Here is a 57,671-nt window from a genome sequence, read left to right on the forward strand (position 1 = left end):
GCTAGCAGCTTGCCGTCCACCCCTCTCACCTAACACCTTACCTCCTTCGAAGACACAAGCGAGCGCAGCTCGCGATGCGCCGCGCGGGCGGCGCTCGATTTACGCCTCACATCCAATTCAAGGCAGGCACTTGGCCTCTTGCCGGCGCAACGCCCTTCAACATTCGACGAACGCCACCGCCAGGCCTCCGCGCGAGGTTTCCTTGTAGTTGGCATGCATGTCGGCACCGGTATCGCGCATGGTGCGGATCACCCGGTCGAGCGAAATGAAATGCTCACCGTCCCCGCGCAGGGCCATCTGCACGGCGTTGATCGCCTTCACCGCAGCAATCGCGTTGCGCTCGATGCACGGCACCTGGACCAGCCCGCCGACCGGGTCGCAGGTCAGCCCGAGGTTATGCTCCAGGGCAATCTCGGCGGCGTTTTCCAGTTGCGGCGGCGTGGCGCCCAGCACTTCGGCCAAGCCCGCAGCCGCCATCGAGCAGGCTGAACCGACCTCCCCCTGGCAGCCAACTTCGGCACCGGAAATCGACGCATTCTTCTTGCACAGGATGCCGACCGCAGCAGCGGCCAGCAGAAACGCCACCACATCGTCGTCGCAGGCGTTCGGGTTGAACTTCATGTAGTAGTGCAACACGGCCGGGATGATGCCGGCGGCGCCGTTGGTTGGCGCGGTGACCATACGCCCGCCAGCGGCATTCTCTTCGTTGACCGCCAGGGCAAACAGGTTGACCCACTCCATGGCGCTCAAGGTCGAACCGATCACGTTGGGCTGCCCGGCTTCCTGCAGGCTGCGGTGCAGCCGTGCGGCGCGGCGCTTGACGTTGAGCCCGCCGGGCAGGATGCCTTCGTTGCGCAGGCCGTTGTCGACGCAGTCGCGCATCGCCGCCCAGATCCGCAGCAGGCCTTCACGCACCTCGGCTTCCGGGCGCCAGGCGCACTCGTTGGCCATCATCAGCTGGGCCACGCTCAGCTGGTTGGCCTTGCACAGGGCCAATAGCTCGGCGCCGCTGGAAAACTCGTACGGCAGGTGAACGGCATTGGCCTCAGCCTGCGGTGCGTCGATCTCGCCCTGCTCGACGATGAAGCCACCCCCGATGGAGTAATAGGTCTGTTGCAGCAGGCTGCCCTGCCCGCCCACGGCCTCCAGGGTCATGGCATTGGGGTGATAAGGCAGGCTTTCGTCCAGCAGCAGCATGTCGCGGGCATACTGGAACGCCAGCGGATGGCTGCCGTCGAGCATCAGGCACTGCTCCTGCAGCAACTGATGGATGCGCGGTTCGATGGTGGCCGGGTCGATGCGATCCGGCCACTGCCCCATCAGGCCGAGCAGGCAGGCGCGATCGGTGGCATGGCCTACCCCGGTAGCCGAAAGCGACCCGTACAGGCGCACTTCGATGCGCTGTACCTGGGCCAACAGGCCTTGCTCACGCAACGCCTGGACAAAGCTCGCCGCTGCCCGCATCGGGCCTACGGTGTGGGAACTGGACGGGCCGATGCCAATCTTGAAAAGGTCGAAAACACTGATAGCCATGCTAATGCCTGGCCGTGTCGGCGCTGAATGCTGCCGCACGGCTGTCTGAGAAAATTGAACGGTATTGCCAATTTGCGCGATACTGCCGCGCTCATCGGCAGATGACCAACGAAACTTCCTAAGCAAGGCTTTAGCGGTACTAAACGATGCGACGGCAACTCAATGGCCAGATGTTTGTCTGGCTGCATGTCTTTTCCTGTGCGGCGCGGCACCTGTCGTTCACCCGCTGCGCCGAAGAGCTGCACATCACCCCCGGTGCGGTCAGCCAGCAGATGCGTCAGCTCGAAGAACGCCTGGGCTACAAACTGTTCCTGCGCCGGGCGCGGGGCGTGGAGCTGAGCGCCGAGGGCCAGCGCCTGGCGCAGACGGTGACCGAGGCCTATGGCAGCATCGAGGCCGAACTGCTGCGCCTGGACGCCGGGGAAATCCGCGGCACCTTGCGCCTGCGCTCGATCCCGTCGTTCCTGGCCAAGTGGCTCACCCCACGGCTGCCGCGCTTCCAGCAGCGTTACCCGGACATCGAGCTGCGCCTGGTCGCCGAAGACAGCGCCCAGGCCTTGCACCCTGGCGACTTCGACCTGGCCATCGACCTCAACGACGGCAGCTACCCCGGCATGCTGTCGACCCCGTTGCTGGACGAACAGATCTTCCCAGTCTGTTCACCCGCGCTGCTGCGTGGTCGCCCGCCGTTGCATGGCCCGGGCGACCTGGCACATTACCCGCTGCTGCATGACATCACCGCCTGGCGCGGCAGTTCGGAATACGCGGAGTGGGAATTCTACCTGGAGGGTATCGGCGCCACCGGGCTGGACGTGCGCCGCGGGCATACCTTCAACCGCAACCACCTGACCATCGAAGCGGCGATCGCCGGTATCGGCGTGGCCATTGCGCGGCGCACGCTGCTCAATGACGAGCTTGAGCGCGGCGCCTTGATCGTGCCGTTCGGCCACCCCATCGCCAACCACAAGCGCTACATGGTGCACTACCCGCCGGGCGGGTTGAACCAGCCTGGCGCACGCGCGGTGCACGACTGGCTGGTGGAGGAGGCACAAGGCTTTCGCGCCTTGCACCCGATGGCGCTACCGGCCTGATCACTCGGCGGCAATGTGCTTGATGTCGAAATTGAATGACGGCACATAGCCGGTTGCGAGCAGGTGCGGGCACTCCGAGGGCTTGAAGTCATCGCTGAGCAAGTCCTGCGTGCTGTCATAGCCCGGCATCGATATCCCGGCCATGTTCAGCAACGTATGGGGCAGCGAAGCGATGCTGACCTGCTGGTCCTCCCGGGCCTTCAACTTCTGCAATTTGCCCGATTGCTCCGCCGAGAGGTTGCCGCTGGACCAGACGAACGCCGAGGTCGACAGGTCGTATTCATTGCCCATGCCGTGGCCCAGCAGTGCCCGGCTGTCATCCAGCAAGTTCTCGCCATGGTCCGACGAGTAGACCAGCAGCGCTTTTTTCTGGCTGGCCGCCAGTTGTTGCATGATCGTCGACAGTAGCCAATCGGTGTACAGGATTGAATTGTCGTAATCGGCCGTGACCCGGTCTTTCTGGCTGCCACTGGCAGGCTTGAACTGGGCAAAGTCACTGGGGAAGCGCCGCGCGTATTCGAAGTGGCTGCCCTTGATATGAATGAAAATCGCCTGCCGATGCCCATTGGCCTTGCCCAGCACGTTCTGCAACACCGGCATCAACGCACCGTCGTAGCTGCGCTCCAGATACTGGCGATACTGCGCTTCTGCGGCGATCTGCGGAATGATCCCGCCAAAGCTGTCCACCTCCTGTGAAGACAGCCAGTACGTGTCGTATCCGGCCGCACGGAAAATCCCTACCAACGATTTGTTCGAGGCGATCAGGTCCCAGTCGCGGATGGGCTCCAGGCTCAGCAGCGAAGGCACGGCAACCGAGGTATAGGGCGCGGTGGTGCACATGCGGTTGAACTTGAACAGCCCCGGCTGCTGGTCGAGATGGGGCGTGGTCCTGTTGGGGTAGCCGTACAACGACCAGTTGTGCGGGCGCGACGATTCGCCGATGACGAATACCAGGGTCTCGAGGTCGGCCTGGTCGGAGATGCGGGTGATCTGCACCTGCGACTCCAGGCGCTGCTTGATATAGCCCTTGGACTCCACATACAAGGTGGCCGTCAGGCCGATCTGCGACAGGTAGCCGACCGGCGTGCTCTGGTCTTTCGCCACCAGGTCGAGCACGGCCCCCTTGCCCAGCGAGTTGACCTTGACGGTCTTGTAGAAGTAAGCCCCGTAGCCCAGCAGCAAGCCGCCGACCGCCAGCGCAAGCATGGCCCTGTTGCGGTACAGGCGACGCCCCCGCAGCCCGGCCAGCCCCACTCCGTAGCACAGCACGAACAAGGCCAGTATGCCGGCGATCGAGCGCCAGTAAGTCGCCAGAAAGTCGGTCGCTTCCTTGTAGTTGGTCAAGGCAATGAACAGGTAGGCCGCCGTCAGGCGCGAACCGAAGTTCAACACCACGAACAGGTCGATGCTCGCCAGCAGGTAGAAGGGCAACAGCAGCAGATGCACCTTGTACTGATTGGCCGATACGAAGCGGATTGCCAGCAGCCACAAGCATGAAATGGCAAAGGTGTACAACACCAGCAAGTCGATCTTCGCGCATTGGCAATCCGCCAACAGCCTGGCGAACAGCGGCGAAAACAGAAACGCCCATAGCACCAGTGAAGGCCACTCGGTTTTCAACAGCCTGGCGGCACCTGCCCCTCCCGCTGACAAGAAGCTCATGCCTGCTCCCCCTGTACGCCGCGCTGGATTGCAGCGTCAATAAGCCTGCTTGCCGGTGAAGGCATTGACCGTTCGCACCAGGATCACGAAGTCGAGCCACAACGACCAGTTGTTGATGTACTCGATGTCCGAATTGACCCGCTGGATCATCTGCTCGATATCCTTGGTTTCGCCCCGGTACCCGCGCACTTGCGCCAGGCCGGTCATGCCGGGCTTGATGTTGTGGCGGGCGAAGTAATCGACGATGTCCTGTGAATACAGGGTGTCGTGCTGCAGGGCATGGGGCCGCGGCCCGACCAGCGACATGTCGCCGGTCAGCACGTTGAACAGTTGCGGCAGCTCATCCAGGCTGGTGCGCCGAATGAAGGCCCCCACCCGGGTCAGCCGCGGGTCATTGCGCTGCGCTTGCTCGACCACGCCGTTTTCCGGCTGGTGCACATGCATGCTGCGGAATTTCCAGATGCGGAACGACTCCCCGGTCCAACCCGTGCGGTCCTGGCGGAAGAACACCGGCCCCGGGCTGTCCAGCTTGATGATCAGCGCGACCGCCAGCAATACCGGCGAGGCGCACAGCAGGATGAGCGCGGCCAGCACACGGTCCTCGAGGTTCTTCAGGAACAGGCTGGTCCCGGTCAGGGGTGTTTCCGAAAGGGTCAGCACCGGGATCCCGGCAATTTCACGCACGCTGTGGTTGATCAGGCGCAGCGAGAAAATGTCCGGCACCCAGTTGACCGCAATGCACTTGTCGAGCAATTTGAGGTACACATCCTGAATGACCGCGGACCCTCCCAGGGGGGTTACCAGGTACACCGTGCGGATGCCATGCTGGGCAATGATTTCGTCCAGCTCGGCAATGCTGCCCAGCACCGGCAGGCGTTGCTTTGCATCTTGTTGCGCCTCGCGCCCCGAGTCCTCTTCCTGGTCGACCCAGATGCAGCCCATCACTCGCTCGCCGAACCACGGGTTGTTGCTGATTTTCTGGTACAGGAAGTTGGCCAGGTCGCCATTGCCGATGATCAACGCGTTATCCAGCCGGGCATGGGCCGTGAAGCGCTTCTGCAACTCGCGCATGGCCACGTGCAGGAACAGCTGGACGATATAACCGATGACGAACAGTTGAACCACCAGCAGGCGTGAATAGGTTTCGCTCTGCTTGGTAAGAAAGGCGATGACCACCAGGAAACAGAAAGTCGCCGACCAGGCCTTGAACAGCCTGAAGGCCTTGACCGAAAGCCCCACATTGCTGCGGTAGATGGCGTAGTGGTCATAGATGACCGCCAGCGCGCCGATCAGCAGCAGGAGCATGATCACATAGTCGGAAGTGATGTAGCCGAACTGGTCGTAGATCAGGTACCACGCAACGCTGGTGACGGCAATGCCGTCCAGGCCCGCTTGAACGGCGTTGCTGACGCTACTTCTACGCTGGAGCAACGACCGACTGCTTCTGGGTTCGAAAACCATCGTAAGGCCTCACTGAACTGTGTGTGGCAATTGCCTGACCATCACAACGAAGCGATGGAAATTCACCTCAGGTACCTGAAAAACCTTTGAAATTTTGCAGCTCGGCGCTCAGCGTCAATTGATATCACTGTAGCAGCACCCTGGGTTTGCTGCGGGGCAGATCGAGCGCCCCGACAGGCAGCATTCAGCTGCGCCGCTGCACACGCTGCGCGGGCGCCCTGGCATAGACCAACGCGCGCAACAGGAACAGCGGATTGCCGAGAACATAGCGTGCGAACAAGCGCCTGGGCTCCTTGAGCAACCTGTACAGCCACTCCCCGTTCAGGCGCCGCACCCAGTGCGGTGCTCGCGTCACCTTGCCGCCCAGAAAATCCACGATGGCCCCGCCGCACACGATCAGGCAGGGGCTGTCGAGCGCCGCCAGCCGAGCCGCCAGCTGCTCCTGTTTGGGCATCCCCATGCCCAGCACGATCAGCGCGGGCTGGTGTGCCCGGGCGAGCCCGAGGTAAGTGTCGAACTCGGCAAACCCATCGTGCCGTGACACCACCTGCACGCCATATCGCGCTTCGCAGCGCTGAGCGGCCTCGGACAGGTACGGCTCCCGCGTGCCCCAGAGCGCCACGCGCTGGCCGCTGAAGGCCGCCAGCAGCTTGGGGATGAAATCCGTGCCATTCATGTTCAGTCCTGGGGCCAGCCCCAGGCGCCGCAGCAATATCGCCATGCCGGCACCGTCGCGCAGCAATACGTCAGCCGATGCCAGTGCCTGGCAGTAATCGGCCTTGCCGGCGACCAGGTTCATGGCATGGGCATTGACGAACCCCAGCACGGTTACCCGCTGCGCTGAACACAGCGACGCCAGCAGCCGTTGCTCGTGCGCAGCATCCTCGACCCGGTGCAACTTGCCCATGATCGTCTTCCAGCGTTGCAGCCAGGCCCAATCGCCCATCAGTTGTCATCCCGCTTCGAACGCACCCAGTCGACCTGGCGCTTGAGTAGGAACCCCAGGTACAGGGGAATCTTCCTCGCCGCATAGAACGGCGCGTACATCAGTACCGAAAACGGGATCAACTCCCGCGCAAAACGCGCCCACGCCAGCAGGACGGCAACGCCCAGCAGGCCCAACGCCAGCGTGGCAAGCCCTGCAGGCAACAGCGCGCCAAATACCCCGAACGCCAGCCAGCTGACCACGAAAAGCGCCATCAACAGCAACGACAACAAGGCCAGCGGTGGCACCAGCAGGTCCATGGCCATGCCCAACAGCGGCCAGTTACGCCGCACCAGCGCGCGCCCCAGCAGCTTGGGGCCCTCCGCCAGCACCACCCCCAGGTGCCCATGTTCCCAGCGCTTGCGCTGGATGCTCAGGCCTTCCTGGCTGGTGGGGAAGTGACTGTTGACGACAGCGTCCGGGCAAAACAGCGGCGGCTTGCCGAGCGCGGCACACTCCAGGCCCAGCTTCAGGTCCTCGACCAGGTGCCCGGTGGCCAGGTTGACGGCCGACACGTGTTCCCAGGCAAATGCCATGCCCGCGCCCATCAACTGGCAAGGCAGACCCGCCCGTGCCCAGCCGCGTGGGCGAACCAGGTTCTTCACCCGCCAGGCAAAGGCCGCGACCTGTACCTTCAACCCAGCACCGGCAGGTGCATGCATCAGGTACAGCGCTTGCGCGGGCCGGGCGTTGTCGACACAACAGCGCGCCAGCTGCTCAAGCGCACCTGCGCCTACCTGGCAGTCTGCATCAATGATGATCAGGACCTCGGGGGGTGATTGGCGCAGATGCTGCACCCCGAAGTCCAAGGCGTAACCCTTGCCCCGCCGCTGCTGATCCTGGCGCTCGACCACGTGCGCGCCCGCCGCGCGGGCCAGGCTCGCGGTCTGGTCCGTGCAGTTGTCGGCCACCACCAGCAGCTGGTCGCCTTCGCGCAATTGCGGCCGGATGCTGGCGAGCGTGGAGGCGATCAGCGATGCCTCGTTGTGCGCGGGCACCAGCACGGCCACCCGCGCACGCGCACCTTGCCGGGCGACCCGCGTTGGCGCTGGCAGGCAGGCCAGCACCACCTGGGTGAACAGCACCAGTGTCGGCAACAGCACCAGCAGTGCCGCCAGCCCCAGCAACCCACTCAACAGGCTCAGCATGTCGATGCCTTGAAATGGCCGACCAACCTGGCCGCCTGCGTATCGATGTCGTGGCGCTCGAGCACGCGCTGGTAAGCCGCCTCGCCCATGCCCTGCAGAGCCGCCACCGGTTGCTGCAGGCAGTCGAGCATGGCCTCGGTCAACGCCTCGACGGAACCGGCCGGGAACAACCAGCCGTTCTCACCCTGGCGTACCAGTTCGGGAATGCCGGCCACGTAGGTGGTCAGCACCGGACGACGCAACGCCATGGCCTCCATGATGACCACCGGCAAGCCCTCGGCAAAGCTGGGCAAGACCAGCGCGCGCGCGGCGAGGATTTCGTCGCGCACCTGCGCGCTGCTGATCCAGCCGGTGATGCGCACCTGCCCCTGCAAGCCGTGCCGGGCGATCAGCGCCTCGATCGGCCCCCGCAACTCGCCATCGCCGGCCAACACCAGTTCGAAGGCCACGCCTCGGCTCGCCAGCACCCGCGCGGCCTCGATCAGCAGCAACTGGCCCTTCTGCTCACACAAACGCCCCACGCAAACCAGCCTTGGCGCCGTCGGTAGTGCAGGCGCTGCGCCCTCGTGGAAACCGCGCTCCAGGCCACAATGCACCACCTTGACCTTGCCCCAGTGCTCATGCGCCACCCAGCGAAACAACTGGCTGCGGCCGAAGGAACTGACGGCGGCAACGAACGCAGCCCGGCGCACCTTTTCGCCCAGGTGCAGGGGCTGCGCCTTGTCGAACTCCTCAGGCCCATGCACGGTGAAACTGTAGGCGGGCCCACCCAGGGCGTTGGCCAGCATGACCACCTCTGTCGAGTTGGTGCCAAAATGTGCGTGCACATGTTGCGCAGCGGATGCCTGCAACCACTGCACCACCTGGCACGCCTCAGCCAGGTAGACCAGGTGGTAGGGCCATGGGCGGTCAGCGCGCCAGCCCTGGCGCAGCGCCAGGCGCAAGGCGGCAAGAAACGCCTTGGGTTGCGCCCGTGCCACCTCCAACAGCGGTTTCAGCAGGCTCCGCACCCCCTCTTGCAGCACATAGCGGGTCTTGCCCCGTTCTGCCAGGTCTTCGGCGTCGTGCAGTTCGGCATCCCAGCCACGCAAGGCGATACGTTGAACCTCGATGCCCTGGCGCTCCAGCGCCAGTATTTCGCGGCGGATGAAACTGTGGCTGACCTTGGGATACTGATTGATGAAATAAGCAATGCGCATAGTGCCCCGAATCTGTGTCCGTTTACTGAATGGCCAGGTCTGCCGTGCCCTGTTGCACAGGGCTGCCAGCCAGGGCGGCCTGTATCTGGGCAAACACGTCATCGAGCAACGCATGGCGCCTGCGATACATCGCCCGTTTCTTGGCCGCGACTTCCTCTGCCGCGCGCTGCGCGGGTGCCAGCGGGATGGTGAAAAAGTCCTCGCGCTCCGATGGCCCGGCGCCGTTCTCCTGCCAGATCACGTCGTAGTTGGCCGCCAGGTCCTGGTGTTTGTCGGTGCCAAAGTAGGGATGGCGATGGTGGCGATACTCATCCCCCACCGCATAGATGCGCACGGCCCCCAGCGTTCTGGCCACGCACTTGATCGCCTCGATCAGCAGGCTTCTGGGGCGCAAGCCTTCGAAGTCCTTGGTCAGGTCGCGGTAGATCGTCAGCGAGGTCTCGCTGTCCACGCCCTTGTGAATGCCCTGCACGGCGCCGATGTACAGGCACAGGCCGGCCGCCTCGCGGCACAGGGTGAAGGCGAGCGAGGCCACGCGCAGTTCGCCCTGGAACAGGTTGATCACCAGTTCCCCTTCGCGCTTGAACCAGATGGGCCGGTCGAGCACCAGGCTGCAACCGCCGGCGTATGCCGACAGGTCGCACAGCAGCCGGTGTTCGTCACGCTGCACCAGCAGCAACGGGGCACAGTGCGCCGCAACCACTTCATAGTGCGACGCCACCGCTTCAAGCCGCTGTGGGGCGCTCCAGCACTTGCTGATGTAGGGCCACTGCACGACGCCAATGCAATCGACGCCCAGCCGCTCGAAGCGGTCTTTGCCCAGTGCCCGGGACATGCGCTGGGCGAAGGCCTGCAGGCCGGACCACTCGCGCGCCATCGCCAGCGTCAACTTGTACTTGTTGTTGAGCGCGCGCAGCGAATAGCCGGGCTGCAAGGTGAGCACACTCTTGGCTAACGATCTGAACGTCATCGACATGTCATTTGTACTCGATCAGCAGCGCCTTGCCGGCCGCATACCTGTTAAACAGGAACTTTGCCTGGCCGAGCATTTCGGGAAACTTGCCCAGCACCAGAAACACCGCCTGCCACCAGTTTTCCCGGGTCGAACGCCCGCCGCGGCGGGCCAGGCGCACGATCTGCAACGGATAGACCAGCCACAACCACAACCCCCAGCCGCCCGACAACAGGCTCACGACCAGGATCGCCAGCGGCAACTGCAGGCCCCACAGCCAGGCGCGCTTCGATTCACGCAACCAATGGCGCTCCGGTGTCTGCCCATGCAGGTAGGCGCCTTCGGCATAGGCGTAACCCGCCCGCAGGCTGCGCCGCCACCATTGCCCGAAACGGGTCATGGCGGCATCGTGCAGGGTCATCTCATCGGCCAGGCGCCAGACCTTCCAGCCCTCTGCGCGCAAGCGCACGCACAGCTCCGGCTCTTCGCCGGCAATCAGCTCCGGGCGAAACCCGGACACCGCCATGAAGGCGTCGACACGCATCAGTGCATCGCCCCCGCAGGCCTTGGCTTCCCCCAACGGCGTGTCCCACTCCAGGTCGCACAGCAGGTTGTACACCGAGCGCTGCGGGAAGCGCTCGCGGCGCCGCCCGCACACCACCGCCACGTCCGGGTGCTGGTCGAGAAACGCCTGGGCCTTGCCCAGCCAGGCGGCATCCACTTCACAGTCGCCGTCGACGAACTGCACATGGCGGATGCCGGGCACGATGCCCTGCAGGCAGGCGAAGCCTTCGTTGCGCGCCCGTGCAGCGGTGAAGGGTTGCGTCATGTCCAGCGCCACCACTTCCACGCCAAGCCGGTTCGCCAGCTGCACCGAGCCGTCGGAGGAACCGGAGTCCACGTACACCAGCTGGTCCGCACGGCCCAGCAGGGACAACAGGCAGCGCTCCAGGCGCTGGCCTTCGTTGCGGCCGATCACCACCACTCCAATGCCTGTATCCATGGGCCTCACTCGTCAGCTTCGGCTGGGTCACGTGTACTGCATCGCATCGCTGTGCTTGCGCGCCTTGATGGTCGCGGGCACGCCCACTGCCAGGGAATTGTCCGGCACATCGGTCAGCACCACCGCGTTCGAGCCTATCGCCACGTTGTTACCGATGCGTATATTGCCCAGCACCTTGGCCCCGGCGCCGATGTCCACGTTGTTGCCGAACACCGGGGCGATGGGTTCTTCGACATTCTTCAGGCCCACCACCACACCGTTGCGGATCCGGCAGTCATCGCCAAAACGCGCATAGCCACTGATGACGATGCCGCCGAAGTGGTCGATGACGAAGTTGCGGCCAATCACCACCTCGCAGGGCAGCTCCACCCCGGTGATGATCTGCACGAACTTGAACAACACCTTGTAGATGAAGGAGCACACCTTGCGCAGCAAGGCCGGGCGTACGCCATAACGCCAGCGACCGAAGCGGTAGACCAGCAGCACCCAGAACCCCTGGGCGCCCCAATCACCACCATGAGCACGCAAGTCCGCGCGGATGTTATCGAACATGGTTTCACCTACCGTGTGGGTTGGCTGGCAAACTGGGTCTTGAACAACAGCGACCAGGTGGCGCGGGTGTGCCGCCAGCACGCCTGGATCGCAGCCAGGCCACGGCCTTTGAGCAGTGCCTTGAGCGCCAGCACCAGGTCGCCCAGGCTCACCAGCAGCATGTGCAAGGCCAGCCCCGCCGCACCGTGATGCTTGCGAAAATACAGCAGTTCACTCTCGATCTGATAACCGGATATCTGCCGGCTCGCCGCTTCCAGTTCGGCCACCGACTTGGAGCTTTCACCGCCGATGTGCACCACGGTGGTGTCGGGGAAGAACACCACTTTCCAGCCGGCCGCCTTGACCCGCTTGCAATGGTCCACCTCTTCGTAATAGAGGAAGTAACGCGGGTCGAACAGGCCCACCTGGTCGAGCACTTCGCGGCGCACCAGGTAGAAACAACCGGGCAGCCAGTCACATTCCCGCACCGAGGCGTGGTCCCAGTCCATTTCATCGACCATTTTCAGGCCCGGGAAGAAACGCCCGAGCCCGGTGCGCCCGACGAATACGTTCAAGGGCGTCGGGAAATAGCGGCAACTGGGTTGCAGGTCACCGTCACGGCCCACCAGGCGCACACCGAGAATGCCGCACTCCGGGTGCTCTTCCATGTAGTCGACGGTTTTCTGCAGGCTGTCGGCAGCCACGAAGGCATCGGTGTTGAGCAGCAGCGCGTACTTGCCCTGCAGATGCGCCAGCAGCTGGTTGTTGGCGCGGCCGAAACCGACATTGGCCTTGTTGCTCAGCAACAGCGCTTCAGGGCAGACCTTGCCCAGGCGCTCAACCGAGTCGTCAACCGAGGCATTGTCCACCACCAGGTAGCTGGCCAGTGCTTCCCCGCCGGCGGCGCGCAGCGCATCGAACATCGGCTGCAGCAACGACGCAGTGTTGAAGTTGACCACCATCACATCGACCGGCTTCTTATCCATGGCTGCCGTCCCCGAAGAAATAGCGACGCCGGTGCATCGCCAAGGTGGGCTCCAGCGACGGGTCGAAGGAGCCTGTGCGTTGCTTGATCAGGTCGATCCAGGGGTAGGCGTTGCAGCGATCCTCGACCCGCTTGATCAGGTCGGCCGTGGTGCAGATGACCTTGGCCGGGTTGCCGCCGACCACCGTCCCGGGTGGTACGTCCTTGGTCACCACCGCACCGGCCGCCACCACCGAATCAGGCCCGATGGTCACCCGTGGCATGACGATCGCGCCGTGGCCGATGAAACAGTTGTCCTTGATGTCGATGACACCGACCGAGTCCAGTTTCATGCCATAGCAGAGCTCGATCAGCGCCACCACACCGTCGTGGCCCAGCAGCGTGCAATCGGACAAGCCAACGTTATTGCCGATGCGCACCAGCGCCCGGTCGGTGACGTTGCAACCGACATTCATGTGGAAGTTGCTGCCCACGGAATAGAACCCGCCCCATCGGCACTGGTATTCGCCCCACTGCCTCGGTGTGGGATTGCAAAGTTTCAGGTAGGCGGTAACACCTCGCCCGGTGGTGTTGGCATAACGCGCCACTGCACTGCGTATCCATCCAAACATACGGCAAGCCTCGCAAGTCAAGCGATCCTGGACTGTCCCTGAGGCGAACACGGTCTCGTTCTTGTAGGTGCTGACCCTGTTGCACTCAACCCTTGCACACCGCTACTTCAGTTAAACGGGTTCAGGCCGCCGCACCGGTTGCCGAGCGCATCTTCTCGTTGAGGTGGTCGGCCAGCCTCAAGGCGAACTGCAGCAGTGGCATTGTCGGGTTGGAGGCCCCGCCGGTGGCGAACACGCTGCTGCCGGCGACATAGAGGTTTTCGGTGCCGAACACCTTGCAGTTGATATCGACCACCCCGTCCTTGGCGTTGGCTGCCATGCGCGTGGTGCCCATGTGATGCGCATGCGGCGACAACATCAGCGGCAGGCTGGTGTCGTAGACGTAATCGCTGAGCTTGATGAAACCCAGGCCCATTTCGGCGAACTGCTTGGCCAGTTCGTTGCCGATGCACTTGATGGTGTGCCGGTCATCGGCGCTCAACACCCAGTTGACATTGACCTTGGCCACACCCAGTTCGTCCTTCTCATCCAGCAGCGAGATACGACTCTGAACGTTGGGGAACTGCTCGATCAGCGTGGTGATCACGCCATCGCCCGGGCAACTGAACTTGGCGACGAATTCGATCTTGCTGGCCACGCCCATTTCACAGGCCAGGTTTTCCAGAAAGTGCTTCACTTCGGCCGTGCGGCCGTAGGTCCGCACATCGTCGAGCACAGACGCCAGTACATTGCCCTTGCCGGCGTGGTATTCGGCGACGAAGGCATCGGTGGTGAAGTATTGACGCGGCTCGGTGTCCTCCCCGCTGCGCAGGATGAACTTGCCCATGTCGATATTCAGGTGCTCCATGAAGCAGCGACCGACCAGGCCGTCCTTGCGCACGATGCCCGCGTCCGCCAACGACTGGCTGTTGAGCAGCTGCCTGGCGTTTTCGATGGCGCCCATCGCCAGGATGTAGTTGCGCGCAGCGACCGGCTGGCGCTTGCCGTCGTAATCGGACACCTGAACAGCTTTCAACTGGCCGTTGGCCTGATCGAACAGCAGGTCGACGCAGTTGCAGTTGATGAACACTTCCAACCCAGGCGTTTCGTCGAGCGCCGTGGCGTATTTCTGCGCAAAACGTGTTGGCGGGCTGAGCAGGAAACGGTCGGCTTCGAAATCACCACCCTTGAGGCCCGGATTCACCGCGCGAAACTCTGCGCCCTGGGGCAGGTCGACGATCTCCATGGCGCCCGGCAGATAGCGCTCGATTTCAGCGTAAGGGATCGGCCAACCGGGCATGTCGACTGGCGGGGGAACGGCAAAATCAGAGGCGGTGAAGGGCCGGCAACGGCCCATCCAGTGATTGGAGGTACCGCCCAGGTAACGCAGGCGAGCTTCCCCGGGGTACAGCTCGAGGCCGGTGGAGGTGCACTTGTACAGCGCTTGGGAGCGCGGTGTGTACTCGCGCCCGCCCCCTTCGAGCAACGCCACGCTCCATCCCGCACCCGCCAGGCGCAAGGCCAGCGTGATCCCCGCAGGGCCTGCACCGATGATGCAGAAGTCGTAAGCGTCACGCAGCTTCTTGTCGGTGTCGTAGTCCTTGATCATGAGCGCCCATCCTGGCCGTCCTGGAAGTAGCCAACCGGCAACACCCAGCCATTGATGATGACGAAGCCACCCTTTGCCGCAGGTTTGGGCGCTGCATTGGCATTGGTATTCACACCGAACAGGGCCGCCCCGGCACCCAACAGGACACAATTGCGAATAAAGCCTCTGCGCCCCAGCAACGGGGTACAAAACTGCAGCTTCCCCATGATCACAGCCCCATACCGTAGATTTTATTATGCCCCGCGCTCTGCTGCGGGCCTTGTCGGGCGACCATCAGGGTCAATCGAAAAAGCGCGTCAACCGAGCGGCACAGAGTGCCCCTGTCGCAATCATAGGCATAACCCGCACCACGCGCCTGTGCGGGAAGCTTCGCATCGCCACAATTTCAATCGACTGCATGACTTCAATCTCTGACCGAATGGCTAGAAGTCACTATAGTTTCATTTAGCCACGATGCTAGCCTCCATCCAGCCCACCGAGGGATAGGTGCCTACAACCCATGCCTGAACATTTAAGAGCCCTGGTCGTCATTGTGCTTGTGGCCAGTGTGGTTTTTTTCATGGCCCGGCGTCCGGCAACGGACCTGATCCCCCTGACGGACTTCAAGCGGCGCCGCAACCTGTGGTTTGCCTTGACCCTGGTGGCATTCGTTGCCCACAGTTTCTGGCTGTATGCCGCCGCCGCCACGGTCATCCTGCTGGTCGCCCAACGGCGCGAGCACAACCCGCTGGCGCTATTTTTCCTGCTGTTGTTCCTGATCCCGCCGGCGATGACCGAAATACCCGGCTTTGGCGTGATCAACTACCTGTTCGACATCAACCACCAACGCATCCTGACCCTGTGCGTGCTGCTGCCGGCGGCGCTGGTGCTGCGCAAGCAGAGCGCGAGCATTCGCTTCGGTCGACTGCTGGCCGACAAGCTGCTGCTGGGCAGTCTGGTGCTGACCAGTGCGCTGGCGCTGCGCGAAACCACCGTCACCGACACGCTGCGCCAGGTGCTGAGCCTGTACATCGATGTATTCCTGCCCTACTACGTGGCCAGCCGTGGCTTGCGCGAACTCAGTGACTTCAAGGACGCCATGCTCGCATTCGTCCTTGTTGGTTTTCTTCTGGCGCTGCTTGGGGTTGCCGAATATGTACGTAACTGGCTGCTGTACAACGCCCTGCTCGATGCCTTGGGCCTGCAATGGGACATGAAAGCCTACCTGAGCCGTGGTGGCTCGTTGCGCGCCAGTGTCACCACCGGGCAGGCCATCGTGCTCGGCTACGTGATGGCCGTTGCCATGGGGCTGTTCCTGTTCGTGCAACACTTCGTGCACAAACCTGTGCACCGCTACCTGGGTGCCCTGCTGCTGGCCGCCGGGCTGTTTGCGCCACTCTCGCGCGGCCCGTGGATCGGCGCCGGCGTGATCGTCGTGGTGTTCATCGCGCTGGGCAGGCACGCCGTGTCGCGCCTGGCATTGCTGGCCCTGGCCGGCGTGCTGAGCATACCGCTGCTGAGCGTCATGCCCGGTGGCGACAAGATACTCGATCTGCTGCCATTCATCGGCAAGGTGGACACCGAGAACATCACCTACCGCCAACGCCTGCTCGACAATTCGTGGATCGTCATCCAGCGCAACCCGCTGTTCGGCTCCTTCGATTACCGCAGCACCCCGGAAATGCAATCGATGATCCAGGGCGAAGGCATCATCGACATCGTCAACACCTACGTCGGCCTGGCTTTGCGTGTCGGCCTGGTGGGGTTGGGGCTGTTCCTCGGCTTTTTCGCCTGCATCCTGCTAGGTATCCGCAACGCGATGCGCACGCTCACCGACAACACCGACCCGTACCGCCTGTTGGGGCGGGTATTGCTGGCGACCTTGCTGGGGGTCCTGGTGACCATTTTCACCGTCAGCAGCATCACGGTCATCCCGATCGTGTACTGGTCGCTTGCCGGGCTCAGCGTCGCCTACATACAAATGATGCGCCGACAGCCCGCGACAGAGCTCAGCCAGGTGACCGCCGTCAGTCTTCAATCGAGGTAGTTCGATGCCCAGTCTTGCCCTGTGTACATGGACCCGCACATCGCTTCTGGTCGGCCTGCTGGCATTGCCCGTGAGCAGTTGGGCAGCGGAGTGGGTCGTTCGTGTCGACGAACAGAACGGCTTGCCCACGCTGACCCGAGGGGGCGGCCCGGCCTTCGTACCCAGCTTCGACTTCTGGGGCGCCAACTGGGGCTGGACCGGGTTCTATCCAACCCTCAAGGTCGAAGGGCCCTACCGCTACACACTGACCGGCAGCAACAAGGACCTGGACTTCGACCTCAAGGCCGACATCCAGAAACCCCAGGCGCAAACCCTCACCTGGGACTTCGACCTGCAGGCACACAGCCGGCAGAGTGGCGTGATGGGCGGCGGCATCGTCTGGCGCTTCGACCCCACGCTGATTGCCGGGGAAATGGGCGACCCGGTGCTGTTACCCGACAATCGCGGCTGGGCGTGGGGCAAGAACCCCCAAGGGCCGCATGTCGAAATGCGCTTCGAGCCGCCACTGGCCAAGGTCTATTTCGAGCGGGGCAACACCGACCAGATACGCACCTTCTTCTACACCGACCCGATCAAGCCTGGGCAACAGCAGATCAAGGCGCAGCTGAGCGTGACCGGGGATATCAGCATCGACCAGACCAGCACCGAACGCTTTGGCATGAGCGACCCGACGACATGGCCGGATGACCAGCTAGACTGGCGCACCGCTCCGGTCGACCTGTCGTTCCTAAACGCCGCGGAAAAGCCGGCCGGCAAGCGCGGTTTCGTCAAGGCCGATGGCGAGCAGCTGGTATTCGCCGACGGCACACCGGTGCGTTTCTGGGGGACCAACCTGTCGGCCTATTCGCTGTTCCGTACGCCCGACGAGGAAATCACAGCACAGGCCAAGCGCCTGTCGGCCCTGGGCTTCAACCTCGTGCGTCTGCACCACCACGACTCCCCTTGGGTAACGCCCAACATTTTCGGTGACCTGCAGAAGATCAAGGACACCCAAACGCTCAGCGCCGAGTCGCTGAAGAAGATCGACCTGTGGATCAAGAGCCTCAAGGACGAAGGCATCTACGTGTGGCTCGACCTGCATGTGTCGCGGCCCGTCACGGCCGCCGACAACATCTACGGTTTCGACGAGCTGCCCAAAGACCATGGTGTCGCCGGCCTCAAGGGCTACCTGTTCGTCAACGTCACCCTGCAGCAGGCGCTGAAGCGCTTTGCCGAGCAATACCTGACCCACGTGAACAGTTACACCGGGCTCGCCTACAAGGACGACCCGGCGATTGCCGCCGTGCTGATCACCAACGAAAACGACGTCACCCACCACTTCGGCAATGCACTGCTGCCCGACAAGGATGTGCCCAAACACAGCCGGCTCTACATGGACCAGGCCAAGGCCTTCGCCCAGCGCCACGACTTGCCGGCGGACAAGACCTGGCGCGCCTGGGAACACGGCCCTTCGAAGCTGTTCCTCAACGACCTGGAGCAGCGTTTCTACACCGACATGATCAGCTACCTGCGCAAGCTCGGGGTCAAGGTGCCGATCGCCACCACCAGCACCTGGGGCCTCAATGGCCTGTCCTCGCTACCGGCCCTGACCACCGGCGACGTGGTCGACGCCCACAGCTACGGCGGGCTCGGCCAGCTGGAGAAGAACCCGCTGAGCAGCGATGGCATGATCAACTGGCTGGGTGCGGCCCAGGTGCTGGGCAAGCCGATGACCGTCACCGAGTGGAACGCCGAGCCCTTTCCCCTGCCCGACCGCCACTCGCTGCCGCTGTACGTGGCCGGCACTGGCAGCCACCAGGGTTGGGACGCGATCATGCAATACGCCTACAGCCAGCAGGCATTCTTCGAACCGTGGCGCCGGGCCGACAACTGGAATGCCTACAATGACCCGGGGCTGATCGCTACCCTCCCCGCGGCCGCCCTGCTCTACCGGCGCCAGGACGTGCACCAGGCCACGACCCGCTACGTGTTCGCCCCTACCGCAGCGACCCTGTTCAACCAGGAGATCTCACCGGCCAATTCGGTGATGCTGCGCACCGCCATGGAGAAAGGCCGGTTGCAGATCGCCATGCCACAAACCCCAGAGCTGCCGTGGCTGCAGGCCGGCGTGATACCCGCCGACGCACAGGTGCTGAACGACCCTGGGCAGTCGCTGATCGATGCCAACGCCAGCGAAGCGGTAACCGACACGGGCGAGCTGCGGCACAACTGGCAGCAGGGCCTCTACACCATCAACACGGCCATGACGCAGGCGGCGACCGGATGGCTGGGCGGCCAGTCGCTCAGCGTGGGTGACATTCAGGTTCAGCTGAAAACCGGCTATGCCAGCGTCGTGGTGCAGAGCCTGGACGCCAAGCCGCTCAACCAGTCGCGCAGCCTGCTGATTTCGCTGGGCAGCCGCGCAGTACCCAGGCCCGACGACGTAACGCCGTTCCATGTCGAACCCCTGCAAGGCAGCCTGAGCATCAAGGCGCCGGCAGGCCTGAAGCTCTACAGCCGCAGCGCCGATGGCAAAGAAAACACCCTGCCTGCGAGCTACAAAAATGGGCGTTACCTGATCACCTTCGACGGCCAGCACATGGCCAATTGGCTGTTCTTGAAATAGGGCATATCGCCATCTACAGTCATTGAAGCCCTGTATTCCAGGCATTCGACGCTGCGTCTGTTCCAGGAGGATTGGATGAAGTACTTGGTTGTCGGTGGTGCAGGTTATATCGGCTCACACATGGTCAAGCACCTGCTGCGTGCCGGCCATGAGGTGGTGGTGGCGGACCTTGAGGCGCCGGCACCCGGCATCGAATGGGTATGCCTGGACATCGCCGACGGCCACGCGCTGGATGCCCTGTTCAGCGACTATCACTTCGATGCGGTGTTCCATTTCGCCTCGTTCATCCAGGTCGGCGAGTCGGTGGCCGACCCCGACAAGTATTACCTGAACAACGTCTGCGCGACCCTGAGCCTGCTCGAGGCGATGGTACGGGCAGGCATCAAGCGGCTGATCTTCTCCTCCAGTGCCGCCGTATACGGCGACCCTCAGTATGTTCCCATCGACGAGCAGCATCCCAAGGTGCCGATCAACCCTTACGGGCGCACCAAGTGGATGGTGGAACAGATGCTCGAAGACTTCGACCGGGCGTATGGATTGCGTTCGGTGAGCTTGCGTTACTTCAACGCGGCCGGTGCTGACCCGGAGGGCGAGCTGGGTGAATGCCATGAGCCCGAAACCCACCTGATCCCGCTGATCCTGCAGGCGGCCTCTGAGAGGCGCGAGACCGTGACGGTGTTCGGCCATGACTACGACACTCCGGATGGCACCTGCATGCGTGACTATATCCACGTCGCCGACCTGGCTTCGGCGCACGCGCTGGCCGTGGATTACCTGCTGGCCGGGGGGGCGACCACTGCATTCAACCTGGGCAACGGATTAGGGTTTTCGGTGCAGGAAGTGATCGAGACTGCACGGGCGGTTACCGGGCGGCAGATCACTGTCATTAAAGCGCCACGTCGGGCTGGCGACCCACCCCGGCTGGTGGCGGATGCTGAAAAAGCCAGGTCAGTGCTGGGCTGGCAGCCGGCGCTCACCGCACTGGATCAGATCGTGCGCCATGCGTGGGAGTGGGAGTTGAAGTATCCCTGGAAGTAATTTTACTGTTAAGGAAAGAAACTTTCGCCCACCCCCGGAAACCTGCATGAACCTCGATGCACTAAAACTTGCGGCCATCAAGCTACGCAGCCTGCTGGAGCAGCATGAGTACGATGAACCGGCTGCAGCCTTATTGCTCCAGGCCTTGAGCGGGCTGATCGAGCAAGCAGCCAATCATCAGATCACGTCACCCATGGAACCTCGAGACATCCCTGGCCATCGGTACTTTACCGAAACGCCTTTGGGCGGCTATCACGAGCTGGAGCATGCATTCGCCACTTTTTACATAGAGCTCATCGATGGCCGAAGCTCGAAAGCCTTCCAGAAATTAGAGGCGAAAATGAACGCGTCGAAGTAGCGGCAACTTCGACGCGGGCTGCAGGCGCGCATAACGCTGACAAGCCTTTCGGCTCAGGCGAGGTCGTCAGTAATACGTCCGCGGTTGCTCATCCGCCTTGTTCAACACCGCCCCTACCAAATTCGAAGACGCCAGGTGATACAGGCAATCCTCGATATCCTTCTTGCTGTTCATGCCATTGGCCACCACCAGCAGCACGCAGTCGAACTTCGGCAGCACGGTGATCGCGTCATCCGAACTGAGCAGTGGCGGCAGGTCGAATATGCAGATCCGCGAGTCATAGCGGTCGCGCAGCTCACCAATCAGGGTGTTCACCTTGGGCGATGACAGTACCTCGGTGGACATCGGTACCGGCTCGCGCGTCGGCAGCACGACAAAGCGTGGCAGTGTCGGGTTGACCAGCGCCTCTTCGAGCCAGGCCTTGCCGTTGAGCACATCGTTCAGTGCCTTCTCCATCGGCAAGCCGAGGGTGCGGCCGACCCGCGGGCGGCGCAGGTCGAAGTCCACCAGCAAGGCGGTCTTGTTGGTGTGGTGGGCGATGCTCATGGCCAGGTTGACGGCCAGCACCGTCTTGCCCGCTTCGGGCGTTGGCGAGGTGATCGCCAGCGTGCGCCAGCCATTGTCCTCCATGGCCTGCAGCACCTGGGTGCGCAACAGGTCGATCGCCCCGCTCATGTTCGAGTTCTTGTTGAAGGAAACGATCCGGTTACGCTCCAGGTGTTCCGCACTCAGCGGCACCACCTTGGTCTGTACGTAATCGAATTGCCCAAGTTCCCCGGGCTTTTCCATCACCGAAGGAACCTGCGCCGTTTCGGACGTGGCAGGCGAAACCTGGTGAATGTTCTTACCAATAGCCGGCGTAACTCTGTCCATCGCTGCGCTCCCTATTCAAACCGAGCCATAGCTTTGAAAAGCAGGAGGTCCAAAGGCATGTAGAACATGTGGACGACCACCAACAGGATAGCTACCAGCAGCAAACCGGCACCGATCATCATCGAAAGCAGCTTTTTGCGCCTGGCCTTTTCCGCGTTGGTCGAGATGTACGGCACGGCTACCAGCACACGCCGACCCAACACGCTTTCCAGGGCACCGACACCGCGCACGCGCTGATTGAGCATCTCCAGCAACATCACCAGGCCACCGCCAGCGGCCGGGGCCAGGACCAGGCCGAGGGCGACGATTTTCTTGCGGTTGGGCTTGACCGGTTTTTCCGGCATCAGCGGCGGCTCCAGCAATACGAAGCGCTCGGCCTTGTTTTCCTGCTCGAGGCTTTCGGTGATCTTCGCGCCCATTTCCTTGTTGCGGATTTCTTCGTACTTCTTGCGCGCGTTGTCATGATCGCGCATCAGCGTCACCAGGCCGCGTTCGACTTGCGGCGCTTCGAGGATATCGGCCTCATAACCTTCCATCTTGGTGGTCAGCTGGCGCTTCTGCTCGGCCAGCGATGCGATGCGCGACTGCGCGGCAGCCATCTTGGTGCGCACCCTGGCGGCATCCAGGTTCATGCCCCCGGCGGCGGCGATGCCCTGGTCGCCGGAAGCCTTGAGCACGTCGATCTTGCGCTTGATCGCCACCACATCCGGGTGCGCTTCGGTGTACTTGGTCAACAGCCGCGCATACTCCGCCTTAAGGCCCGGCAGGTCTTGCGGATCAGGGGCCACGGCCTTGCCGTTGGCGGCCTGGGTCGTAGCGCCGGAGTTGGCGGCTGCCAGCTCCAGTTCCAGATAGCGCAGTTCTTCCTGGGCCGACTTGTAGTCGCGGTCCACCTCGCGGAACTCCAGCTCCGAGCGCGACAACATGCTCATGCGCAGCTGCTGGTTCTCGGGCAAGGCATTGGAATGGGTCTGCTTGAAGTCGGCCAGCTGGTTTTCCAGGTCGGCCAGCTCGGCGCCGAGCTTGTTGGCTTCCTGGGTGAGGAATTCGGTGGTTTCGGTGGCGCGCTCGGTGCGCTGCTTCATGTTCTCGTTGAGGAACAGCGACACCAGCTCGTCAGCCACTTCCTTGGCCACGTCCGCGCGTTTGTCTTCGTAGGAAACGGTGAAGGCCACGGTGGCCTCACCGCGCCCCTTGACGTAAGTGCTGAGTGTGGCCACCACGATCGCACTGCGCATCTGCTCGATCTTGTCGGTTTCGCTGAAGCGGCTGCCGCGGTCGGCGAACAGGCCGTACTTGTCAATGATCCGCAGCAGGTTCTCGCGGGTCATCACCCGCTGGCGGATAACCTCGATGCGCTCGTCGGCAAAGCTGTTGTTGCCGGCCGAGACCAGGTCCGGGGAGATCTGCTGCGACTCCACCAGAATGGTCCCGGTCGACTGATAGATCGGCGGCACGCTGATTGCCACGCCGACGGTCGCCGCCAGCACGACCACTATGACGATCCCCAGCAGCAAGGCACGGTCCTTGATGATGGCGATGTAATCTTTGATGGAAAGCTCGTACTCAGATTTCATAGTGGCCACCAATCCGATAATCAGATGTCGGGGTATCTATACGTCAGCGTCAAGCCAGCGATGGTAGCGTCGGCATCGGGCAGGCCATCCTGTTGGCGCTGCTTGTACAGCAACGAAAGACGCAAGTCCCAGGCCGGCGAAAACGCCCGGCTGGCCCACACGCTGTAAGTCTGCAGGGTGTTGGGGTTCTGCCCTTTGCTGTCCTGCCACCAGGCATCTGCACCCACCCGGGTGGTTTCAGTGAGCAGGTAGCTCCAGCTGCCACGCACCATGTCCATCTCGGCGGCGCCGCCCTGGGCGTTGGACATCGTGGTGCGGTCGGCACTGAAGCTGGCCTCGGTGCGCGAACCGCGGTAGGTCAGCGATGCGCCGCCTTCACCACGGCGCTGGGTACCGGAACCGTCGGTCTGGTTGACACCGACATGCATGGCGCCGACCAGGCTGTCGGAGAACTGATACTTGACGCCAATGCTCGGGACATAGCTGTTGGTGGCGACTGCCGCAGTGGTGTCATCGGGCTCGTAACGCCGGGCTTCGAAACCGGTGATGATGTCGGTGCGCTCGCTCCAGGCGTAGGTCCAGGTGAAATCGTTGGCGTACTCGTCGTAACCGGTCAGCGTGCTGATGTCGTAACTGGCATGGGAATAGCGAAGTTCGTTGGCCAGGGTGCTGCGCTCGGTCACCGCACTGCTCCAGTTGCCCGTGAGCCGGGACATCTTCTGGGTGCCGTCGGTGGTGGTCACCACACCGGTGTCCTGCACCGCGCCGGAAAGCGTCGAGCTCTCATCGTATTGCGCCAGCAGGCCAAAGCCCCCGCTTTCGGTTTCGCGCTGCCAGCCCAGGCTGAGGTTGGGGTCTTCACGGTCATCCATCACCGAGCGGTCGGATGAGCGCAGCACATGCATGCCCACGCCCATGCGCAACTGGTCGCGATCGAACTGACCTACCAGGGTGTAATCAGGTGCAATGATGGTACGCGTCACACCTTTCTCCTTGGACTTCAGGAGCAATGGGTTGCTGTCGTACTCGACAGTCGTTGGAACTTCGACTGAAGACTGCCAGCTGGCGGCATCAACCATCCCGGAGAACGGCATCATCATGATTGCCGTTACAACACTCGTCGTTTTATTGATAGGCACAAGTCGTTCTTAATTATTAGGAGAGTCAGGGTACGACCAGCGTATCGCCAGCCTGAAGTTGGAAGTTGGTGGACATGTCACGCCCAGAAACCAGATCCTTGTAACGCACCGGCATGACCTTTTGGCCGCGAATGACCTTGATGGCACTTTCGTCGGCGAATTTGTCCATTCCACCCGACATGCTCAGGGCCTGAAGCACCGCCGTAGGGCCTGCCATCGGTACCGGGCCGGGCTTGATCACTTTGCCTTGAACATACACCAGATTGCCAGCGGTGCTGGTGACCACCACGCTGACATTCGGCTGGGCCAGGTAAGGTTTCAGCGCGGTCTCGATCTTTTTCGCCACGGCGGTGGCTTCGAGGCCTGCGACATCCACCCGACCCGCCAGCGGGAAGGTGATGCTGCCATCGGGAAGGACCACGGTTTCCTGACGCAGGGTATCTTCCTGCCAGACCGAGATCATGACTTTGTCACCGGGGCTTAACAGGTAGGCAGAAGAGGAAGTGTCGGCGGCGGCGGTACCAGACCAGGCCACCAGGGCGCAGAGCACGGACATCAGCAAACGTACCATGAGGGATCCCTCCGGCCAGTCGGCCCAGGTTAAGAGCACTGAATGAGTACAACGACGAACCTCTCGCTCCGCTTCGCAGCCTGCTGGCTGCGACGGCCTCACCCATCCTGGAGGCCCTCTACCGCGATGCCGCCCTGCCTGCCTTTGGTACCGCTGTTGCCACCGTGGGCACTGGCTACTGGAATATAGCAACAGCTGTAAAATTGACAAGCATCGGCCAACCCGAAAAACGCGAACGTCCACTCTTTTAGCGTCAACGCATTGGCATCGCGATAAAACCGCAACAACTTAGATCTTCTTTCTGTTGGCCACCGCGATAAAACCGATCACCGCAGACGCAAACAACCACCCCGCCGTGGACAGTGGAACAATGGTGTTTTCAGTCAAGTAAGAGTCAGCCGCTCGCGCTGCACCAGTCAACAATACCAACAAGAAGAAAGACTTGATGAGCAGAGTCGAGCGCATAGACGCCTCCTGCAAAGAGGAAAGTTGTTATTGATTTGGCGGAAGACTGGATCGCTGTTGATTTGAGCTTATGGGCACAATGACATTACGTCAATGATCCGACACCATAATAAATCTCAATGGACCACGGCCGCTCTCGTCAAAATGCCGTCAGCAGAATTTGCTGGGTTCGGCGCGCTGCCAGGGCTGCAGGGCGGCGTGCAGCCTGGCAGTCGACTGCCGACACAATCGGCCATCAATAAGGGAACAGATCCAGGGTTCGCTCCACTTCATCGGTATCGATGGTGAAGCCTTCGCCTTGCGGCTTTCCGACCACAAACCCGAAGTGTTGGTGATCGCGATCCGTCAGGTATTTGTAATAGCTCACGAACCGGTTCGGCGGCTGCAGCGCCAGTATCGAACCGCCGGGCTGCAATACATTGACGCCATGCACCAGCTGGCTGCCTTCCACGCCAATCACTGTCCTGGCCCCCGCGCAGGCGGCGACGATGGTTGGCACATCGGATTTCATCGGGTCGATGATGCGAAAGCCGCGGGTTTTCTGCAGGTGCGCGGCAACTTCCAGTTCATTGCGCATCAGGCGCAAGTCACCCTCGCTGCCACGCAGGATGAACACCCCCGGGTGCGGCGCCGGGTCGACATGCGACAGCAACTTGTCACCCATGGCGCGGTAGCGTGCGTACCGGCTGCGGTTGTTGCTGAGGTCATCGAACAGCACCAGCTCATGGAAGAACGCACCTCGCGTGCGCAATGGCTGCATGCCCAGCCAACGTTCATACGCCGGCCCTTGACTGAACAGCGGGTAGCGGGCCGACGGCGCCGTGGTCACCGGCACGCCCTCTTCGCAGGCCAGGGCGTAGGTCGGGCAGTCTTCCATCAGCCAGGTACCGAACCAGGTATTGCCATTCTGGGTGCAATAGATGGCGCCACGGTCGATTTCATGGTCCACCGCAACGCCTGGGAAGCGGCTCGGCTTCAATGACAACCAATGGCTTGCACTGCCTTTGTACAAGGCGCCGTCGACCAGCCACACATCCTTGAGCAGGTAGCCGCGGGTAGGGCCTTGCTCGACGCTGATCCCGCCTTCCATGGTACGGGCCGGATGCACATAGGGATAAAAGCGCTTGGCTTCCCAGCCCGTCACCCGCTCCAACTGGTTGGGCAGGTAGAACGCTGGCGGCGACACCGTGGTCTCGCCGGGGGCGATATCCCAGGTCTTCTCTGCGATGCGCTTGATGTCGATGTCTGCCTTGCGCGCCAGCCGCTTTCTCGCGATGTGCCGGTAGGCCGCCAAGGTCCAGGTGTTCTGGGTGGCAGCCGAAGAGCCACTGAAGTTCGAAATGCCGCTACCCATGAAGCGCCCCTCCCGATGTGACAGGTCTGGCCTGATGCAAGGCACGCACTCCAGGCTTGCCTTGAAGACGGTTCAGCTGGAAACGACGACCCGTTCCATCATGGGCGGGGACTGCACCGTGGCATAACGGCTGCGCAGGGTCTGCAGGAAGGACTCGCCGCTGCTGCTGGCGCCATAGAGGTAGATCTTGTGCAGGCCGCCGAACACCATCTCGTGATAACGGCTGGCGACTTCATCGTCACTCGGCCCTTCCGGCAGCCCCAGGTGAAGCGTCAACTTGTTGCCCTCGATGGCAAACAACGGCGTGTCCCAGAGGAACTGCGCTGTACCCGTGCGCGGCAAGCGGATGAACAGGTAGGCATGGTTGCCCAAGGCATCGATGTCACCGCCGCGCCGGCGTTTCCACTTCAGCAGGCCATCGTCCGGGCGGGCCAGGCAAAGGCCGATATCGTAATAGTCATAACCATTGGCCAAGGCCCACTCCAGGGCCATGAACGTGGTGATCGAATTGACCTCGCGCAGCCTTTTCGGGTCCGAGAACACCGCTTCGCAGTAGCCGAAACGCAGGGTGCTCCAATAACGTTTGCCATCGCGTGTGATCTCGCAGCCCAGGTGGCAGCCGATCACCTCATCGCCACAGGTGATCAGATCGAGGCGCCCCACCCCCTTGGCCAGGCGAAACACCTCGTCGGTGGGAAACTGCGCCGCATGGATACCTTGCCGGGCAGTAGCATACGGCCGCAGCAGCTGTTGATCGGCCATGGCGATCTCGTCATCAGCCAGTGTCTGGCGCATCTGGTAGAGCGGGCGGTTCTTGCGAATGCTGCGGCGCAGTTCGCTGTCATAGCGGGCGGTGATGTCGTCGAGCGAACGGCCCAGGGGCACCACGGCGCTCAGGTAGTGGGGCACCGTCAACGCGCCCGAGGTGGGCATCTCGCTCACCACCACCACATGCCGGGTCGATGCCGGCGCAGCCTCTTCGGCCGCTTCAGCCGCTGGCTGTTGGCCCTTGCCGCCAATCAGCAGCTTGGCCATTTCACGCTGCTGCTTCCTGCCGATGTAGAGGATTTCATAGGGGCTGGCCTGTTGCAGCCGGAAACGCGAGATTTCCCAGCGCCAGAAGCAGTTACGGGCCAGCAGCTCGCGTAACTTGCTTGAAACAGTCCGAATCTCGTAGCGCAGGGAAGGCGAGACCACTTTTCGCGCCACAGCCGCCAAGTTCTCTTTCATGTCTTCTTCGACGTCCTTTGATGTTGTCAACGGGGCTGATCGGAAAACAATAAAGCGGAGCTTGAAAGCCTGCATAACGCGTTGATTTATAAACTATCAACTTCGGATGCCGCCTTCACATTCAGTAACAATTTAAGATGCAGGTACGCTGCTTGGCAAGCGGCATTTTGACAGTATCGCAATGTAATTAATGGCGCCAATTTTCTCGCACGGGGGCGCCTCAAGTATTGCTTTTGCTATATATCAGCCGTGTGCCAATGCATTGAAACTTGCGCTACTCCATTACCACCGCAAACGACTGCACATACTGCCTGATGGCCCCTTTCCCCGAAGGAGCCTCGCCATGGCCAACCCAACTGCCGCTTTGCCCCATGAAGAACTGATCACAACGCAACTGCCCGTCTGGTCCCACCACAACACACCCGCACATTGGCAAGCGCTGCGCCAGAGCCAGCGCCTTGAGGCCTTTGACCAAGACTGGTACAACAATGCCGCGCCTGACCTGCGAGAAGCCGTGCAGGCCAGCCACACTCGCCTGCTGCGCTCACAAGCCAGGCTGGCTCGTCTGCTCGAATGCCTGAAGCAGATCACCGAGTTTGCCGAGCCGAAGCTGCAATCACGCCTGACCGAACTCGGCTTCACGGCCCCCCTGCGCGACAGCGAACTGCTACGCGTCGAACGCAGCTGGAACTGGAGCGCATTGGGTTACCTCTACAGCCACCGCCGTGACAATTTACTGCAGGCTGCATTGCAGAATTTTGCCGATGACGAGACGTTCACCCGCGAAAGCGCCATCGCCCTCAGCGGCGCCATCCATGTGACGCCCATCACGGTGCATGGCAGGGTCGTGACGGGCCCGCAAACGCCAACCGCGCAGGTTGCGCTGGCATCGGAGCAGTATCAGGTCGAGCGCCTGGCGCTCACGCCCGAGGCGTTTGCCCAAGCCTGCCGCGAACTCGACCTCGGTGGCGCTTACCAGGCCCACCTGCAGCAGTGTTTCACTGCGCCCCAGGTGCGCGCCCAGGGCATTAAGGTGCAACAGGACCGTCTGCGCCTGGCAGCGGACCTGGGCTACCTGCGCCAGGAACTGAACGGCAAGGCCCGCGATCAGGTCGAGCTGCTGCTGCAAGGCGGCGCAGTAGCGTGTTGGCAACTGACCCTGTTCGGCATCCTGTTGCACGAGGTGATGCTGATCGATGCTGGCCACGCCGGTTGGCTGCTGTATTTGCCCGGCAACGCCCCTGCCCTGCACGACTGCGCCGATCTGGATGCCCTCAACCAGGTGCTGGCAACCCGGCTGCGGGAGCCAGAAAACCGTCAATGCTTCCAGGCCTACCTGAGCCAGGCTGACCAGCCGCGCTTGCTCGACCTGCTGCAACAGAACCTGGACAACAGCAACCCGGCCGACCTGCACATCACGCTACAGGCCATCAGCGGCGAACCCTTCGGCTTTTATCAGGACCTGCACCTGGCCCGCCTGAAAAGCGAAGCCGGACACCTCGCAGTGCCCACTGCCCTGGCCGATGCCGAGGCCCGTGCCAAACGCCTCGAGCAATGGGAAAACCTCGGCCTGGACATGCTCAACGTGGCGGGCTTCTTCATCCCGGCCATCGGCACCCTGATGCTGGCCGTCACCGCCTGCCAATTGCTCGGTGAAGTCTACGAAGGCTATGAAGCCTGGCACGAAGGAGACCGCCACCTGGCCATGCAGCACCTCGAAGCCGTCGGCCTGAACCTGGCGCTGATCGGTGGCCTGGCAACGGCAGGGCGCATCGTGCCGAAGCTGTTCAAAAGCCCCTTGCTGGAGAACCTGCAGGAAGTGCGCAGCAGCGACGGCCGCTACCGCCTCTGGCAGCCCGACCTGAAGCCCTATCGCAGCCCCCGGCAACTCCCGGAAGGGCTGCAGCCTGATGCGCAGGGCCAGTACCTGCATGACGGCAGCCATTACATACGCATGGAAGGTGAACTCTACGAACAACGTTTCGACCCCGACATCCAGCAATGGCGAATTGTCCATCCCGAAGCACCGGATGCTTACCAGCCGCCGCTGGAGCATAACGGTCAGGGCGCCTGGCGCGCGGCCCATGAACAACCGCAGCAGTGGCCATTCACCGTGCTGGCAAAACGTCTGGGCGAAGCTTACGCGGCCTATACGCCGGAGCAACTGGAGCTGGCCGGGCGCATCTGCGGTGTCGACGCAGCCCGCTTGCGCCAGGTGCACCTTGAGGGCCAACCGGCGCCGTCGCTATTGCTTGGCACCTTGAAGCGCATCGCAACGCGCACCAAGGTCGCCCCCCTCGAGGACGAGGCCGGGCAACTTCTGCTGCAGCGTCACCCTGAATGGCCGCTGGTACGTGCGCTGGAAGAATTGATGGTGCCCCTGCAAGGCACAACCGACAGTGAGCGGCTGTTGTTCAGCTGTCTCGACGACCTGCCTGAATGGCCTGCGGACCTGCGCCTCGAGCTGCGCGCCGGTAGCCCGCAAGGCCCGTTGCTCGACAGCGTGGGGAGTAACCTGGCCGGCAGGGTCTGCAGGGTCATCAAGGCCGCCGAGGGTTATGAGGCCGATCTGGGTGAACGACCTGCCCCGGCGCCCCAGGATCAGAACCTGTGCCGGGCAGTCGAACAGGCATTGCCAAGCGCCTGTCGCGAGGCGCTGAGTGTCACGGCCACGGATGGCGACACCCTGCGTCAGCGTGTACTGGCCTGGACCGAACCCCGGCGCAGTGACCTGCTTCAGCGCCTGTGGGGCGCAGGTGCGCGGCGTCGAAGTGCCCGCGCGGGGCTGCAAGGCGGCCGCCAGGCGGTGCCCAGTGGCGACTTTCTAAAAGCCCCACCGGCAACCCGCTACCGCCGCCTGTACCCCACCGCGACTGATCAGGATTACCTCCGTGCCAGGGATGACTGGCAACTGCAAGGGCGCTCACCCGCAATGGAGATGCGCAACCTCGAACGGCGCCTGGAGACCCTGCGCCGCGACCTCGGCGAGTGGGCACGCCCCGACCCGCACTACCCTCATCGGCGCCAGGAGGCCGTTGCTCGCATCATCAATGCCTGGCGACGCCTGTCCAGGCTGCCGCTGGGCCACGATGCGATGATCTTCAGCCTTGACCTTTCGCGCCTCGATCTGGAGGACCGCGACCTGGCCAGCCTGGCATTGCCGGACGAATTCACTCACATTGAACATGTGTCGCTCGAGGGCAACCGCCACTTGAGCCAGTTACCCGCCGAGTTCTACGAACGCTTCCCCAGGCTCAAGCGTCTGCTTCTGAGTCATTGCCGCTTCAATCGCCTGCCTCGCCTGGCCAATCCCCAGGCGCTGGCCTGGCTGGACCTCGACCACAACCGCATCACCTGGGATGACAACGCCCAGCAGATGCTCGACCAACTCACCCACCTGGGCGTGCTGGACATGGGCAGCAACCCGTTGCTGCACGCGCCCGACCTGAGCCGGCTAACAGGCCTGTACACGCTGTTCCTCGACAACTGTTCACTGACCGAATTGCCGCGCGGACTGGCTAGTATCACCCGCACACCCGTGACCATCGACCTGGCCGATAACCAGCTGCAACAGTTGCCTGCCAATTTTCACGTGCCGCAGCAGGTCGCCCAGGCCATGCACCTTGAAAGCCCATGGCTCAGCCCGCGCATGCTCGTTGAAGTCGAAGCCTACAACGCAGCGCATCAGGTGGACCTGCTGGTGGACAACAGCGACTATGAAGAGTTTTTCGAGGGCACCGGCCCCGGCGAACAGGCACTCTGGCAGCGCCTGCCGCTGCAGTATCGACGAGACCTGAGGCAACTGCTCGATCTCGAACCGTTCGCTTCCCGCCCGCGGCGGGCCCTTGTGGAATTCTGGCGCCGCCTGACCGTGATCGACGTTAACCCGTTACTGCGTCAACAGGCCTTCGAGCGCCCGGCACGTGAGCTGTTCAACCTGGTACTCGAGCGCCCGACCTAACGGGGCAGGCGCGCCCTGAGCGGGTTGCCCACCACCCATTTCTGCAATTCGGCGGCCGGCATCGGCCGCCCCAGCAGGTAGCCCTGGCCCTGGTCACAGCCGGCATTGCGCAGGAAGTCATATTGCTGCTGGGTCTCGATCCCTTCGGCAGTGATGCGATAGCCCAGCGCATGCCCCAGGTCGATGATCGCCCGGGCGATGGCCACCGCATCGTCGTCATCCGGCAGGTCCTTGATGAACGCCCGGTCGATCTTCAGGTGGTCGATGGGCAAGGCGCGCAGGTAGGCCAGGGATGAATAACCGGTGCCGAAGTCGTCCACCGCCGTGGCCACGCCCATGGCCTGCAGCTGGGCCAGCGCCGCGCACGCCTGTTGCTGGCTTTCCATCAGCAGGCTCTCGGTGATTTCCACTTCCAGCAGATTAGGGGCCAGCCCATGGCGCTCCAGGGCCATGGCCAGGCTCGAGACATAGTCGCTGCGCTCGATCTGCAACGCCGCCACGTTGACCGCCAGGGGCCCCGGCAGGCAATCGGAGGCGCGCCAGGCGGCCAATTGCGCACAGGCCAGGTCGAGCACGCGCTCCCCCAGGGGGATGATCAGGCCGGTGCGCTCGGCAAGCGGGATGAACTCACCAGGCGGGATCAGCCCATGCTCCGGATCACGCCAGCGCAGCAAGGCCTCGACCCCTTCCAGCTGACCGCTGAACAGGTCGACCTTCGGCTGGTACCACAACTCGAACTCGTTGTCCTGCAACGCCCGGCGCAAGTTGCGCTCCAGTTCCAGGCGCTGGTGCAGGCGTGCCGTCATGTCCGGGTGATAGGGGCGCCAGGCGTTGCGCCCGCCCTCCTTGGCCGCGTACATGGCAGTGTCGGCATGGCGCAGCAGGCTGCCAGCGTCTGCGCCATGTTGCGGGCACCAGGCCAGGCCGATGCTGCCCGTCACCAGCGCGGCATTGCCATTGAGGTCGAACGGCCGCTGCAAGCAGCGCAGCAGCTGGCGAAGCTGGTGGCTGACCTGGCCCTGGGTGCCCTGGAGCATGAACACGAATTCATCGCCGCCCAGCCGGCACACCCGGTCGCCGGTGTCGAGTTCCTGCAGAAAACGCGCGGTCGCCTGCTGCAGCAGCAGATCGCCCATGGCGTGGCCCAGGCTGTCGTTGACCTGCTTGAAACCGTCGATATCCAGCAGCAGCACGGCCAGGCCATGGCCTTCGGCAGTGGCCTCGGCCAACTGCTGCTGGAACAGCACCCGGTTGGGCAGGCCGGTGATGGTGTCGTAATGCGCCAGGCGTTCCAGCTGCGCCTGCGAGCGCTGCAGTTCGCGGTTGCGCTGGTGCAGCTGGCGCTGCTTGCGGTTGATCTGCGCGATGAACAGGCTGAGCAGGCCGCTGCAGGTCAGGGCGAACCAGAACAGCGGCGAGTGGAACAGGCTCGCATCCTGCTGGCTTTGCTGGCGCTGGATGTCCACGTGGCCAAGGGCCATGGACACGCCGATACCGGCCAGGGAAACGCCGACCGGCAACAGGCGGCGAAGGGCGCGACGCACCGTGCCAGCAGTCGATATCGGTTCGTGGGTCATCGGGGAATTGGACGGGGTCATAAGCCTGCAGGTGTGGGCGCTTGTCGTTGTATCGGCGCGGCACGCGCAATATTGAGCCAGACTGGTGTTTTTCTTGCCCAGGGTGCATGCTCGAAGCTGAAGCGTTTCACCCGCCCAGACACGTGAGGTGCAGTACCCATGGACCATCTGCTCGATTCGCTGTTTCCTGCCGCCGGCGACATTCCCGAAAACTGGCGTCTCGGGAACCCGCTGGAACAACGCGACTACCTCGTGAACGGTGAACTCAGGCGCTGGGACGGGCCACTGGCCACGGTGCGCAGCCCGGTGTGGCTGAAGGAAGCGGACGGCGAGCGGCAGGTGGTGCTCGGCAGCGCGCCACTGCTCGACGCCGACACGGCCCTCACCGCCCTGGACGCCGCAGTGAACGCCTACGACAAAGGCCGCGGCGCGTGGCCGAACATGCGCGTGGCCGAACGCATCCAGCATGTGGAGCGCTTCCTGGCGCGCATGCGTGAGCAGCGTACCGCCGTGGTCAAGTTGCTGATGTGGGAGATCGGCAAGAACCTCAAGGATTCGGAAAAGGAATTCGACCGCACCTGCGACTACATCGTCGACACCATCAACGCCCTCAAGGACCTCGACCGCCGCTCCAGCCGCTTCGAGCTCGAACAAGGCACCCTCGGCCAGATCCGCCGTGCGCCGCTGGGCGTGGCGCTGTGCATGGGCCCCTACAACTACCCGCTCAACGAAACCTTCACCACGCTGATCCCGGCCTTGATCATGGGCAACACCGTGGTGTTCAAGCCGGCCAAGTTCGGCGTGCTGCTGATCCGCCCGCTGCTCGAAGCGTTCCGCGACAGCTTCCCGCCGGGGGTGATCAACGTCATCTACGGCCGTGGCCGGGAAACGGTCAGCGCGCTGATGGCCAGCGGCAAGGTCGATGTGTTCGCCTTCATCGGCACCCACAAGGCCGCCAGCGACCTGAAAAAACTGCACCCCCGCCCGCACCGGCTGCGTGCAGCCCTGGGCCTGGACGCGAAGAACCCCGGCATCGTCCTGCCCCAGGTGGACCTGGACAACGCCGTGGAAGAGGCCGTGACCGGCGCGCTGTCGTTCAATGGCCAACGCTGCACGGCGCTGAAGATCCTGTTCGTCCACGAGGACGTGATCGAGCCCTTCCTCGACAAGTTCCAGCGCAAGCTCGCCGCGCTCAAGCCCGGCATGCCCTGGGAGCCGGGCGTTGCGCTGACGCCGCTGCCGGAACAGGGCAAGGTCGATTACCTCGACCAGCTGGTGGCCGATGCCACGGCCAAGGGCGCACGGGTGCTCAACGAAGGTGGCGGGCAGAGCCGCGGCTCGTTCTTCTACCCCGCCCTGCTCTACCCGGTGAGGCGCGACATGCGCGTGTACCACGAGGAACAGTTCGGTCCGGTGGTACCGGTGGTGCCTTATCGCGACCTGCAGACCGTGATCGACTACGTGCTCGACTCCGACTACGGCCAGCAACTGAGCCTGTTCGGCAACGACCCGGCGACCATCGGCAGCCTGGTCGACATCTTTGCCAACCAGGTCGGCCGCATCAACCTCAACGCCCAGTGCCAGCGCGGCCCCGACACCTACCCGTTCAACGGCCGCAAGAACAGCGCCGAAGGCACCCTGTCGGTGCACGATGCCTTGCGCGTATTCTCCATCCGCACCCTGGTCGCAACCCGCTTCCAGGAGGCCAACAAGGCACTGATCAGCGAGATCATCCGCAACCGCCAATCGACCTTCCTGACCACCGACTACATCTTCTGACGGCTGCGCTTATAGGAAATAGATCTAGCAACCCTGTCGATTTTCCATCGGTGCAAACGACTCTAAGGCAACAGGGCGCCAACCGGCGCCCCAAGCAAAGGAGCGTCGAACATGGCAGTCAAACCCATTCCCGATGGCCAGCACAGCATCACCCCGTACCTGGCCATCAACAACGCCGCCAAGGCCATCGAGTTCTACAAGCAGGCCTTTGGCGCCACCGAGATGTTCCGCCTCGAAGGCCCGGGCGGCACCGTCGGCCACGCCGAACTGCGCATCGGTGATTCTTCGCTGATGCTCGGCGACCCCTGCGACCGCGAAGGCGGCCTCACCGCCAGCCAGAAACTCGCCGGTGCCGGCGTCGGCCTGCACCTGTATGTCGAAGACTGCGACAAGGTCTACGCCCAGGCCCTGGCGGCAGGCGGCACCCAATTGCACCCGGTGACGGACCAGTTCTACGGCGACCGCAGCGGCACCCTGAAAGACCCGTTCGGCAACATCTGGTTCGTCTCCACCCACAAGGAAGACCTGACCCCCGACGAAATCCGCGCCCGGGCCGCCAAGATGTTCAGTAATAGTTGAGCGACAAGTTGAAAGCGCGGCGCGTTTGCCTGAAGCTTCAGGCTCGTAGCTTGGAGCTGCTTCATGCGAATCATCGACAAAACCGCCGCGCAGGTGCGCAGCCTGACCCCGGCCGAGGAAGAACTGCTGGTCGGTTTCGCCACCGGCAGCCTCGCCGGCCCTCGCCTGCTGCAGGCCAACCAGTTGCTGATGAAGGTGCGCAGCGCCAACCAGTGGCTGGCCTGCGATTGCCGAAAAGATGCCTTGCCGGTGCTCAACGTCACCCTCAATGGCAGCACCGGCACGCTGTTTCTGAAAAACAACCCGGGCACTGCCGAACATGCGCCCGGCTGCCCGTTCACCAAGGACGAGCGCGAAGCCAACGAGCGTGAGGACGAACCCGTCGCGCCTGCTGCCTGGCTGGCACCCGATACACCGCTGCGCCTGATCGGTGATTACCGCAGCGCCAGCGACGCCAGTACCGGTGCGGCAGACAGTAACGAGCGCCGCGAACAGCAGCGCCTGTTGTCGCTGCTGCTGACCTGGATCGAAACCAGCGGCCTGAACCTGTACGCCACGCACCTTAAGAAAGACCTCACCGGCCAGTTCGCCGAGCTACGCAGCGTCGCCAGCCGTTACCCGCTGCTCGAACGGGTACCAGCCGGCAACTACCTGGAAACCCGCCTGGACATGAAGCACATGATGATGCTCAAGTCCCGCCTGCGCGAAGCCAAGGTGTTCGGCAACCATCGCCGCCATGGCCTGCTGCTGGACTGCGTCGACCAGATCAAGGGGCGCAAGCTGTTCAACAACCGCAGCGAAGACGGCTTCGATTTCCAGGGGCATCATCTGTACTGGGGCGGCAGCCGAACGTCTGGCCCGCTGCTGGCGCTGGCCCTGTACTCACCGACCACGGCGGGCAGCCACTTCTATGAACTGATCCACGTGGCGAGCGTGCCGGTGCTGTCGCGCGCGCAGATGTTCCCGGTGTACCGCGATGAAGAGCGCGAGCCACTCAAGGCGCTGGTGTCGCTGATCGACTGGATGGCCAGCAAAGGCGTGAAAGTGCAGATGCGCAGGCCGGTGATCGGTGGCCAGGTGATGGACGAGCTGGTGCTGACCTCGGACCAGGACCGGGTGCTGTCGGTGTCGCTGCTGGAGAAGCCGATCGGGCCGGAGCCCGATGCCGAGAACTTCAAGCGCTATGCCGACTTCAAGAGCCTGGAGACCTTCCGCAAGTATGTGGCCGGGTTCTTCATGCGTGAGCGCTGAAGACCGCGTCGCCCTCTTCGCGGGCACGCCCGCACCCACAAGCATTGCGCATTTCCTGTGGGAGATCACCCAGCCCTTTGGGCTGCGCTGTCGCGCAGAGAACAAAGCCTCAGCAAGCGCCGCTTTACCCTGTGGGAGCGGGCGTGCCCGCGAAGCATGCGACGCGGTGCATGGCACCGGCTTCGCCGGTGTTCGCGGGCACGCCCGCTCCCACAAGACCTCAGCTAAATCAAAGAGTTATGTGTTGTTCTATGAGAGCGGGCGTGTCCGTGAATGGGCCCTGTCGATCAGAATGCCGCCCGGAAAATCCCCTCGATCTCATCCTGGCTGGCCGGCCGCGGGTTGGTGAGGCCACAGGCATCCTTCAAGGCGTTCTGCGCCAGGATGCCGACATCCTCGAGCTTGGCCCCCAGCTCCGCCAACCCCGCCGGAATGCCCACCGCCAAAGCCAGGTGCTCGATGGCCGAAATCGCCGCCCCCGCGCCCTGCTCCGCATCCAGCCCACAGACCTTGATGCCCATGGCCTTGGCCACATCGCGCAGGCGTGCGGCACTGACCTTGGCATTGAAACGCTGCACATGGGGCAACAGCACGGCATTGCACACGCCATGGGGCAAGTCGTAGTAACCACCCAACTGGTGCGCCATGGCGTGCACATAGCCCAGCGAAGCATTGTTGAACGCCATGCCGGCCAGGAACTGCGCGTAGGCCATGTTCTCCCGCGCCTGTAGGTCGTTGCCGTCGTTGACGGCCTGGCGCAGGTTCTCGCTGATCAGGCTGATGGCCTTGAGCGCGCAGGCATCGGTGATCGGCGTGGCCGCCGTCGACACATAGGCCTCGATGGCGTGGGTCAAGGCATCCATACCAGTGGCCGCCGTCAGCCCCTTGGGCATGGCGACCATCAGCGCCGGGTCGTTGACCGACAGAATCGGCGTGACGTTGCGGTCGACGATGGCCATTTTCACGTGGCGGCGCTCGTCGGTGATGATGCAGAAACGGGTCATCTCACTGGCCGTGCCCGCCGTGGTATTGATGGCGATCAGCGGCAACTGTGGCTTGCGCGAGCGGTCGACACCCTCGTAGTCGCTGATATGCCCACCGTTGGTGGCGCACAAGGCAATGCCCTTGGCGCAGTCATGGGGCGAGCCACCGCCCAGCGACACCACGCAGTCGCAGCGCTCGCGCTGCAACAGGGCAAGGCCGGCCTCGACGTTGGCGATGCTGGGGTTGGGCTTGGCGCCGTCGAACACCACCGAGTCGATATCCTGCAAGGCCAGCATGCGCCCGATACGGGCGGCGACGCCGGCCTTGGCCAGGCCCTGGTCGGTGACGATCAGCGCCTTGCGAAGGCCATAACCGGCAATCGCCGTCATGGCCTCGTCGAGGCAGTCGATGCCCATGATATTGACGGGCGGGATGAAGAAGGTGCTGCTCATGACCGGATCCTCCTGGCAGGTCTGTCTGCCAGTGAGGATCCGCCCGTTCAAACAACAGGATGTTGACCCAGAGCAACGTTAGCCCAGGAACAGCTGGTAAGCCGGATTAGCGGTTTCGTCCCAGTAGCGGTAACCCATCTCGTCCAGTGCCTGGGGCAAGCTGGCCTGCTCGTCGGCCGGCACTTCCAGCGCGGCGAACACGCGTGCTTCGGCCGCGCCATGGTTGCGGTAATGGAACAGGCTGATGTTCCAGCGCTTGCCCAGCCGCTCCAGGAAGCCCAGCAGCGCCCCCGGCCGTTCGGGGAACTCGAAGCGCAGCACCCGCTCATCGGCCCCCGGCGCGGCATGCCCACCCACGGTATGGCGCACATGCAGCTTGGCCAGTTCGTTGTCGGTCAGGTCAAGCACGCTGTAGCCCTGCCCGCGCAGGCTGGCCAGCAGCTGCTCGCGCGGGTCGTGCACGGGGTGGGTCTGCACGCCAACGAACAGGCGCGCTTCCTTGCCTGGGTAATAGCGATAGTTGAATTCGGTGATCTGGCGCTTGCCCAGGGCCTGGCAGAAGGCCCGGAAGCTGCCGGGCTGTTCAGGGATGGTCACGGCGATGATCGCCTCGCGCTGCTCGCCCAGCTCGGCACGCTCGGCCACGTGGCGCAGGCGGTCGAAGTTGACGTTGGCGCCAGAATCGATGGCCACCAGGGTCTGCCCCTGCACGCCCTCGCGGGCCACGTACTTCTTGATCCCGGCCACGGCCAGGGCGCCAGAGGGCTCGGTGATCGAGCGGGTATCGTCGTAGATGTCCTTGATCGCGGCGCACAGCTCATCGCTGCTGACGGTCACCACTTCATCGACAAAATGCCGGCACAGCTCGAAGCAATGGGCACCGACCTGCGCCACCGCCACGCCATCGGCAAAGGTACCGACCTGCGGCAGGATCACCCGCTCGCCCGCCGCCATGGCAGCCTGCAGGCAGTTGGAGTCTTCCGGCTCGACACCGATCACCTTGACCTCGGGGCGCAGGTACTTGACGTAGGCGGCAATGCCCGCGACCAGCCCGCCACCGCCAACCGGTACAAAGATCGCGTCCAGCGCACCCGGCTGCTGGCGCAGGATTTCCATGCCTACAGTGCCTTGGCCAGCGATCACGTCCGGGTCGTCGAATGGCGGCACGAAAGTCGCCCCGTCGCTGTCGGCCAGTTTCAGCGCGTGGGCCAGGGCATGGGGGAAGCCCTCGCCGTGCAGCACCACGTGGCCACCCCGGGAGCGCACCCCTTCTACCTTGAGTGACGGCGTGGTGGTGGGCATGACGATGGTCGCCTTCATGCCCAGGTGCGCTGCCGCCAGGGCCACGCCCTGGGCATGGTTGCCCGCGGAGGCGGTGATCACACCGCGTTCGCGCTGGGCAGCGCTCAGGCGCGACAGCCGGGTATAGGCACCGCGGATCTTGAACGAGAAGGTCGGCTGCAGGTCTTCGCGCTTGAGCAGCACCTGGTTGCCGAGGCTGGCAGACAGCGCCGGTGCGGCTTGCAAGGGGGTCTCGATGGCCAGGTCGTACACCGGCGCGGACAGAATGCGGCGCACCTGTTCCGACAGCAGTTGCTGCGGGGTGGACGGTGTACGAGGGCTGACGTTGAGGCTGGTCATCGATTGCAACTCCTTGGCTGTTTTTCACGTTGCCCAGGAGTCAGAGAGTAGAAACCCGCCTCCAGGGCGGGTTCGGTGCACGTACGCGCTAGCCCGCCAAGCTGATAATGGCGGTAATAATAATGGCGTTCACGTGCGGGAAGGTGTTCATGGGTAGGGAAGTTATCCCGCCTGGCTTGGCCAAGTCAACACTTGGCTTGCTGCGCCGACAGCGGCACGTCGAAGACCTTGTCGAAGCCCCACTGGAACACGAAGGCATAGGCGAAGAAGAACACGAACAGTGCCAGGTTGGTGAGCAACGCTGCCCACAGGCTGACATCCAGCCAGTACGCCACCAGCGGCAGCAGGATCAGCACCAACCCGCCCTCGAAACCCAGGGCATGCAGCAGACGCCGCAGGAACGTGCGTTCGCGCGCGTGCTGGCGCGCCTCCCAACGCTCGAAGGCCCAGTTGTAGGCCATGTTCCAGCTCATGGCGATGCCCGACATCAGGATCGACAACACGGTCGACTGGGCCATGCCGGCGCCAAACGCCAGTTCCAGTGCCGGCGCCACGCAGGCCACGGCGATGGCTTCGTAGAGGATGGCCTGGACGATCTTGCGTGCCTTGCCTTGCATGTTCAGCTCCCTGGGAAAACGACCTTCAAACTTACAGCACGCAGCCTACAGGAAAAAGCCTGAAATACATATTTGACTGACCGTTCAATCAAGAAACATTAGGCTAAACGTTTCCGCAACACCCATCCCCCTGGCACCCTCGCCTGCGCCCGCCCCCCGCTGTGCATTGGACAACCCCGCATCCGGCTGCTTGTATCTAATGACTTGCAAGCGGCGACATGTCGACCCACTTCGTCCAGGGAATCGAACGAGGAACAAGACTATGGCGAACTCCGTCATGATGGTTTTCGGTACCCGCCCCGAAGCGATCAAGATGGCCCCGCTGGCCCGCGTCCTGCGCGAATGGCCCGAGGTCGATCTGCACATCTGCTCCACCGGGCAGCACCGCGAAATGCTCGAACAGGTACTCACCGCCTTCGGCCTGAGCGTCGACCAGGACCTCAAGGTGATGACCCAGAACCAGACCCTCAACGGCCTGGCCCGCGACCTGCTGGGCAAGCTCGACCAGGCCTATGGGCAGGTCAAGCCCGATATCGTGCTGGTCCATGGCGACACCACCACCAGCTTCATCGCCAGCCTCGCGGCGTTCCACCGGCACATTCCCATCGGCCATGTCGAAGCCGGGCTGCGGACAGGCAACCTGCAGCAACCCTGGCCGGAGGAAGCCAACCGGCGCCTGACCGGAGTGATTGCAGACCTGCACTTCGCCCCCACCACCAAGGCCCGCGACAACCTGCTGCGCGAAGGCGTGCCCCTGGAGCAGATCGAGGTCACCGGCAACACCGTGATCGACGCGCTGCTGTGGATGCGCGAATACCTCACGCAAACGGCATGGCACCCCGCCGCCGATTCGCCGCTGCACGCGCTGCAGGACGACCAGCGCATGGTGCTGGTCACCGGCCATCGCCGGGAGAACTTCGGCGCAGGCTTCGAGCGTATCTGCGTGGCCCTGGCCGAACTGGCCCTGCGCTACCCCGATGTGCAATTCGTCTACCCGGTGCACCTCAACCCGCAGGTGCAGAAGGCGGTCTACGGCCTGCTGTCCGGGCGCGGCAACATTCACCTGGTGGCGCCCCAGGACTACCAGCACTTCGTCTGGCTGATGAACCGCGCCCACATCATTCTCACCGACTCCGGCGGCGTCCAGGAAGAAGCCCCGGCGCTGGGCAAACCGGTGCTGGTGCTGCGCAAGGTCACCGAACGCCCTTCGGTGCTGGAAGGCGGCACGGTGAAACTGGTAGGCACGCTGACCGAACGTATCGTCAGGGAAACCAGCCAGCTGCTCGACGACCCCGAGGCGTATCAGCGCATGGCAAGGGTCTTCACCCCCTTCGGTGACGGGCATGCCAGCGAAATCATCGCCGCACGCCTGAGCCGATGGCTCGAGGAAACCGCCGCCAAGCGAGACGACGCATGAGCCTGGCCTTCATCGACTTCCTCACCTACGTGCTGTTCGGCCTGAAAATCCTCGCGATCATCCTCGCCTCGCTGATGTTCCTGCTCGGCCTCGACGACCTGTTCATCGACCTGTGCTACTGGAGCCGCAAGCTGATCCGCCGTTTCCGCATCTACGACAAGCACGAAAAGGCCGACGAGAAACGCCTGTTCGACGTACCGGAAAAACCCCTGGCGATCATGGTCCCGGCCTGGAACGAGGTCGGTGTGGTCGGCGAAATGGCGCGCCTGGCGGCTTCGACCATCGACTACGAGAACTACCAGATCTTCGTCGGCACCTACCCCAACGACCCGCAGACCCAGGCCGACGTCGACGCCGTGTGCCTGCACTACCCGAACGTGCACAAGGTGGTCTGTGCGCGCCCCGGCCCGACCAGCAAGGCCGACTGCCTGAACAACATCATCGATGCCATCCTGCGCTTCCAGGACGATGCCCGCATCGAGTTCGCCGGGTTCATCCTGCATGACGCCGAAGACGTGATCTCGCCCATGGAGCTGCGCCTGTTCAACTACCTGCTGCCGAACAAGGACATGATCCAGATCCCGGTGTACCCCTACGCGCCGGAATGGAAAGGCTTCACCGCCGGGCACTACGTCGACGAGTTCGCCGAGAACCACGGCAAGGACGTGATCGTGCGCGAAGCGCTGACCGGCCAGGTGCCCAGCGCCGGTGTCGGCACCTGCTTCAGCCGCCGCGCCATCAGCGCCCTGCTCGAAGACGGTGATGGCATCGCCTTCGACGTGCAGAGCCTCACCGAAGACTACGACATCGGTTTTCGCCTGAAGCAGAAGGGCATGAAGTGCATCTTCGCCCGCTACTCCATCAGCGACCCGGCGCTGGCCCTCAAGCACGAGTGGGTACCGGGCATGAGCCGTGAGTTCGCCCAGGTGATCTGCGTGCGTGAGCACTTCCCGCGCGACTGGCAGCACGCCATCCGGCAGAAGTCGCGGTGGATCGTCGGCATCGTCTTCCAGGGCACCAGCAACCTCGGCTGGAGCCGTACCGGCGCGCTCAACTACTTCCTCTGGCGCGACCGCCGGGGCCTGTTCGCCTACCTGTTGAGCTTCCTGGTCAACCTGTTGCTGCTGGTGTTGCTGGCCATGTGGCTGGTGACCGTGATCGCCCCGGATTCCTGGCGTTTCATGTCGATCCTCAGCGACAGCCAGCTGCTCACCACCCTGCTCTGGCTCAACGGCCTGATGCTGGTCAACCGCCTGTTCCAGCGCGGCTGGTTCGTCACCCGCTACTACGGCATCTTCGAGGGCCTGCTGTCGGCGCCACGGATGATGTGGAGCAACTTCGTCAACTTCTTCGCCAACCTGCGTGCCCTGCGCCAGGTCATGGAGATGGGCGATTCGCGGCGGGTGGCGTGGGACAAGACCACCCACGAGTTCCCCGCCCTCGCCTCGCCGGCGCGCACGCCACTGGGCCACCGGTTGGTGGAAAAAGGCTACATCACCGAGGAACAGCTGGAGCAAGCGATCACCAGCCCGGTGCGCCGCCGCCTGGGCCGCGAATTGCTGCTGCGGGGCTGGCTGAACAGCGAGCAGCTTGTAGAAACGCTGGCCGAGCAGCTGGACCTGCCCTGGGCACCGCTCAACCCGTTCAAGCTCGACCCGCACCTGATCACCCTGCTGCCGCGCCGGCTGGCCACGCACTATGGCGTGCTGCCGGTCGCCGAAAACGGCAATACCCTGATCCTGGCCAGCGAAAGCCCGGTCAGCCAGGTGTCACTGGGGGTCATCAGCCGCCAGTTGAAACGCCCGGTAAGCTGCCGCCTGGCGCCCCAGGGCCGCGTTACGCTGGGCCTGCGTTATCACTACCCGAGCCCTTGGCAGACGCCCGAAACCCACGACATGCTCACCGTACTGGAACGGCACCAGGATGATGCCGATCTGCTCGAGCGGGTCAGCCAGCACCAGGTCATGCTCGGTGCGCTGCTGCAGGTACGCGGCATGGTCCCGGCCACCCTGTTCAACCAGGCACTGATCGATTTCGACCCCGAGCAGCAGAGCCTCGGCGAGCACCTGATCGCCCGCGGCATCATTACCGAGGAGGTTCTGCAACAGGCCCTCGCCGAACAGGCCAGCGAACAGCAGGCTGCCTTTGACCTGACCCGGGAGGTGGCATGAAGCCGCGTCTGTCCCTCACCCTTTCCGGCCTGTTGCTGTGCTCCACCGCGCTGGCCACCCAGGCAGCGCCGATGACCGAATTCCAACGGTTCACCAGTTACCCGTTCATGGAGCGCAGCTACCGCGAAGCGAAGAAGGACAACTGGGCCGAAGTCGAACGCCTGACCCGCCATGTGCTCAGCCGCGTGCCGAACAACGATGAAGCCCGTGCGCTGTTGGTCGAGGCCCTGGCCCACCAGCGCCGCTACAAGGACGCCGAAGCCATGGCCGAACAACTGGGCAATGGCCCCGAATACGCCAATGCCCTGCTGGAACTGCGCCTGACCTGGATCGAGCAGGACCCGCCACCGGCCAGCCAGGTGGAAGGTTGGCTGGCCAGTGCCGACGGTACCCGACGGGTGCGCTTGTGGCAGGCCTACAGCCTGAGCCTGGCCAAGTTCGGCGGCGCCGGCAAAGCCCTGGAATGGCTGAACCAGCTGCCGCCTCGTGATGATGGCCAGGTGTTGCGCCTGGCCCGGGCCAACTTCGCCGAGCAGCTGCGCAACTGGAAGGAAACCATCGAGCAACTTCAGCCGCTGGCCGACAAGCGCCAACTGCCGCCAGAAGACTGGCAGCGCCTGGCCAATGCCTATGTCCAGCAAATCGACGAAAAGGGCCTGGATAAACTGCTGCAAAGCGCCCCCTCACCTGAAGTGGCCAACCAGACTCGCCTGGCCATGGCCAATCGGGCCATCGCCGTCGGTCACAACCAACTGGCGCAGCGCTGGCTGGAAAAATTGCCCACCGAGCAGTTGCAGCAACCTGAGCAACGCCAGCAGCTGTGGGAGCTGGCTCGTGAGGGCGATGACGCGCCGCTGGTACGGCGCCTGAGCAACGAACTGCAGCGGCCTTGCCTGGAAACCGTCGATTGGTTGTCACGGCGCGACCCGGACGTCGCCCGCGAACAGTTCAAGGGCTGCCCTGCCAGTGCAGACCCACGTGCTTATGCCGTGCTCAAGCAGCGCCTGTATGGCGACCCGGTGCAGCCGCCACAACCTCGCACTGCCGCCGAATGGGAAAGACACTACCGCCAGAGCGGCGACCTGGCAGCGTTGGAACAAGCGACATTCCTCTTGCTGCAGCAAGGCCAGAGCGAGCGCGCCCGCACCCTGCTGGAGCCGGCCTATGACCGTCACCAAGGGCGCCTGCCGCCCTCGCTGCTGCAGCGCCTGGGCAATCTCTATGCACGCAACGATGGCCCATTGAACAGCCAGCGCATGCTCGGGCTGATCCCCAGGGTCGACGCCAATACCCGCGCCCAGTTGCTCGGCCGCCTGGCAGAAAACGGCCAGTGCGACGCCGTGCGCCGGGCCATCCCGGCGAACCCGACCGAAGCCGGCCAGTACCGCGCCCTGGGCCGCTGCGCCATGCCCGATCAACCGGGTGAAGCGGTGGTGTATTACCAGGCCGCCGAACGCCTGGGTGACCGTGGCAACCGCCTGCCCCTGGCCTACGCGCTGGAAGCCGCTGGCGACTCCGAAGCCGCCCAGCCGATCTGGCGCAGCCTGCCGGCCAGCGCCTGGAACGATAACGCCCGCCTGACCGCCGCACGCGGCGCCTTGAATGCCGGCGATGCCGACGCCGCCCGCCGCTACTGGGACGCCGCCGCACACAACAGCGCCGATGACTGGGCACTGGGTGCCGCCATCGCTCAACGCCAGGGCGACCTGCAAGCGGCGCTGGGCTTCCAGCGCCAGGCCCTGGCGCACAACCCGCGGGCCGACCACTACTACGCGGCGGCCAGCACCGCGCAACTGGCCGGCGACAGCGCACAGAGCACCGCCTGGCTGGCCGAAGCCGTGCGCCTGGCACCCGACCAGCCGCGCTATCGTGCCGATTACGGCATGCGCCTGGCCGGCTCGCAGGACGTGGCCCAGCGCCGCCAGTCGATCCCTTATCTGGAACGCGCCACCCACGATTTCCCCGAGGACTATCGCCTGGGCGAGACCCTCGCCCTGCGCTACGACGAAGCCGAAAACAGCGCCGCCGCACGCCGCGAACTGCGCCGGGTGATCGACGTGGAAGAGAACCTGGTCGATGGCGACGACGAATACGGCAGCCTCGAAGCCCGCAAGTACCGCCAGCGCCGCGCGCACGAAACCCTGTCACGGCGCGACACCATCACCCTGGCCAGCACCTGGTCGCCCGCCGGCACCTCGACCAACGACAAGTTCCTCGATAACGGCCAGCGCAGCGGCACCTCGCGTCGGGCGCAATCGCAGAATGTGCAGCTGGCCATGTGGGACCACGCCCTGGGCGAGGAACCCAGCCGCAATGGCAGTACCCTGTCGGTCTACGGCCGGGTCCTGTTCGGCGGCCAGAGCCGCACCGATTATGCGCAAAGCATGGGCACCGGCGTCGGCCTGCGCTACAAGCCGCTCGGCCAGGCCAACCTCAACCTGTATGCCGAGCTGTACCACCAACGGCAGATCGATGACGACCACTACAGCGGCCTGAGCCTCGGCGAACTGCTGAGCCCGGCCAAGGTCGGCGGCAACTGGGGCGACTTGCGCCACCATGGCGAATCGAGCAACGACCTGCTGCTGCGCGCCACCGCCTCGTTCCTCGACCAGGGCGACTGGCGCAACGACTGGCGGGTCGACGAAGACGACTGGAACGAGCGCTTCCTCTACCTCGATGCCGCCTGGTGGACCCGCGCCGGCGACCACGCCTGGCTGTCGCGCTACCAGCAGGGCCATGCCTGGAAACTGCCCGGCAACTCGCCGCAGACCGTCATGCCTTATGGCTTCTTCGAGTTTTCCAGCCAGGACCCGAGCAACGACTGGCGCCAGGATGCTCGCGCCGGAGTCGGCGTGCGTTGGCAATGGTGGTTCGACGACGACCGCTACAACGCCCACCGCGGCTCGCTGAAAGTGCGCGCCGAATACCAGCAGTCGCTGGGTGGCAACCTCTACAAGAGCGCCAATGGCGTGCTGGTTGGCGCGGAGATGACCTTCTGATGCGTACCCTCCTGGCAATCTGCATGCTCGCCTTGTGCCTGCCGGCCGTGGCCGACCAGCGCCTGTTCTACCAGCCACTGAACCGCGATGCCACGGTGACCCCGGCGCAATGGCAGCAACTCTGGCGCGCCACCCGGGCGCAAGGGGGCAAGACCCTCATCGTGCAATGGAGCGCCTACGGCGACAGTGATTTCGGCGGTGCCCAGGGCTGGCTGGCCAACAGCCTGCGCGAAGCCCACTCACAAGGGCTGGAGCTGGTACTTGGACTTTACATGGACCCAGCCTATTACCAGCGCATCGAAGCACTCGACGGTGACGGCCTGAACAATTACTGGAAATCGCAACTGGGCCGCTCGCTGAGCCAGTACCAGCAGGTTCGCCGGGACTGGCAGCTGCCCGTTACCGGCTGGTACCTGCCGATGGAACTGGACGACCTGCACTTTCGCGATGCCGGTCGCCGCGAGGCGTTGTACAGCCAGCTGCAGGCGTTCAACCGGCAGTTGGACAAACCGCTTCATATCAGCGCTTTCAGTGCTGGCAAGCTGGCGCCGCGGGTCAATGGCGCCTGGCTGGATCAACTGACCGGGTTGGGCTTGACTGTGTGGTGGCAGGACGGCGCGGGGACCGGGCGGTTGCCGCCACTGGTGCGCCAGAGCTATGAACAGGCGCTGCCGTGCCGGGTGGGTGTGGTGCGCGAGGCGTTCCGCCAGGTGAGTGCTCCGGGGCAGGCATTTCGGGCTGAGCCAGCGGAGCCGATGCTGAATGCGGGGTGCCATGCCGAAGCAGTGTTTGCGCTGCGCTACCGGCCTTGGTCCCGGGGTGTTCTGCCACAGAATTGAGTCAACCTGCACCGGCCCTTTCGCGGGCAAGCCCGCTCCCACAGTGATTGCACAGATTTCAAGAACTGTGGCGATCCTGTGGGAGCGGGCTTGCCCGCGAAAGCGCCGGTGCAGACGAAGCAGTACTCACAGGAGCCACGATGTTCAAGACCATTGAAGAACACGTACGCAAGCAGGTCGCCCCCGCCGCCCTGCGCGCCGAGTTTCGCCAGCATGAATTCGAAGCCATGCGCCCGTTCTGCATGCTGGTGTTCTGCGTCAGCATCCTGATCTGGCTGGTCTTCGACCTGATCGTCAGCTTCCTCGGCGGCCAGGGTTTCACCTGGCTGTCCTACCTGTTCATCACCCTGCTCGGCTGCCTCACGGTGATCCTGCGCTTCACCCGCCGCAGCCACCATTTCGACGTGCTCAACCTGCTGTTCATCTGCGCCATCACCTTGGGCATGCGCCTGGTCATCGAAGGTATTCCCGAACCTCTGCGGCCAGTGTGGCTGGTGCTCGGCGTGTCGACCGTGCTCTATGCCGTTTCGGTTCTGCCCGTGCGGCGCTGGTCGTTCTTCTGCGCCATGGCCATTACCTGGGTCATGCTCAGCCCCTTCTACCACACCCGGATCGAAGCCGATGAACTCGAAGGCGCCATGCTGATCAGCTACGCCCTGTTCCTCAGCGGCCTGGTGACCTACAGCTACCTGCAGATACGCCAGGCCAAGCTGCACAACTTCTACCTGTCCAAAGTATTGCTGGAACAGGCATACATCGATGCCCTGACCGAGATCCCCAACCGCCGCTCGTTCATGGCCAAGGCTGAACGCCAGCTGCACCTGGCAACGCCTGGGCAGTATCTGGCGATGATCGACATCGACAACTTCAAACGGGTCAATGATAGCTTCGGGCATGATGTCGGCGACGAAGTGCTCAAGCGCGTGGCCATGCACATTCGCGCCAGCATGAACGGTTTCGAGTACGCCCGGCTGGGTGGCGAGGAGTTCGCGATTCTGTTCGACGGCCTGGACGAGCAACGCGCCTTGCAGCAGGTTGGCGGCTTGTGCAGCAGGGTGCGGGAAGACAATGCCGATCACCCGGTGACCATCAGTATCGGCCTGGCCCAGGTCAACCGTGGCGATTCCTTGACAGCAGCGCTGGTCCGGGCGGACCAGGCGCTGTATGCGGCCAAGCACAGTGGCAAGGACCGGTTCGTGCTGTGGCAACCGGCCCCATGAGCGAGAGGCATGGCGCATCATGCCTGGATCGCTTAGACGAAGTAGCAGACCAGATACGACTTACCCACGCGGCGATCGGTGTTGGCGGTACCGCCCAGGATCAGACGTTGTGGGTCCGGGGCCAACGCACAACGCGCCACGTCGGCACCCGCCTCGATATTGGTGCGTTTGAGGCCGCCGTCACCGAAGGTCGGATCGAGCAAGCCGTTGGCCTGGAACCGCCCTACGAGGAATTCGGTTTCCCTGGCGTTGTAGGGAATGCCCGTCAAGCCGGCAGCCACGCTACCGCCTTCGCGCCCCGGCTGACAGTGCACCCAGCGCGCGCCCGAGGCGACCGGGGCCAGATGCACCTCGCCACCATTGAAGGTTGGGTCGAGCCGGCCATCGGCGGTCACGTGCCCCTGTACAGCTGCGTAGGGCAATCGATCGGTCGAGCCGCTGACGATCAAGCCACCGTCTCCACGTTCGATTACGTCATAAAACTCGATGCCTACCCTGTTCTTGCCTCGTGGGGCCGTTACCCGAAGGATCCCTCCTGTACCAAAAGCAGGATCAAGCATGTCGTCGTGGCGCATGCGCAACAGCACGCCTTCACCGTCTGTGGCACCCCAGGCGACGATTCGACCATCAGCCAGCTCGGTGACACCTTCCATCCAGACGTTGGGTTCATCGCATAGCGGTAATTGCCACACGCCACCCTCATGGAAACAAACGTCCAGGTTGCCACATGCCGTGACACGCACCAGCAAGCCACAACTTTGTGCCTGCTCATCGAATCGTGTTACAGCGATCAATAGTTTGCCGTTTCGCTGCTGGATAAGGCCATACGGTTCGTCATATTCGCTCAGTCCCTTCAGTTCGAGCCTGACAATACCGCCGTTACCGAAACATGTGTCCAGGGAACCATCATGCTTGAAACGCGCAAGGAGCGGATATCTCACGGCCTTTGAGCGGTCCTCGGCCAGTACGATGAAACCATCCTCTGCAGAGGCAATTACCTCCACTGGCACCGCGCTCACACCTGCGCCAAAGGCCGCCATGACAAAGCCACCGTCACCGAAGCTGGCATCCGGCTGTCCTTCAGCCGTCAGGCCCGCCAGCCCAACATAAGGCTGACCGGCATCCCGGTACTGGGCCAGCGCGATAAGCCTGGATTGACTGATTGCCAGCCCATGCACGCCACTTTCCACACCACCAGGAAATACAATTTCCACTTTGCCTTGGTCACCGAACGCCGGGTCAATTTTGCAACTTCTTACCACGTTGTTATCTAACATCTTGATCTGACTCACATAGAGAACTTGGAAATGAATTGATTCCATTTGCAGTCCTACATGTCCAGTCATGGGAAATTGACAAAATATTACCGCCCAACAATTTGGGGGCAATGAAAAAAATCCAAATATAAAAGTTGAAAAACCCTATGCAAAGTTACAGGGTGCCACTCTCAGATCTGCATGTTTCAGGAAACTTATCCTATATGAATGTTCCTGCTTTCCAACGCCGTCAGACCACAGGCAAGCGAATCCTGAACGATGCACCTCCCAGGGTCGAGTGGCCGACTGTCAAAGCCCCCCCCTGCCCCTCGATCGCCCGGCGACTGATCGCCAGGCCCAGACCGAAACCGCCGGTATTGCGGTCACGGCTGCGGTCCAGACGATAGAACGGCTGGAAGATCCGCTCACGTTCCTCGGCAGGAATCCCGATGCCGTCATCCTCCACCGTCAACAGGCAGGCACCGTCCGCCTCCAGGCGCAACCTCAGCAACAGGCTCTCATCGCAATAACGCATGGCGTTGCGCACCAGGTTCTGCACCGCCCGGGCGGTCAACCGCGGGTCCAGCACAAAGCGTGGCAAGTTATCCTCGGCCTGAACTTCCCACTGGATGCCCCGGGTGTCGAGTTCTTCGGCAAAGCCGCCGAGCACGCTGTCGACCAGTTCCAGCAACGACACCTCGACCCGCTCGCGGGCCTGGTCGGCATTGTACAGGCGGCTGTACGACAATAGCTCGAGCACCAGCTCGTCCAGCTCGCGCACGTGCCCGACCAGCTCCAGCAGGCGCTTGCGGCTGGACGGTGGCACCTCGTCGAACAGCAGCACCAGGCCGAAGTCCAGCCTTGTCAACGGTGTGCGCAGCTCGTGGGAGACCGCGTTGAGCAGCTCGCGCTGCTGGTTGACGTGGCGTTCGAGGTCACTGGCCATGGTGTCGAACACGCCCGCCAGTTCGCCGATGTTCGAGTGCGCAGAGATGTGCGTGCGCTCGGCCATGTGCCCCTGGCCCAGGCGCCGTGCGGTTTCCTTCAGCCGCTCCAGGTCGCGCCAGTGCGGCCACACCCAGAGCAGCAGGCAACCGAGCATCGCCGCACCGATCAGCACGGTCACGCCCCAGGACAATACGTTGATGTCCAGGGGGTCCGGGGGTGCATGCAGGCTGACCAGCCAGTCCTTGTCCAGAGGGGCCAGCACCGTTTGGTAATAGCCCCAGTCGCCGATCCGCACGGCATACAGCCCGTGCTCCAGACGCGCTTTCTCCTGCGGGCTCAGGCCGGCCTTTTCGCTGCGCAGCAGCTTGACCTCCAGTGGCGCGAAGACCTTGGCCAGGTCCTGCTCCACCGCCGGCCACTGCGCCTGTGGCGCCTGGTGGAACTGGCGCACGATCAGCGACTGCACGCCCTTGGCCTGGTCCAGGTTGTAGGCCATGAAGCGGTCGTGGAACAGGCCGACGATGGCGTCCGGAATCAACAGCAACGCCCCGGCGTAGGCAACGATGATAACCAGATAAAGGCGCACCAGGATCTTCAGCATGGCACGTCAGCACTCCCACTCGACACGGCTGAACAGGTAACCCTTGCCCCACACGGTCTTGATCTTGCGCGCCTCGCCGGCACTGTCGTCGAACTTGCGGCGCAGCTTGGAAATGGCCACGTCCACCGAGCGGTCGGTACCGTTGAACTCGATACCGCGCAACTGCTGGAGGATGCGGTCGCGGCTGAGCACCTCGCCGGCGTTGCGCGCCAGCACCACCAGCAGGTTGTATTCACCGCTGGACAGTTCCACCTCTTCGCCGCGCCAGCTGACCAGGCGCTCGGCCAGGTCGATGCGCAGGCCGCCGATGAGGATCTGGTGGTTGTCCAGGCGCGGCTCGTTGACGCTGCTGCGGCGCAGCAAGGTGCGCACGCGAGCCAGCAGCACCCGGGGCTCGCAGGGTTTGGTCACGTAGTCGTCGGCACCCATTTCCAGGCCCAGCACCTGGTCGTGGCTGTCGTCACGGGCCGTGAGCATCAGGATCGGCAGGCTCTGCGACGCCTGGCGCAGCAAGCGGCACAGTTGCAGGCCATCGATGCCTGGGAGCATCAGGTCGAGAATCACCAGGTCAGGGTTGTCCTGCCTGAAGGCGTCCAGCACATGGTCGCCACGGGCAATCACCCGGACGTGGAAATCGTTGCGTTGCAGGTAGCTGGCGATCAGCTCGGACAGCGCACTGTCGTCTTCGACCAGAAGAATGTTGGGCATAGGGGTTTGCTGGAAAAATTGAAGGAGGCTTCACCGGCCCTTCGCGGGCAAGCCCGCTCCCACAGAAAGCGGTGCTGTACCTGTGGGAGCGGGCTTGCCCGCGAAGGGGCCGGCACAGATACCTGCAGAATATAGAAACCTACAAACCCGCAGGACTGTTCTTAACACTTTTTCACACAGGTCCTACAGGTGTTAACAGCCATCCGAGGAACGGTTGCCTTAGGATACGCAGGGTCATCATCGGAAGATCCGCATGCCTATTACCCTCCCCCCGCACCTGCGCCCCCTGGCGCTCGTGGCGCTGCTCACGCTGCCCCTGGCCGGTTGCGACGACTCGGCCGAGCAGGACGAAAAACAACCCACGCCCCAGGTGCGGGTAGAAACCCTGCACCTGCAGCCCCTGGCCATCAGTACCGAACTGAGTGGGCGCATCCTGGCCCCGCGCACGGCAGAAGTGCGCGCCCGGGTCGCCGGCGTGGTGCTCAAGCGCGTCTATCGCGAAGGCAGCGACGTGAAACAGGGCGATGTGCTGTTCCTCATCGACCCGGCGCCGTTCAAGGCCGACCACGACAGCGCCCGCGCGACCCTGGCCAAGGCCGAGGCCACGCTGTACCAGGCGCGCCTGCAAGAGCAGCGCTACCGCCAGCTGGTCGACGACAAGGCGGTCAGCCGCCAGGAATACGACAACGCCCGCGCCGCCTTCCTCCAGGCTGACGCTGCCGTTGCCGAAGCCAAGGCGGCGCTGGAGCGCGCCCGCCTGAACCTGGGCTATGCCACGGTCACTGCACCAATCTCCGGGCGCATCGGCCGTGCCCTGGTCACCGAAGGTGCCCTGGTCGGGCAGAACGAGACCACGCCGCTGGCGACCATCCAGCAGCTCGACCCGATCCACGCCGACGTCACCCAGTCGACCCGCGAACTCACCGCCCTGCGCCGGGCATTGCGCGCAGGTGAACTGCAGCAGGCCGGCGATGGCCAGGCCCGCGCCACCTTGATCCAGGACGATGGCAATGCCTACCCGCTGCCGGGCAAGCTGTTGTTCTCGGACATCAGCGTCGACCCCAGCACCAACCAGATCACCCTGCGCAGCGAATTCCCCAACCCGGACCTCGACCTGTTGCCAGGCAGCTACGTGCGCGTGCGCCTGGAGCAGGCCGTGCAGCCCAAAGGGCTCAGCGTGCCGCAGCGGGCCATCCTGCGTGACAGCGCCGGGGTGCCGAAGGTGCTGGTGGTCGACGCTCAGTCGCGCATCAGCGAACGCCAGGTGGTGCTGGGTAACGCCCAGGGTGACCGCTGGCTGGTCAGCGACGGCCTGGCGCCCGGCGAGCGGGTGGTGGTCGAAGGCCTGCAGCACGTCAAGGCGGGCGACCAGGTCCAGGTCGACCCCGCCGCTCAGTCCATCGTCCAGCACAACGGCCAGTGAGGGCCTGACCCATGCCGCAGTTCTTCATCGACCGCCCGATCTTCGCCTGGGTGGTCGCGCTGTTCATCCTGCTGGCCGGCGCCCTGGCCATCCCCCAGCTGCCGGTGGCGCAGTACCCCAACGTGGCGCCGCCGCAGGTGGAAATCTACGCCGTGTACCCGGGCGCCTCGGCGGCCACCCTGGACGAAAGCGTGGTCAGCCTGATCGAGCAAGAGCTCAACGGCGCCGACAACCTGCTGTACTTCTCGTCGCAGAGCAGCCTGGGCAGCGCCACCATCACCGCCACTTTCGAGCCCGGCACTCACCCCGACCTGGCCCAGGTCGACGTGCAGAACCGCCTCAAGGTGGTCGAGTCGCGCCTGCCGCGCCAGGTCACACAGCAAGGCCTCCAGGTAGAAAAGGTGTCCACCGGCTTCCTGCTGCTCGGCACCCTCACCTCGGAGGACGGTAGCCTCGATGAAACCGCGCTGTCCGACATCCTCGCGCGCAACGTGATGAACGAAATCCGCCGCCTCAAGGGCGTCGGCAAGGCACAGCTGTATGGTTCCGAACGCGCCATGCGCATCTGGATCGACCCGCGCAAGCTGATCGGCTTCAACCTCACCCCCAACGACGTGGCCGAGGCCATCGCAGCGCAGAACGCCCAGGTCGCCCCCGGCAGCATCGGCGACCTGCCTGCCCGCGGCACCCAGGAAATCACCGCCAACGTGGTGGTCAGGGGCCAGCTGAGCACGCCCGAGGAGTTCGCCGCCATCGTCCTGCGCGCCAACCCGGATGGCTCCAGCGTCACCGTCGGCGATGTCGCCCGGGTCGAGGTCGGCGCCCAGGAATACCAGTACGGCACCCGCCTGAATGGCAAGCCGGCCACCGCTTTCAGCGTGCAGCTGGCACCAGGGGCCAACGCCATGGAAACCGCCACCCTGGTGCGGGCGAAGATGCAGGAGCTGGCGCGCTACTTCCCCGAAGGGGTCAAGTACGACATCCCCTACGACACCTCGCCGTTCGTCAAGGTGTCGATCCAGCAGGTCATCAACACCCTGTTCGAAGCCATGCTGCTGGTGTTCGCGGTGATGTTCCTGTTCCTGCAGAACCTGCGCTACACGCTGATCCCGACCCTGGTGGTGCCGGTGGCGCTCATGGGCACCTTCGCCGTAATGCTGGCCATGGGCTTCTCGGTGAACGTGCTGACCCTGTTCGGCATGGTGCTGGCCATCGGCATCCTGGTCGACGACGCCATCGTGGTGGTGGAGAACGTCGAGCGGATCATGGCCGAAGAAGGCCTGCCGCCCAGGGAGGCCACGCGCAAGGCCATGGGCCAGATCAGCGGTGCCATCGTCGGCATCACCCTGGTGCTGGTGGCGGTGTTCCTGCCAATGGCCTTCATGAAAGGCTCGGTGGGGGTGATCTACCAGCAGTTCTCGCTGTCGATGGCGGTGTCTATCCTGTTCTCGGCGTTCCTTGCCCTGAGCCTGACCCCGGCCTTGTGCGCCACCCTGCTCAAGCCGCTGGCCAAGGGCGAACAGCACGAGCGCAAAGGCTTCTTCGGCTGGTTCAACCGCCGTTTCGACAGCATGAGCAATGGTTACCAGCGCTGGGTGCTGCAGGCACTCAAGCGCAGCGGCCGCTACCTGCTGCTGTATGGCGTGCTGCTGGCCGTGCTGGGTTATGGCTTCAGCCAGTTGCCCACCGCGTTCCTGCCCACGGAAGACCAGGGCTACACCATCACCGACATCCAGCTGCCACCGGGCGCCAGCCGCATGCGCACCGAGCAGGTTGCCGCGCAGATCGAGGCGCACAACGCCGAAGAGCCGGGCGTCGGCAACACCACGCTGATCCTCGGTTTCAGCTTCTCGGGCAGTGGCCAGAACGCCGCGCTGGCCTTCACCACGCTCAAGGACTGGTCCGAACGCGGCGCCGCTGACAGCGCGCAATCGATCGCCGACCGCGCCTCGATGGCCTTCACCCAGCTCAAGGACGCCGTGGCCTACTCCGTGCTGCCACCCCCGATCGACGGCCTGGGTGAGTCGACCGGGTTCGAGTTGCGCCTGCAGGACCGCGGCGGCATGGGCCATGAGGCACTGATGGCTGCCCGTGACGAATTGCTGGCCGGCGCGCAGAAGAGCAAGGTGCTGGCCAACGTGCGCGAAGCCTCGCTGGCGGAAAGCCCGCAGGTGCAACTGGAAATCGACCGCCGCCAGGCCAACGCCCTGGGCGTGTCGTTCGCCGACATCGGCTCGGTGCTGGACGTCGCCGTGGGCTCCAGCTACGTCAACGACTTCCCCAACCAGGGCCGCATGCAGCGGGTGGTGGTGCAGGCCGAGGGCGACCAGCGCAGCCAGGTCGAGGACCTGCTGAAGATCCACGTGCGCAACAGCAGCGGCAAGATGGTGCCACTGGGTGCCTTCGTCCAGGCCAGGTGGGTCAGTGGCCCGGTGCAGCTGACCCGTTACAACGGCTACCCGGCGGTGTCGATTTCCGGTGAGCCGGCGGCGGGTTACAGCTCGGGTGAAGCCATGGCCGAGATCGAGCGCCTGGTCGCCCAGCTGCCGGCCGGTACCGGCCTGGAATGGACCGGTCTGTCGCTGCAGGAACGGCTGTCCGGCAGCCAGGCACCGCTGCTGATGGCGTTGTCGTTGCTGGTGGTATTCCTGTGCCTGGCGGCGCTGTATGAAAGCTGGTCGATCCCGACTGCGGTACTGCTGGTGGTACCGCTCGGCGTACTCGGCGCGGTGCTGGCGGTGACCTTGCGCGGCATGCCCAACGACGTGTTCTTCAAGGTCGGCCTGATCACCCTGATCGGCCTGTCGGCGAAGAACGCCATTTTGATCATCGAGTTCGCCAAGCACCTGGTCGACCAGGGCGTGGACGCTGTCGACGCCGCCGTGCAGGCCGCCCGCCTGCGCCTGCGGCCGATCGTCATGACGTCGCTGGCGTTCATCCTCGGCGTGGTGCCGCTGGCCATCGCCACTGGCGCAAGCTCGGCGAGCCAGCAGGCAATCGGCACCGGGGTCATTGGCGGGATGCTCAGCGCCACGCTGGCGGTGGTGTTCGTGCCGGTGTTCTTCGTGGTGGTGATGCGCCTGGCCGGGCGCGGCCGCACCAAGGCCGAACAGGCGCAGGCAAGCGAAGCCTGACTGGACAAGCCGTGCGTTGAATGAGAGGGTTCCGGGCATTGACTGCCCGGAACCCTTTTTCATGCCTGATGCCCTGCCCCCCTGCTCCGTTTTGATCCTCGCCGGTGGCCGCGGCCAGCGCATGGGCGG

The 57,671-nt window shown here is 63.6% G+C and carries 44 protein-coding genes (1 of these 44 running past the window's edge); 17 read left to right on the plus strand and 27 right to left on the minus strand.

Annotation, left to right across the window (positions count from 1 at the left end; genetic code table 11):
* Positions 1–156: 156 nt before the first annotated feature.
* Positions 157–1,533, minus strand: coding sequence for an L-serine ammonia-lyase (locus tag CAF78_RS26440; protein WP_085679860.1), 1,377 nt, complete (start codon positions 1,531–1,533; stop codon positions 157–159).
* Between the two features lie 146 nt (positions 1,534–1,679).
* Between CAF78_RS26440 and CAF78_RS26445 the strand changes: the two genes are divergently transcribed.
* Positions 1,680–2,624 carry a LysR substrate-binding domain-containing protein gene (locus CAF78_RS26445; RefSeq protein WP_085679857.1) on the plus strand — a complete coding sequence of 315 codons (945 nt, stop codon included), beginning with the start codon at positions 1,680–1,682 and terminating at the stop codon, positions 2,622–2,624.
* Here CAF78_RS26445 and CAF78_RS26450 read toward each other — a convergent pair whose 3' ends face one another.
* The 12 genes from CAF78_RS26450 to CAF78_RS26505 all read right to left on the minus strand — a co-directional run bounded on the left by CAF78_RS26450 (position 2,625) and on the right by CAF78_RS26505 (position 14,955).
* Positions 2,625–4,286: a phosphoethanolamine transferase gene (locus CAF78_RS26450; RefSeq protein WP_085679854.1), complete on the minus strand. Its 1,662-nt coding sequence runs from the start codon at positions 4,284–4,286 to the stop codon at positions 2,625–2,627.
* Positions 4,287–4,322: 36 nt separating this feature from the next.
* Positions 4,323–5,747, minus strand: coding sequence for an undecaprenyl-phosphate glucose phosphotransferase (locus CAF78_RS26455; protein WP_085679851.1), 1,425 nt, complete (start codon positions 5,745–5,747; stop codon positions 4,323–4,325).
* Between the two features lie 184 nt (positions 5,748–5,931).
* The gene (locus CAF78_RS26460; RefSeq protein WP_085679848.1) at positions 5,932–6,693 is read right to left on the minus strand and encodes a WecB/TagA/CpsF family glycosyltransferase; all 762 of its coding nucleotides are present in this window, start codon (positions 6,691–6,693) and stop codon (positions 5,932–5,934) included.
* A complete protein-coding gene (locus tag CAF78_RS26465) occupies positions 6,693–7,880 on the minus strand; it encodes a glycosyltransferase family 2 protein (protein WP_085679844.1) in 1,188 nt (395 codons plus the stop codon). Before CAF78_RS26465 ends, CAF78_RS26460 begins: the two co-directional genes overlap by 1 nt.
* Positions 7,874–9,079, minus strand: a complete 1,206-nt coding sequence (locus CAF78_RS26470; RefSeq protein ID WP_085679842.1) for a glycosyltransferase — start codon at positions 9,077–9,079, stop codon at positions 7,874–7,876. Before CAF78_RS26470 ends, CAF78_RS26465 begins: the two co-directional genes overlap by 7 nt.
* 22 nt (positions 9,080–9,101) lie before the next feature.
* The gene (locus CAF78_RS26475; RefSeq protein ID WP_085679868.1) at positions 9,102–10,049 is read right to left on the minus strand and encodes a DUF535 family protein; all 948 of its coding nucleotides are present in this window, start codon (positions 10,047–10,049) and stop codon (positions 9,102–9,104) included.
* A gap of 7 nt (positions 10,050–10,056) precedes the next feature.
* The gene (locus CAF78_RS26480; RefSeq protein WP_085679840.1) at positions 10,057–11,034 is read right to left on the minus strand and encodes a glycosyltransferase family 2 protein; all 978 of its coding nucleotides are present in this window, start codon (positions 11,032–11,034) and stop codon (positions 10,057–10,059) included.
* 27 nt (positions 11,035–11,061) lie between these two features.
* The gene (locus tag CAF78_RS26485; RefSeq protein WP_085679837.1) at positions 11,062–11,586 is read right to left on the minus strand and encodes a serine O-acetyltransferase; all 525 of its coding nucleotides are present in this window, start codon (positions 11,584–11,586) and stop codon (positions 11,062–11,064) included.
* 8 nt (positions 11,587–11,594) lie between these two features.
* Positions 11,595–12,551, minus strand: a complete 957-nt coding sequence (locus tag CAF78_RS26490) for a glycosyltransferase family 2 protein (RefSeq protein WP_085679833.1) — start codon at positions 12,549–12,551, stop codon at positions 11,595–11,597.
* A complete protein-coding gene (locus CAF78_RS26495) occupies positions 12,544–13,161 on the minus strand; it encodes an acyltransferase (RefSeq protein WP_085679830.1) in 618 nt (205 codons plus the stop codon). Before CAF78_RS26495 ends, CAF78_RS26490 begins: the two co-directional genes overlap by 8 nt.
* A gap of 121 nt (positions 13,162–13,282) precedes the next feature.
* On the minus strand, positions 13,283–14,749 hold the full coding sequence (locus tag CAF78_RS26500; protein WP_085679827.1) for an FAD-dependent oxidoreductase: 1,467 nt from the start codon (positions 14,747–14,749) through the stop codon (positions 13,283–13,285).
* Positions 14,746–14,955, minus strand: coding sequence for a hypothetical protein (locus CAF78_RS26505; RefSeq protein WP_085679865.1), 210 nt, complete (start codon positions 14,953–14,955; stop codon positions 14,746–14,748). Before CAF78_RS26505 ends, CAF78_RS26500 begins: the two co-directional genes overlap by 4 nt.
* 293 nt (positions 14,956–15,248) lie before the next feature.
* Here CAF78_RS26505 and CAF78_RS26510 point away from each other — a divergent pair, with 293 nt between their 5' ends.
* The 4 genes from CAF78_RS26510 (at position 15,249) to CAF78_RS26525 (ending at position 20,776) form a co-directional block, all read left to right on the plus strand.
* On the plus strand, positions 15,249–16,775 hold the full coding sequence (locus CAF78_RS26510) for an O-antigen ligase family protein (protein ID WP_085679824.1): 1,527 nt from the start codon (positions 15,249–15,251) through the stop codon (positions 16,773–16,775).
* Between the two features lie 4 nt (positions 16,776–16,779).
* Positions 16,780–19,380 (plus strand): cellulase family glycosylhydrolase, encoded by a 2,601-nt coding sequence (locus CAF78_RS26515; RefSeq protein WP_085679821.1) that lies wholly within the window; start codon positions 16,780–16,782, stop codon positions 19,378–19,380.
* Positions 19,381–19,455: 75 nt separating this feature from the next.
* On the plus strand, positions 19,456–20,418 hold the full coding sequence (gene galE / locus CAF78_RS26520) for a UDP-glucose 4-epimerase GalE (protein WP_085679818.1): 963 nt from the start codon (positions 19,456–19,458) through the stop codon (positions 20,416–20,418).
* Between the two features lie 46 nt (positions 20,419–20,464).
* A complete protein-coding gene (locus tag CAF78_RS26525; protein ID WP_085679815.1) occupies positions 20,465–20,776 on the plus strand; it encodes a hypothetical protein in 312 nt (103 codons plus the stop codon).
* 66 nt (positions 20,777–20,842) lie between these two features.
* On the opposite strand, the gene CAF78_RS26530 is transcribed toward CAF78_RS26525, so the two are convergent.
* From CAF78_RS26530 to CAF78_RS26560, 7 genes are all read right to left on the minus strand, one after another.
* Positions 20,843–21,649 carry a CpsD/CapB family tyrosine-protein kinase gene (locus tag CAF78_RS26530; protein ID WP_085679813.1) on the minus strand — a complete coding sequence of 269 codons (807 nt, stop codon included), beginning with the start codon at positions 21,647–21,649 and terminating at the stop codon, positions 20,843–20,845.
* Positions 21,650–21,660: 11 nt separating this feature from the next.
* On the minus strand, positions 21,661–23,226 hold the full coding sequence (locus CAF78_RS26535) for a Wzz/FepE/Etk N-terminal domain-containing protein (protein ID WP_085679810.1): 1,566 nt from the start codon (positions 23,224–23,226) through the stop codon (positions 21,661–21,663).
* Between the two features lie 20 nt (positions 23,227–23,246).
* Positions 23,247–24,365 carry a hypothetical protein gene (locus CAF78_RS26540; protein ID WP_177408575.1) on the minus strand — a complete coding sequence of 373 codons (1,119 nt, stop codon included), beginning with the start codon at positions 24,363–24,365 and terminating at the stop codon, positions 23,247–23,249.
* Positions 24,366–24,390: 25 nt separating this feature from the next.
* Positions 24,391–24,936, minus strand: coding sequence for a polysaccharide biosynthesis/export family protein (locus CAF78_RS26545; RefSeq protein WP_085679806.1), 546 nt, complete (start codon positions 24,934–24,936; stop codon positions 24,391–24,393).
* Between the two features lie 288 nt (positions 24,937–25,224).
* Positions 25,225–25,401, minus strand: coding sequence for an EPS-associated small membrane protein EppA (eppA, locus tag CAF78_RS28610; protein WP_177408576.1), 177 nt, complete (start codon positions 25,399–25,401; stop codon positions 25,225–25,227).
* A 235-nt stretch (positions 25,402–25,636) separates the two neighbouring features.
* A complete protein-coding gene (locus CAF78_RS26555) occupies positions 25,637–26,755 on the minus strand; it encodes a glycosyltransferase 61 family protein (protein ID WP_085679800.1) in 1,119 nt (372 codons plus the stop codon).
* A 72-nt stretch (positions 26,756–26,827) separates the two neighbouring features.
* A complete protein-coding gene (locus tag CAF78_RS26560; protein ID WP_085679798.1) occupies positions 26,828–27,985 on the minus strand; it encodes a hypothetical protein in 1,158 nt (385 codons plus the stop codon).
* 343 nt (positions 27,986–28,328) lie between these two features.
* Between CAF78_RS26560 and CAF78_RS26565 the strand changes: the two genes are divergently transcribed.
* Entirely contained in the window at positions 28,329–31,946 is a 3,618-nt protein-coding gene (locus tag CAF78_RS26565; protein ID WP_085679796.1) for a dermonecrotic toxin domain-containing protein, read from the plus strand.
* Here CAF78_RS26565 and CAF78_RS26570 read toward each other — a convergent pair.
* A complete protein-coding gene (locus CAF78_RS26570; protein WP_085679795.1) occupies positions 31,943–33,544 on the minus strand; it encodes a bifunctional diguanylate cyclase/phosphodiesterase in 1,602 nt (533 codons plus the stop codon). The genes CAF78_RS26565 and CAF78_RS26570 overlap by 4 nt on opposite strands.
* 138 nt (positions 33,545–33,682) lie before the next feature.
* Here CAF78_RS26570 and CAF78_RS26575 point away from each other — a divergent pair, with 138 nt between their 5' ends.
* From CAF78_RS26575 to CAF78_RS26585, 3 genes are all read left to right on the plus strand, one after another.
* On the plus strand, positions 33,683–35,302 hold the full coding sequence (locus CAF78_RS26575; RefSeq protein ID WP_085679793.1) for an NADP-dependent glyceraldehyde-3-phosphate dehydrogenase: 1,620 nt from the start codon (positions 33,683–33,685) through the stop codon (positions 35,300–35,302).
* Between the two features lie 111 nt (positions 35,303–35,413).
* On the plus strand, positions 35,414–35,881 hold the full coding sequence (locus tag CAF78_RS26580) for a VOC family protein (RefSeq protein WP_085679791.1): 468 nt from the start codon (positions 35,414–35,416) through the stop codon (positions 35,879–35,881).
* 63 nt (positions 35,882–35,944) lie between these two features.
* Positions 35,945–37,132, plus strand: a complete 1,188-nt coding sequence (locus CAF78_RS26585) for a hypothetical protein (RefSeq protein WP_085679789.1) — start codon at positions 35,945–35,947, stop codon at positions 37,130–37,132.
* Between the two features lie 287 nt (positions 37,133–37,419).
* On the opposite strand, the gene yiaY is transcribed toward CAF78_RS26585, so the two are convergent.
* The 3 genes from yiaY to CAF78_RS26600 form a co-directional block, all read right to left on the minus strand.
* Positions 37,420–38,568 carry an L-threonine dehydrogenase gene (gene yiaY, locus CAF78_RS26590; protein WP_085679787.1) on the minus strand — a complete coding sequence of 383 codons (1,149 nt, stop codon included), beginning with the start codon at positions 38,566–38,568 and terminating at the stop codon, positions 37,420–37,422.
* Positions 38,569–38,646: 78 nt separating this feature from the next.
* On the minus strand, positions 38,647–40,209 hold the full coding sequence (ilvA, locus tag CAF78_RS26595; protein ID WP_085679767.1) for a threonine ammonia-lyase, biosynthetic: 1,563 nt from the start codon (positions 40,207–40,209) through the stop codon (positions 38,647–38,649).
* A gap of 185 nt (positions 40,210–40,394) precedes the next feature.
* Positions 40,395–40,826 carry a PACE efflux transporter gene (locus tag CAF78_RS26600; protein WP_085679764.1) on the minus strand — a complete coding sequence of 144 codons (432 nt, stop codon included), beginning with the start codon at positions 40,824–40,826 and terminating at the stop codon, positions 40,395–40,397.
* Between the two features lie 262 nt (positions 40,827–41,088).
* On the opposite strand from CAF78_RS26600, the gene wecB reads away from it, so the two are divergent.
* The 5 genes from wecB (at position 41,089) to CAF78_RS26625 (ending at position 49,472) form a co-directional block, all read left to right on the plus strand.
* Positions 41,089–42,243 carry a non-hydrolyzing UDP-N-acetylglucosamine 2-epimerase gene (wecB, locus tag CAF78_RS26605; protein WP_085679760.1) on the plus strand — a complete coding sequence of 385 codons (1,155 nt, stop codon included), beginning with the start codon at positions 41,089–41,091 and terminating at the stop codon, positions 42,241–42,243.
* Positions 42,240–44,414, plus strand: a complete 2,175-nt coding sequence (gene nrfB / locus CAF78_RS26610; RefSeq protein WP_085679757.1) for a cyclic di-3',5'-guanylate-activated glycosyltransferase NrfB — start codon at positions 42,240–42,242, stop codon at positions 44,412–44,414. The genes wecB and nrfB overlap by 4 nt, the downstream gene beginning before the upstream one ends.
* Entirely contained in the window at positions 44,411–47,413 is a 3,003-nt protein-coding gene (locus CAF78_RS26615; protein ID WP_085679754.1) for a phage receptor, read from the plus strand. The genes nrfB and CAF78_RS26615 overlap by 4 nt, the downstream gene beginning before the upstream one ends.
* The gene (locus CAF78_RS26620; RefSeq protein ID WP_085679752.1) at positions 47,413–48,252 is read left to right on the plus strand and encodes a DUF4434 family protein; all 840 of its coding nucleotides are present in this window, start codon (positions 47,413–47,415) and stop codon (positions 48,250–48,252) included. The genes CAF78_RS26615 and CAF78_RS26620 overlap by 1 nt, the downstream gene beginning before the upstream one ends.
* A gap of 140 nt (positions 48,253–48,392) precedes the next feature.
* Positions 48,393–49,472, plus strand: coding sequence for a diguanylate cyclase (locus CAF78_RS26625; protein ID WP_085679749.1), 1,080 nt, complete (start codon positions 48,393–48,395; stop codon positions 49,470–49,472).
* A gap of 32 nt (positions 49,473–49,504) precedes the next feature.
* Here CAF78_RS26625 and CAF78_RS26630 read toward each other — a convergent pair whose 3' ends face one another.
* The 3 genes from CAF78_RS26630 to CAF78_RS26640 all read right to left on the minus strand — a co-directional run bounded on the left by CAF78_RS26630 (position 49,505) and on the right by CAF78_RS26640 (position 52,985).
* On the minus strand, positions 49,505–50,794 hold the full coding sequence (locus CAF78_RS26630) for a hypothetical protein (RefSeq protein WP_158090055.1): 1,290 nt from the start codon (positions 50,792–50,794) through the stop codon (positions 49,505–49,507).
* A gap of 184 nt (positions 50,795–50,978) precedes the next feature.
* Positions 50,979–52,277, minus strand: coding sequence for an ATP-binding protein (locus CAF78_RS26635; protein ID WP_085679741.1), 1,299 nt, complete (start codon positions 52,275–52,277; stop codon positions 50,979–50,981).
* A gap of 6 nt (positions 52,278–52,283) precedes the next feature.
* A complete protein-coding gene (locus CAF78_RS26640; RefSeq protein ID WP_085679738.1) occupies positions 52,284–52,985 on the minus strand; it encodes a response regulator transcription factor in 702 nt (233 codons plus the stop codon).
* A gap of 253 nt (positions 52,986–53,238) precedes the next feature.
* On the opposite strand from CAF78_RS26640, the gene CAF78_RS26645 reads away from it, so the two are divergent.
* The 3 genes from CAF78_RS26645 to mobA form a co-directional block, all read left to right on the plus strand.
* A complete protein-coding gene (locus CAF78_RS26645; RefSeq protein WP_085679735.1) occupies positions 53,239–54,408 on the plus strand; it encodes an efflux RND transporter periplasmic adaptor subunit in 1,170 nt (389 codons plus the stop codon).
* Between the two features lie 11 nt (positions 54,409–54,419).
* Positions 54,420–57,542, plus strand: a complete 3,123-nt coding sequence (locus CAF78_RS26650; RefSeq protein WP_085679732.1) for an efflux RND transporter permease subunit — start codon at positions 54,420–54,422, stop codon at positions 57,540–57,542.
* A 61-nt stretch (positions 57,543–57,603) separates the two neighbouring features.
* Positions 57,604–57,671, plus strand: the 5' end (the start) of a protein-coding gene (mobA, locus tag CAF78_RS26655) for a molybdenum cofactor guanylyltransferase MobA (protein WP_085679729.1). 508 nt of this gene lie beyond the right edge of the window; the window shows 68 of its 576 coding nt (coding positions 1–68); it begins with the start codon at positions 57,604–57,606; its stop codon lies beyond the right edge, outside the window.

The organism is Pseudomonas sp. R28(2017) (genome assembly GCF_002112505.1).
Classification (GTDB): Bacteria; Pseudomonadota; Gammaproteobacteria; order Pseudomonadales; family Pseudomonadaceae; genus Aquipseudomonas.

Excerpts from the sequence above, each read along its gene's own strand:
- CAF78_RS26565 (WP_085679796.1), top strand. The coding sequence starts at position 28,329 with ATGGCCAACCCAACTGCCGCTTTGCCCCATGAAGAACTGATCACAACG.
- CAF78_RS26560 (WP_085679798.1), bottom strand. The coding sequence starts at position 27,985 with ATGAAAGAGAACTTGGCGGCTGTGGCGCGAAAAGTGGTCTCGCCTTCC.
- ilvA (WP_085679767.1), bottom strand. The coding sequence starts at position 40,209 with ATGACCAGCCTCAACGTCAGCCCTCGTACACCGTCCACCCCGCAGCAA.
- CAF78_RS26585 (WP_085679789.1), top strand. The coding sequence starts at position 35,945 with ATGCGAATCATCGACAAAACCGCCGCGCAGGTGCGCAGCCTGACCCCG.
- CAF78_RS26485 (WP_085679837.1), bottom strand. The coding sequence starts at position 11,586 with ATGTTCGATAACATCCGCGCGGACTTGCGTGCTCATGGTGGTGATTGG.
- CAF78_RS26635 (WP_085679741.1), bottom strand. The coding sequence starts at position 52,277 with ATGCTGAAGATCCTGGTGCGCCTTTATCTGGTTATCATCGTTGCCTAC.
- CAF78_RS26600 (WP_085679764.1), bottom strand. The coding sequence starts at position 40,826 with ATGCAAGGCAAGGCACGCAAGATCGTCCAGGCCATCCTCTACGAAGCC.
- CAF78_RS26480 (WP_085679840.1), bottom strand. The coding sequence starts at position 11,034 with ATGGATACAGGCATTGGAGTGGTGGTGATCGGCCGCAACGAAGGCCAG.
- eppA (WP_177408576.1), bottom strand. The coding sequence starts at position 25,401 with ATGCGCTCGACTCTGCTCATCAAGTCTTTCTTCTTGTTGGTATTGTTG.
- CAF78_RS26515 (WP_085679821.1), top strand. The coding sequence starts at position 16,780 with ATGCCCAGTCTTGCCCTGTGTACATGGACCCGCACATCGCTTCTGGTC.
- CAF78_RS26475 (WP_085679868.1), bottom strand. The coding sequence starts at position 10,049 with ATGACGTTCAGATCGTTAGCCAAGAGTGTGCTCACCTTGCAGCCCGGC.
- CAF78_RS26505 (WP_085679865.1), bottom strand. The coding sequence starts at position 14,955 with ATGGGGAAGCTGCAGTTTTGTACCCCGTTGCTGGGGCGCAGAGGCTTT.
- CAF78_RS26500 (WP_085679827.1), bottom strand. The coding sequence starts at position 14,749 with ATGATCAAGGACTACGACACCGACAAGAAGCTGCGTGACGCTTACGAC.
- galE (WP_085679818.1), top strand. The coding sequence starts at position 19,456 with ATGAAGTACTTGGTTGTCGGTGGTGCAGGTTATATCGGCTCACACATG.
- CAF78_RS26620 (WP_085679752.1), top strand. The coding sequence starts at position 47,413 with ATGCGTACCCTCCTGGCAATCTGCATGCTCGCCTTGTGCCTGCCGGCC.
- wecB (WP_085679760.1), top strand. The coding sequence starts at position 41,089 with ATGGCGAACTCCGTCATGATGGTTTTCGGTACCCGCCCCGAAGCGATC.
- CAF78_RS26525 (WP_085679815.1), top strand. The coding sequence starts at position 20,465 with ATGAACCTCGATGCACTAAAACTTGCGGCCATCAAGCTACGCAGCCTG.
- CAF78_RS26450 (WP_085679854.1), bottom strand. The coding sequence starts at position 4,286 with ATGAGCTTCTTGTCAGCGGGAGGGGCAGGTGCCGCCAGGCTGTTGAAA.
- CAF78_RS26650 (WP_085679732.1), top strand. The coding sequence starts at position 54,420 with ATGCCGCAGTTCTTCATCGACCGCCCGATCTTCGCCTGGGTGGTCGCG.
- CAF78_RS26615 (WP_085679754.1), top strand. The coding sequence starts at position 44,411 with ATGAAGCCGCGTCTGTCCCTCACCCTTTCCGGCCTGTTGCTGTGCTCC.
- CAF78_RS26645 (WP_085679735.1), top strand. The coding sequence starts at position 53,239 with ATGCCTATTACCCTCCCCCCGCACCTGCGCCCCCTGGCGCTCGTGGCG.
- CAF78_RS26440 (WP_085679860.1), bottom strand. The coding sequence starts at position 1,533 with ATGGCTATCAGTGTTTTCGACCTTTTCAAGATTGGCATCGGCCCGTCC.
- CAF78_RS26510 (WP_085679824.1), top strand. The coding sequence starts at position 15,249 with ATGCCTGAACATTTAAGAGCCCTGGTCGTCATTGTGCTTGTGGCCAGT.
- CAF78_RS26570 (WP_085679795.1), bottom strand. The coding sequence starts at position 33,544 with ATGACCCCGTCCAATTCCCCGATGACCCACGAACCGATATCGACTGCT.
- CAF78_RS26555 (WP_085679800.1), bottom strand. The coding sequence starts at position 26,755 with ATGGGTAGCGGCATTTCGAACTTCAGTGGCTCTTCGGCTGCCACCCAG.
- CAF78_RS26580 (WP_085679791.1), top strand. The coding sequence starts at position 35,414 with ATGGCAGTCAAACCCATTCCCGATGGCCAGCACAGCATCACCCCGTAC.
- CAF78_RS26625 (WP_085679749.1), top strand. The coding sequence starts at position 48,393 with ATGTTCAAGACCATTGAAGAACACGTACGCAAGCAGGTCGCCCCCGCC.
- yiaY (WP_085679787.1), bottom strand. The coding sequence starts at position 38,568 with ATGAGCAGCACCTTCTTCATCCCGCCCGTCAATATCATGGGCATCGAC.
- CAF78_RS26640 (WP_085679738.1), bottom strand. The coding sequence starts at position 52,985 with ATGCCCAACATTCTTCTGGTCGAAGACGACAGTGCGCTGTCCGAGCTG.
- CAF78_RS26445 (WP_085679857.1), top strand. The coding sequence starts at position 1,680 with ATGCGACGGCAACTCAATGGCCAGATGTTTGTCTGGCTGCATGTCTTT.
- CAF78_RS26495 (WP_085679830.1), bottom strand. The coding sequence starts at position 13,161 with ATGTTTGGATGGATACGCAGTGCAGTGGCGCGTTATGCCAACACCACC.
- CAF78_RS26470 (WP_085679842.1), bottom strand. The coding sequence starts at position 9,079 with ATGCGCATTGCTTATTTCATCAATCAGTATCCCAAGGTCAGCCACAGT.
- CAF78_RS26490 (WP_085679833.1), bottom strand. The coding sequence starts at position 12,551 with ATGGATAAGAAGCCGGTCGATGTGATGGTGGTCAACTTCAACACTGCG.
- CAF78_RS26530 (WP_085679813.1), bottom strand. The coding sequence starts at position 21,649 with ATGGACAGAGTTACGCCGGCTATTGGTAAGAACATTCACCAGGTTTCG.
- CAF78_RS26630 (WP_158090055.1), bottom strand. The coding sequence starts at position 50,794 with ATGGAATCAATTCATTTCCAAGTTCTCTATGTGAGTCAGATCAAGATG.
- CAF78_RS26545 (WP_085679806.1), bottom strand. The coding sequence starts at position 24,936 with ATGGTACGTTTGCTGATGTCCGTGCTCTGCGCCCTGGTGGCCTGGTCT.
- CAF78_RS26575 (WP_085679793.1), top strand. The coding sequence starts at position 33,683 with ATGGACCATCTGCTCGATTCGCTGTTTCCTGCCGCCGGCGACATTCCC.
- CAF78_RS26465 (WP_085679844.1), bottom strand. The coding sequence starts at position 7,880 with ATGCTGAGCCTGTTGAGTGGGTTGCTGGGGCTGGCGGCACTGCTGGTG.
- nrfB (WP_085679757.1), top strand. The coding sequence starts at position 42,240 with ATGAGCCTGGCCTTCATCGACTTCCTCACCTACGTGCTGTTCGGCCTG.
- CAF78_RS26460 (WP_085679848.1), bottom strand. The coding sequence starts at position 6,693 with ATGGGCGATTGGGCCTGGCTGCAACGCTGGAAGACGATCATGGGCAAG.
- CAF78_RS26455 (WP_085679851.1), bottom strand. The coding sequence starts at position 5,747 with ATGGTTTTCGAACCCAGAAGCAGTCGGTCGTTGCTCCAGCGTAGAAGT.
- CAF78_RS26535 (WP_085679810.1), bottom strand. The coding sequence starts at position 23,226 with ATGAAATCTGAGTACGAGCTTTCCATCAAAGATTACATCGCCATCATC.